The 55,763-nt window shown below is 69.3% G+C and carries 57 protein-coding genes (1 of these 57 running past the window's edge); 35 read left to right on the plus strand and 22 right to left on the minus strand.

The genetic code is table 11. The features are described 5' to 3' along the window. The 4 genes from BP05_RS13900 to BP05_RS13915 form a co-directional block, all read left to right on the plus strand. Positions 1-247 (plus strand): OmpA family protein (locus BP05_RS13900; RefSeq protein WP_496364474.1); only part of this gene is annotated, 247 nt, incomplete at its 5' end. A 157-nt stretch (positions 248-404) separates the two neighbouring features. Continuing rightward, positions 405-917, plus strand: coding sequence for a hypothetical protein (locus BP05_RS13905; RefSeq protein WP_496364476.1), 513 nt, complete (start codon positions 405-407; stop codon positions 915-917). 14 nt (positions 918-931) lie between these two features. Beyond that, positions 932-1,672 carry a pseudouridine synthase gene (locus BP05_RS13910; RefSeq protein ID WP_496364478.1) on the plus strand — a complete coding sequence of 247 codons (741 nt, stop codon included), beginning with the start codon at positions 932-934 and terminating at the stop codon, positions 1,670-1,672. 175 nt (positions 1,673-1,847) lie between these two features. Then, entirely contained in the window at positions 1,848-2,240 is a 393-nt protein-coding gene (locus BP05_RS13915) for a hypothetical protein (RefSeq protein ID WP_496364480.1), read from the plus strand. A 125-nt stretch (positions 2,241-2,365) separates the two neighbouring features. On the opposite strand, the gene kbl is transcribed toward BP05_RS13915, so the two are convergent. Together kbl and tdh are read right to left on the minus strand one after the other, a co-directional pair. Beyond that, positions 2,366-3,559 carry a glycine C-acetyltransferase gene (kbl, locus tag BP05_RS13920; RefSeq protein WP_496364482.1) on the minus strand — a complete coding sequence of 398 codons (1,194 nt, stop codon included), beginning with the start codon at positions 3,557-3,559 and terminating at the stop codon, positions 2,366-2,368. An 11-nt stretch (positions 3,560-3,570) separates the two neighbouring features. Next, a complete protein-coding gene (gene tdh, locus BP05_RS13925) occupies positions 3,571-4,605 on the minus strand; it encodes an L-threonine 3-dehydrogenase (protein WP_496364484.1) in 1,035 nt (344 codons plus the stop codon). A gap of 167 nt (positions 4,606-4,772) precedes the next feature. Here tdh and BP05_RS13930 point away from each other — a divergent pair, with 167 nt between their 5' ends. Beyond that, positions 4,773-6,935: a S46 family peptidase gene (locus BP05_RS13930; protein ID WP_496364486.1), complete on the plus strand. Its 2,163-nt coding sequence runs from the start codon at positions 4,773-4,775 to the stop codon at positions 6,933-6,935. Between the two features lie 67 nt (positions 6,936-7,002). Here the strand turns inward: BP05_RS13930 and BP05_RS13935 are convergent, their stop codons facing one another. After that, positions 7,003-7,401 carry a DUF3224 domain-containing protein gene (locus tag BP05_RS13935; RefSeq protein WP_496364488.1) on the minus strand — a complete coding sequence of 133 codons (399 nt, stop codon included), beginning with the start codon at positions 7,399-7,401 and terminating at the stop codon, positions 7,003-7,005. Between the two features lie 291 nt (positions 7,402-7,692). Here BP05_RS13935 and serA point away from each other — a divergent pair, with 291 nt between their 5' ends. The 8 genes from serA (at position 7,693) to BP05_RS13975 (ending at position 16,064) form a co-directional block, all read left to right on the plus strand. Further along, a complete protein-coding gene (gene serA / locus BP05_RS13940) occupies positions 7,693-9,258 on the plus strand; it encodes a phosphoglycerate dehydrogenase (protein ID WP_496364490.1) in 1,566 nt (521 codons plus the stop codon). A 2-nt stretch (positions 9,259-9,260) separates the two neighbouring features. Then, positions 9,261-9,905 carry a histidine phosphatase family protein gene (locus BP05_RS13945; protein ID WP_496364492.1) on the plus strand — a complete coding sequence of 215 codons (645 nt, stop codon included), beginning with the start codon at positions 9,261-9,263 and terminating at the stop codon, positions 9,903-9,905. 79 nt (positions 9,906-9,984) lie between these two features. After that, positions 9,985-11,301, plus strand: a complete 1,317-nt coding sequence (folC, locus tag BP05_RS13950) for a bifunctional tetrahydrofolate synthase/dihydrofolate synthase (protein WP_496364494.1) — start codon at positions 9,985-9,987, stop codon at positions 11,299-11,301. Between the two features lie 87 nt (positions 11,302-11,388). Then, the gene (locus BP05_RS13955) at positions 11,389-12,411 is read left to right on the plus strand and encodes an SPOR domain-containing protein (protein WP_496364496.1); all 1,023 of its coding nucleotides are present in this window, start codon (positions 11,389-11,391) and stop codon (positions 12,409-12,411) included. A gap of 50 nt (positions 12,412-12,461) precedes the next feature. Next, positions 12,462-13,193 (plus strand): CvpA family protein, encoded by a 732-nt coding sequence (locus tag BP05_RS13960; RefSeq protein ID WP_496364498.1) that lies wholly within the window; start codon positions 12,462-12,464, stop codon positions 13,191-13,193. An 18-nt stretch (positions 13,194-13,211) separates the two neighbouring features. After that, positions 13,212-14,681 (plus strand): amidophosphoribosyltransferase, encoded by a 1,470-nt coding sequence (purF, locus tag BP05_RS13965; RefSeq protein ID WP_496364500.1) that lies wholly within the window; start codon positions 13,212-13,214, stop codon positions 14,679-14,681. Positions 14,682-14,697: 16 nt separating this feature from the next. Then, the gene (locus tag BP05_RS13970) at positions 14,698-15,525 is read left to right on the plus strand and encodes a ferritin-like domain-containing protein (RefSeq protein WP_496364502.1); all 828 of its coding nucleotides are present in this window, start codon (positions 14,698-14,700) and stop codon (positions 15,523-15,525) included. Positions 15,526-15,569: 44 nt separating this feature from the next. Further along, positions 15,570-16,064 (plus strand): COG3650 family protein, encoded by a 495-nt coding sequence (locus BP05_RS13975; protein ID WP_496364504.1) that lies wholly within the window; start codon positions 15,570-15,572, stop codon positions 16,062-16,064. Between the two features lie 265 nt (positions 16,065-16,329). Here the strand turns inward: BP05_RS13975 and lpxH are convergent, their stop codons facing one another. Further along, positions 16,330-17,061, minus strand: coding sequence for a UDP-2,3-diacylglucosamine diphosphatase (lpxH, locus tag BP05_RS13980; protein WP_496364506.1), 732 nt, complete (start codon positions 17,059-17,061; stop codon positions 16,330-16,332). A 169-nt stretch (positions 17,062-17,230) separates the two neighbouring features. Here lpxH and gltX point away from each other — a divergent pair, with 169 nt between their 5' ends. Further along, positions 17,231-18,634, plus strand: a complete 1,404-nt coding sequence (gene gltX, locus BP05_RS13985) for a glutamate--tRNA ligase (protein WP_496364508.1) — start codon at positions 17,231-17,233, stop codon at positions 18,632-18,634. A gap of 28 nt (positions 18,635-18,662) precedes the next feature. Next, positions 18,663-19,160, plus strand: coding sequence for a transcriptional repressor (locus tag BP05_RS13990; RefSeq protein WP_496364510.1), 498 nt, complete (start codon positions 18,663-18,665; stop codon positions 19,158-19,160). Positions 19,161-19,184: 24 nt separating this feature from the next. Here the strand turns inward: BP05_RS13990 and BP05_RS13995 are convergent, their stop codons facing one another. After that, on the minus strand, positions 19,185-20,429 hold the full coding sequence (locus BP05_RS13995; protein ID WP_496364511.1) for an MFS transporter: 1,245 nt from the start codon (positions 20,427-20,429) through the stop codon (positions 19,185-19,187). Then, positions 20,426-20,872: a MarR family winged helix-turn-helix transcriptional regulator gene (locus tag BP05_RS14000; protein ID WP_496364513.1), complete on the minus strand. Its 447-nt coding sequence runs from the start codon at positions 20,870-20,872 to the stop codon at positions 20,426-20,428. Before BP05_RS14000 ends, BP05_RS13995 begins: the two co-directional genes overlap by 4 nt. Positions 20,873-21,029: 157 nt before the next feature. Between BP05_RS14000 and BP05_RS14005 the strand changes: the two genes are divergently transcribed. The 5 genes from BP05_RS14005 (at position 21,030) to BP05_RS14025 (ending at position 25,040) form a co-directional block, all read left to right on the plus strand. Beyond that, positions 21,030-22,424, plus strand: coding sequence for a hypothetical protein (locus BP05_RS14005; protein ID WP_496364515.1), 1,395 nt, complete (start codon positions 21,030-21,032; stop codon positions 22,422-22,424). Between the two features lie 18 nt (positions 22,425-22,442). Continuing rightward, a complete protein-coding gene (locus BP05_RS14010; RefSeq protein ID WP_496364517.1) occupies positions 22,443-23,342 on the plus strand; it encodes a metal ABC transporter substrate-binding protein in 900 nt (299 codons plus the stop codon). Then, entirely contained in the window at positions 23,339-24,151 is an 813-nt protein-coding gene (locus tag BP05_RS14015; RefSeq protein WP_496364519.1) for a metal ABC transporter permease, read from the plus strand. The genes BP05_RS14010 and BP05_RS14015 overlap by 4 nt, the downstream gene beginning before the upstream one ends. 36 nt (positions 24,152-24,187) lie before the next feature. Then, a complete protein-coding gene (locus BP05_RS14020; RefSeq protein ID WP_496364521.1) occupies positions 24,188-24,616 on the plus strand; it encodes a MerC domain-containing protein in 429 nt (142 codons plus the stop codon). 235 nt (positions 24,617-24,851) lie between these two features. Further along, positions 24,852-25,040, plus strand: coding sequence for a 30S ribosomal protein THX (locus BP05_RS14025; RefSeq protein ID WP_496364523.1), 189 nt, complete (start codon positions 24,852-24,854; stop codon positions 25,038-25,040). Positions 25,041-25,104: 64 nt separating this feature from the next. Here BP05_RS14025 and BP05_RS14030 read toward each other — a convergent pair whose 3' ends face one another. Both BP05_RS14030 and hutI read right to left on the minus strand, forming a co-directional pair. Beyond that, positions 25,105-26,283: a dipeptidase gene (locus BP05_RS14030; RefSeq protein WP_496364525.1), complete on the minus strand. Its 1,179-nt coding sequence runs from the start codon at positions 26,281-26,283 to the stop codon at positions 25,105-25,107. Positions 26,284-26,326: 43 nt separating this feature from the next. Beyond that, positions 26,327-27,544, minus strand: a complete 1,218-nt coding sequence (gene hutI, locus BP05_RS14035) for an imidazolonepropionase (protein ID WP_496364527.1) — start codon at positions 27,542-27,544, stop codon at positions 26,327-26,329. Between the two features lie 70 nt (positions 27,545-27,614). On the opposite strand from hutI, the gene BP05_RS14040 reads away from it, so the two are divergent. Then, on the plus strand, positions 27,615-28,967 hold the full coding sequence (locus BP05_RS14040; protein ID WP_496364529.1) for a formimidoylglutamate deiminase: 1,353 nt from the start codon (positions 27,615-27,617) through the stop codon (positions 28,965-28,967). Here BP05_RS14040 and BP05_RS14045 read toward each other — a convergent pair whose 3' ends face one another. The 3 genes from BP05_RS14045 to BP05_RS14055 form a co-directional block, all read right to left on the minus strand. Next, a complete protein-coding gene (locus BP05_RS14045) occupies positions 28,968-29,471 on the minus strand; it encodes a methylated-DNA--[protein]-cysteine S-methyltransferase (RefSeq protein ID WP_496364531.1) in 504 nt (167 codons plus the stop codon). Then, the gene (locus BP05_RS14050; protein WP_496364533.1) at positions 29,468-30,973 is read right to left on the minus strand and encodes an AlkA N-terminal domain-containing protein; all 1,506 of its coding nucleotides are present in this window, start codon (positions 30,971-30,973) and stop codon (positions 29,468-29,470) included. Before BP05_RS14050 ends, BP05_RS14045 begins: the two co-directional genes overlap by 4 nt. 188 nt (positions 30,974-31,161) lie before the next feature. Further along, on the minus strand, positions 31,162-32,397 hold the full coding sequence (locus tag BP05_RS14055; RefSeq protein WP_496364535.1) for an alkaline phosphatase family protein: 1,236 nt from the start codon (positions 32,395-32,397) through the stop codon (positions 31,162-31,164). Between the two features lie 102 nt (positions 32,398-32,499). Between BP05_RS14055 and BP05_RS14060 the strand changes: the two genes are divergently transcribed. Together BP05_RS14060 and BP05_RS14065 are read left to right on the plus strand one after the other, a co-directional pair. Next, complete coding sequence (locus tag BP05_RS14060; protein ID WP_496364537.1) at positions 32,500-33,057, plus strand: YybH family protein; 558 nt, start codon at positions 32,500-32,502, stop codon at positions 33,055-33,057. A gap of 89 nt (positions 33,058-33,146) precedes the next feature. Next, positions 33,147-33,449, plus strand: coding sequence for a hypothetical protein (locus BP05_RS14065; RefSeq protein WP_496364539.1), 303 nt, complete (start codon positions 33,147-33,149; stop codon positions 33,447-33,449). Positions 33,450-33,512: 63 nt separating this feature from the next. On the opposite strand, the gene BP05_RS14070 is transcribed toward BP05_RS14065, so the two are convergent. Further along, positions 33,513-34,097 carry a TetR/AcrR family transcriptional regulator gene (locus tag BP05_RS14070; protein ID WP_496364541.1) on the minus strand — a complete coding sequence of 195 codons (585 nt, stop codon included), beginning with the start codon at positions 34,095-34,097 and terminating at the stop codon, positions 33,513-33,515. Positions 34,098-34,245: 148 nt separating this feature from the next. Here BP05_RS14070 and hutU point away from each other — a divergent pair, with 148 nt between their 5' ends. The 6 genes from hutU (at position 34,246) to BP05_RS14100 (ending at position 40,637) form a co-directional block, all read left to right on the plus strand. Continuing rightward, positions 34,246-35,916 (plus strand): urocanate hydratase, encoded by a 1,671-nt coding sequence (gene hutU, locus BP05_RS14075; protein ID WP_496364543.1) that lies wholly within the window; start codon positions 34,246-34,248, stop codon positions 35,914-35,916. Next, entirely contained in the window at positions 35,913-36,572 is a 660-nt protein-coding gene (locus BP05_RS14080) for a DsbA family oxidoreductase (RefSeq protein WP_496364545.1), read from the plus strand. The genes hutU and BP05_RS14080 overlap by 4 nt, the downstream gene beginning before the upstream one ends. Positions 36,573-36,649: 77 nt before the next feature. Beyond that, positions 36,650-37,744: a DUF1615 domain-containing protein gene (locus BP05_RS14085; protein ID WP_496364973.1), complete on the plus strand. Its 1,095-nt coding sequence runs from the start codon at positions 36,650-36,652 to the stop codon at positions 37,742-37,744. A gap of 78 nt (positions 37,745-37,822) precedes the next feature. Continuing rightward, positions 37,823-38,863: an NAD(P)H-dependent flavin oxidoreductase gene (locus BP05_RS14090; RefSeq protein WP_496364547.1), complete on the plus strand. Its 1,041-nt coding sequence runs from the start codon at positions 37,823-37,825 to the stop codon at positions 38,861-38,863. Positions 38,864-38,939: 76 nt separating this feature from the next. Next, positions 38,940-39,857, plus strand: a complete 918-nt coding sequence (gcvA, locus tag BP05_RS14095; protein WP_496364549.1) for a transcriptional regulator GcvA — start codon at positions 38,940-38,942, stop codon at positions 39,855-39,857. Positions 39,858-39,947: 90 nt separating this feature from the next. Continuing rightward, positions 39,948-40,637, plus strand: coding sequence for an NADPH-dependent F420 reductase (locus tag BP05_RS14100; protein WP_496364550.1), 690 nt, complete (start codon positions 39,948-39,950; stop codon positions 40,635-40,637). Between the two features lie 43 nt (positions 40,638-40,680). On the opposite strand, the gene BP05_RS14105 is transcribed toward BP05_RS14100, so the two are convergent. Together BP05_RS14105 and BP05_RS14110 are read right to left on the minus strand one after the other, a co-directional pair. Beyond that, positions 40,681-41,046 carry a DUF1428 domain-containing protein gene (locus tag BP05_RS14105; RefSeq protein WP_496364552.1) on the minus strand — a complete coding sequence of 122 codons (366 nt, stop codon included), beginning with the start codon at positions 41,044-41,046 and terminating at the stop codon, positions 40,681-40,683. 133 nt (positions 41,047-41,179) lie between these two features. Further along, a complete protein-coding gene (locus BP05_RS14110) occupies positions 41,180-41,527 on the minus strand; it encodes a GIY-YIG nuclease family protein (RefSeq protein WP_496364554.1) in 348 nt (115 codons plus the stop codon). A 147-nt stretch (positions 41,528-41,674) separates the two neighbouring features. Here BP05_RS14110 and BP05_RS14115 point away from each other — a divergent pair, with 147 nt between their 5' ends. The 3 genes from BP05_RS14115 (at position 41,675) to BP05_RS14125 (ending at position 44,664) form a co-directional block, all read left to right on the plus strand. Continuing rightward, the gene (locus BP05_RS14115; RefSeq protein WP_496364556.1) at positions 41,675-43,270 is read left to right on the plus strand and encodes a PQQ-dependent sugar dehydrogenase; all 1,596 of its coding nucleotides are present in this window, start codon (positions 41,675-41,677) and stop codon (positions 43,268-43,270) included. Positions 43,271-43,353: 83 nt separating this feature from the next. Next, positions 43,354-44,037, plus strand: a complete 684-nt coding sequence (locus BP05_RS14120) for a GNAT family N-acetyltransferase (protein WP_496364558.1) — start codon at positions 43,354-43,356, stop codon at positions 44,035-44,037. Between the two features lie 180 nt (positions 44,038-44,217). Next, a complete protein-coding gene (locus BP05_RS14125; RefSeq protein ID WP_496364560.1) occupies positions 44,218-44,664 on the plus strand; it encodes a hypothetical protein in 447 nt (148 codons plus the stop codon). Positions 44,665-44,666: 2 nt separating this feature from the next. Here the strand turns inward: BP05_RS14125 and BP05_RS14130 are convergent, their stop codons facing one another. Further along, on the minus strand, positions 44,667-45,596 hold the full coding sequence (locus tag BP05_RS14130) for a CPBP family intramembrane glutamic endopeptidase (RefSeq protein WP_496364562.1): 930 nt from the start codon (positions 45,594-45,596) through the stop codon (positions 44,667-44,669). A gap of 156 nt (positions 45,597-45,752) precedes the next feature. Between BP05_RS14130 and BP05_RS14135 the strand changes: the two genes are divergently transcribed. Further along, entirely contained in the window at positions 45,753-46,601 is an 849-nt protein-coding gene (locus BP05_RS14135) for a sterol desaturase family protein (RefSeq protein WP_496364564.1), read from the plus strand. A gap of 70 nt (positions 46,602-46,671) precedes the next feature. Here the strand turns inward: BP05_RS14135 and BP05_RS14140 are convergent, their stop codons facing one another. From BP05_RS14140 to BP05_RS14150, 3 genes are all read right to left on the minus strand, one after another. Further along, positions 46,672-47,568, minus strand: coding sequence for a c-type cytochrome (locus BP05_RS14140; protein ID WP_496364566.1), 897 nt, complete (start codon positions 47,566-47,568; stop codon positions 46,672-46,674). 78 nt (positions 47,569-47,646) lie between these two features. Beyond that, a complete protein-coding gene (locus tag BP05_RS14145) occupies positions 47,647-48,165 on the minus strand; it encodes a GAF domain-containing protein (protein ID WP_496364568.1) in 519 nt (172 codons plus the stop codon). A 194-nt stretch (positions 48,166-48,359) separates the two neighbouring features. Next, complete coding sequence (locus tag BP05_RS14150; protein WP_496364975.1) at positions 48,360-48,587, minus strand: RNA-binding S4 domain-containing protein; 228 nt, start codon at positions 48,585-48,587, stop codon at positions 48,360-48,362. Between the two features lie 166 nt (positions 48,588-48,753). Here BP05_RS14150 and BP05_RS14155 point away from each other — a divergent pair, with 166 nt between their 5' ends. Continuing rightward, complete coding sequence (locus tag BP05_RS14155) at positions 48,754-49,782, plus strand: fatty acid desaturase (RefSeq protein WP_496364570.1); 1,029 nt, start codon at positions 48,754-48,756, stop codon at positions 49,780-49,782. Between the two features lie 191 nt (positions 49,783-49,973). Further along, the gene (locus BP05_RS14160; protein WP_496364572.1) at positions 49,974-50,315 is read left to right on the plus strand and encodes a cupin domain-containing protein; all 342 of its coding nucleotides are present in this window, start codon (positions 49,974-49,976) and stop codon (positions 50,313-50,315) included. Between the two features lie 22 nt (positions 50,316-50,337). Here BP05_RS14160 and BP05_RS14165 read toward each other — a convergent pair whose 3' ends face one another. From BP05_RS14165 to BP05_RS14180, 4 genes are all read right to left on the minus strand, one after another. After that, positions 50,338-51,105: a general secretion pathway protein GspB gene (locus BP05_RS14165; protein ID WP_496364574.1), complete on the minus strand. Its 768-nt coding sequence runs from the start codon at positions 51,103-51,105 to the stop codon at positions 50,338-50,340. Positions 51,106-51,107: 2 nt separating this feature from the next. Beyond that, a complete protein-coding gene (locus BP05_RS14170; RefSeq protein WP_496364576.1) occupies positions 51,108-52,757 on the minus strand; it encodes an ExeA family protein in 1,650 nt (549 codons plus the stop codon). A gap of 71 nt (positions 52,758-52,828) precedes the next feature. Further along, positions 52,829-54,370, minus strand: coding sequence for a phytoene desaturase family protein (locus tag BP05_RS14175; RefSeq protein WP_496364578.1), 1,542 nt, complete (start codon positions 54,368-54,370; stop codon positions 52,829-52,831). A gap of 3 nt (positions 54,371-54,373) precedes the next feature. Further along, a protein-coding gene (locus tag BP05_RS14180; protein ID WP_496364580.1) for a phytoene desaturase family protein crosses the window boundary here: on the minus strand, positions 54,374-55,763 show its 3' portion. 194 nt of this gene lie beyond the right edge of the window; 1,390 of the gene's 1,584 nt are visible here — the last part of the coding sequence; its start codon lies off the right edge, out of view — the gene reads right to left on this strand; the stop codon is at positions 54,374-54,376.

The following is a 55,763-nucleotide window of genomic DNA, read 5'->3' on the forward strand; positions in this document are numbered from 1 at the left end:
TCCGGAGCTGAAGGCCGAAGTGGCCGGTCACACCGACCAGTGCGGCAGCGACGCGTACAACCAGGCCCTGTCGGAGCGTCGTTCGCGCGCCGTGTACGACTACCTGACCAGCAACGGCATCGACGCCGCGCGCCTGACCGGTCCGAACGGCTACGGCGAGAGCCGTCCGCTGGAAGACCTGGGCCAGACCCTGCCGGGCTGCAAGAGCGAGCGTAACCGCCGCACCGAGCTGAACGTCCAGAACTGATCGGACGCCAGCTGCCTCATCGAAGCCCGGCCTCGTGCCGGGCTTCGTCTTTTTGGCATTCGGCTAGGACGCCATCCGCAGGTACCGCTCGTTCCTCGCGGGGCGTGCATGCGGTCCGCGCTACACTCCGCCGCCACGAGGCTCGAGGAGAACAGGAATGCAGCGCATGGCAACCGGTTTGGTCCTGTTCTGCCTCGCGTGCGCCGCCCATGCGCAGGCCGGAAATCCATGTGCCGCCGCGGCGGCCCCGGGACTTCCGGTGCAACCCACGCTGATTGCACCCTTCGCCCCGGAACTGGCAGCGCCCACCCACCAACTGGGTGCGCCCAATGGCGTGCTGGCCCAGGCGGTCGATGAAACCCTCGCCGTCGACAACGTGCTGATGCGCCAGCGCCTGCGGGATTGCCTCGCCGTGGCGAAGGCGGCGCCGGCCTTGGCGCCGTCGCTGCCATCGTCGTCGAATCCCGCGGCCTACCAGCCCAGGACGCAATACGACAACACGCCCTGGCGTTTCGACATGAGCCAGAACGGCAAGCGCATGACTGCGGAAGAATTCGACGCCTGGATGAAGGCGCGCGGCGTACGTGTCGCCAAGGGCACGCAGTCTACGACCCCGGCTCAGGCTCCGGCGCCGGCCGAGGCGCCCAAGCAGGCCGAAAAGAAGAAGTAAGCGGAAAGCTGCGCATGAAGCAGGGCGCGCTGCGCCACGGTCTGGCTCGCGTGTTGTCCAAGCGCGGCATGTGCTCGCGCACCGAGGCCGCGCGCTGGATCGCGGCCGGCCGCGTGAGCGTCGACGGCCGCGTGATCCTGGATCCGGAGTTTCCGATCACCGCCGATGGCCGCCAGCGCATCGTGGTGGATGGGCATGGAGTGGAGTCCGCACGGCGCCTTTACGTGATGCTCAACAAGCCACGGGGACTGGTCACGACGGCGCGCGACGAGCGCGGCCGCGATACGGTCTATCGCTGCTTCGACGGCGCGCAGTTGGAGGGCGGCCCGCTCCCGTGGCTCGCGCCGGTCGGCCGTCTCGACCGGGCCAGCGAAGGCCTGCTGTTGTTCAGCAACGATCCCGAATGGGCTGCCCGCATCACCGACCCGCGGACTGGTCCCGACAAGACCTACCACGTCCAGGTCGATCTGATCCCCGACGCGGAGTTGTTGGCGGCGCTGGAGCACGGAACGCTCGACGAAGGCGAATCGCTGCGGGCCAAATCCGCCCGCCTCCTGCGGACGGGCGGGCGCAACGCATGGCTCGAGATCGTGCTCGACGAGGGTCGCAACCGGCAGATCCGCCGGCTGCTGCAATGCTTCGACATCAACGTGCTGCGGTTGGTGCGGGTGGCGGTGGGACCGGTCGCCTTGGGAGACCTGCCCAAGGGGCAGTGGCGGCTGCTGAGCGCGGGGGAAGTCGCCAGCTTGTCCTGAAGCGTTAAGCCGACCTCGAAGTCGGCCAACTGTGCGCCATGCCACGCAATCGCCAGCACGGCGAGCGATGGTCCATGGGCCTTTGCGGAAATGTGCCTGTTCGCACCCTTTTTGCGCCGGCCCCGTGGTTTCTTACGCACACACCCGGTGGACGGGGGATTTAGGGGAACACCTCATGCGCAAGATCCTGGTGGCACTGCCGTGCCTGCTTTTCAGCGGAGCCCTCCTGGCGAAGGAAGCACCCGCGCTCGATTCGCGCCATGGCGCCGATACGCTGCTGATGGCGACCGCGCTGGACGCCAGCCACGCCAAGGCCGAGGCCGCCATCCGCATGGACGGCACGCTGGAAGCGGCGAACACCAAGAAGAAGACGGCGAAGGCTGCCCCGAAGGCCGCCCCTGCCGCGCCCACGCTGGCGCCGGACAGCAAGCGCTTCAACATGACGCAGGACGGCAAGAAGATGACTGCCGACGATTTCGATGCGTGGATGAAGAAGAACGGCTACCGCGTCGCGACCGGTGCTCCGGCCAAGCCGAAGGAAGAAGAGCCGAAGAAGGGCTCGAAGTAAGCCGCTCCAAAGCAGAACGCCTCGCGCCGGCCCGGGCCCGCGCGAGGCGTTTTCGTTTGCGTGGCAATGGCAGGTAAGCGTCGAAGCGAGCGTCGCCGGGGCGGCCGGCCACGGCTCTCGGTGGCTCAGCCCTTGATCACGCCCAGTTCGCGGCCGATCTTGATGAAGGCTGCGATGGCGCGATCCAGGTGTTCGCGGGTGTGCGCCGCCGACATCTGCGTGCGGATGCGCGCTTGGCCTTGCGGCACCACCGGGAAGAAGAAGCCGATCGCGTAGATCCCTTCCTCCAGCAGTCGCGCCGCGAACTTCTGCGCCAGCGGCGCGTCGTAGAGCATCACTGGCGAGATCGGATGCACGCCCGGCTTCACGTCGAAGCCGGCGGCGGTCATCTGCTCGCGGAAGTAGGCGGTGTTGGCCGCCAGCTGCTCGCGCAACTCGCCGGCCGCGGACAGCATCTCGAACGCCTTGATCCCCGCGGCCACCACGTGCGGCGGCAGCGAGTTGGAGAACAGGTACGGCCGCGAACGCTGGCGCAGCAGTTCGATCACCTCGCGCTTCGCCGTGGTGAAACCGCCGAGCGCGCCGCCCATCGCCTTGCCCAGGGTGCCGGTGAAGATGTCGATCCTGTCCATCACGCCCTTGACCTCGGCCGAGCCGCGGCCGGTCGCGCCGAGGAAGCCGGTCGCGTGGCATTCGTCGATGTGCACAAGCGCGCCGTACTTCTTCGCCAGCGCGGTGATCTCGTCGAGCGGAGCGATGAAGCCGTCCATCGAGAACACGCCGTCGGACGTGATCATGATCGTGCGCGCGCCATCGGCCTTGGCCTGCTGCAGCTGCTTCTCCAGGTCCGCCATGTCGCAGTTGGCGTAGCGGTAACGCTTGGCCTTGCACAGGCGCACGCCGTCGATGATCGAGGCGTGGTTGAGCGCGTCGGAGATGATCGCGTCCTTCTCGTCCAGCAGCGGCTCGAACAGGCCGCCGTTGGCGTCGAAGCAGGCGGCGTAGAGGATGGTGTCCTCGGTGCCGAAGAAGTCCGCGATGGTCTGCTCCAGCTGCTTGTGCAGGTCCTGCGTGCCGCAGATGAAGCGCACCGAAGCCATGCCGAAGCCGTGGGTGTCGAGCGCGTCCTTGGCCGCCGCGATCACGTCGGGATGGTCGGCGAGGCCCAGGTAGTTGTTGGCGCAGAAATTCAGCACCGTGCGGCCGTCGGCGAGGGTGATCTCGGCGGACTGCGGCGAGGTGATGATGCGCTCGGACTTGAACAGGCCGGCGGCGCGGATTTCCTTGAGGGTTTCGGCGTAGCGTTGGGTCAGCGACATGGGATCGTCCTTTAGTTCCAGCTCAGCACGACCTTGCCGGCCTTGCCCGCTTCCATCAGTTCGAAGCCCTGCTGGAATTCATCGATCGACAGCTGGTGCGTGAGCACCTTGCCGAGCGGGAAGCCGCCCTGCACCAGCTGCGTCATCTTGTACCAGGTCTCGTACATGCGGCGGCCGTAGATGCCTTGGATGGTCAGGCCCTTGAAGATGACCTTGTCCCAGTCGGCGCCGGCGCCATTGGGCATGATGCCGAGCATCGCGATCTTGCCGCCGTGGTACATGCAGTCGAGCATGTCGTTGAACGCGCGCGGGTTGCCGCTCATTTCCAGGCCCACGTCGAAGCCCTCCATGTGCAGGTCCTTCATCACGTCCTTCAGCGACGTGTTGGTGACGTTGACCACGCGCGTCGCGCCCATGTCGGCGGCGAGCTTGAGGCGGTAGTCGTTGACGTCGGTGACCACCACGTTGCGCGCGCCGATGTGCTTGCAGATGCCCGCGGCGATGATGCCGATCGGGCCGGCGCCGGTGATCAGCACGTCCTCGCCGACCACGTCGAATTCGAGCGCGCAGTGCGCGGCATTGCCGTAGGGATCGAAGAACGCAGCCAGCTCGCTCGGGATCTGGTCCGGGATCGGCCACAGGTTCGACGCCGGCATCACGATGTATTCGGCGAAGGCGCCATTGCGGTTCACGCCGATGCCGACCGTGTTCGGGCACAGGTGCTGGCGGCCGGCGCGGCAGTTGCGGCAATGGCCGCAGACGATGTGGCCTTCGGCCGAGACGCGCTGGTTGAGCTTGTAGCCGGTCACGCCGGGGCCCATGTCGACGATGCGGCCGACGAATTCGTGGCCGATGACCAGGCCCGGCTTGATCGTGCGCTGGCTCCACTCGTCCCACAGGTAGATGTGCAGGTCGGTGCCGCAGATCGCGGTCTTCTCCAGCTTGATCAGGACCTCGTTCGGACCCGGCGTTGGGACCGGCACGTGCTCCATCCAGATGCCCTTGGTGGCTTCGCGCTTGACCAGCGCCTTCATCGTTTGCGACATGGGGATTGCCTTGCGTGGGGGCCGCGGACGAAGCGGCGAGAAGGCCGAAATTATACGCCGGGGCGGCGCCACGGCCGGCCCGGGCGCTTTGCCGCAATGCACGGTTTGCCGCGGGCCCGCGGCATCGCCTATCGTCGCCGGCTCCCGACTCCGCACCTTTCCCGCACATGCCGACCATGCGCCGCCGTTTGTTGGTCCTGTCCCTGCCGCTCCTGCTGAGCGCCACCGCGCATGCCGACGAAGGCATGTGGATGCCTTCGCAATTGCCCGACATCGCCCGGCAGATGAAGGCCGCCGGCTTCAAGGGCAATCCGCGCGACCTGGCCGAACTGGCCAAGCCGCCGATGAGCGCCATCGTGAAGGTCGGCGGCGCCAGCGGCGCATTCGTCTCGAACGAAGGCCTGGTGCTGACCAACCACCACGTCGCCTTCGGCGTGATCCAGTACAACTCCAAGCCGCGGCGCGACCTCATCAAGGACGGCTACATCGCCGCCGACCGCAACGCCGAGCTGCCTGCCAACCCCGACTATCGCGTGCTGGTCACCACCGGCTTCGACCGCGTCACCGACCGCATCCTGGCCGGTGCGAGGGGCAAGCAGGGGCGCGCCTACTACGACGCCGTCGACGATGCGACCAAGGCGGTCGTGGCCGAGTGCGAGCGTGAAGCCGGTTACCGCTGCAGCGTCGCCAACATGTATTACGGCACCGACTTCTATCTCGTGCGCCAGCTGGAACTGCGCGACGTGCGCCTGGTCTACGCGCCGCCGAACGACATCGGCAATTACGGCGGCGAAGTCGACAACTTCGTTTGGCCGCGCCATGCCGGCGATTTCACCCTGCTGCGTGCCTATGTCGGCAAGGACGGCAAGCCGGCCGATTACGCGCCCGACAACGTTCCTTTCGTGCCGCCCGCGCACCTGCAGGTGTCGACGCAGAACTTCAAGGAAGGCGACTACGCCATGCTCGCGGGATACCCCGGCGTGACCTTCCGCCATCGCATGGCCTCGGAGTTCGCCAACCAGGTCGAATGGCAACTGCCGTCGCGGGTCGCGCTGTACCAGCGCATGATCGACACCATCGAAGGCACCGCGGCGAAGGACGAAGCCGCGCGCGTCGCCTATGCCGCGCAGGTGCGCAGCCTGAAGAACAGCCTCAAGCGCGCGCAGGGCGAGCTCGACGGCCTGCGCCGCAGCGATGCGGTCAAGGTGCGGCGCGCGGACGAGCAGGCGATGTACGCCTGGCTGGACAAGCAGTCCGATGCCGCCGCCACGCGCGCCGACATCGCCGCCGCGCAGGCCGTGCTCGACCAGGGCGTGGCGATGCGCGAGCGCGACCAGCTGCTCGGCGCGATCGTCGCCCAGACCCAGCTGCTGCGTTCGGCGGTCACGCTGCAGCGCCTGGCGTACGAGCGCGGCAAGCCCGATGCCCAGCGCGAAACCGGCTACCAGCAACGCGATGAAGTGCCGATCAGTGGCCAGTTGAAGCAGGTGCAGCGCCGGTACGCGCCCGGCGTCGAGAAGGCGCTGCTTGCCGACCTGGTCGGCCAGTACCAGGCGTTGCCCGCGGCCCAGCACCTGCCCGAGTTCGATGCCGTGTTCGGATCGACCACGGCGCAGCTGGGGGCGAAGCTGGATGCGTTGTACGCGGGAACGAAGCTCGGTGCGGAGGACGAGCGCCTTGGTGCGATGCAGGCCGACCGCGCCAAGCTGGCGGCGTCGAGCGACACGCTGCTCCAGGCCGCCGCGACGCTGCTGCCGGCGATCCTGCGCCTGGAGGACGAGAGCAAGGCCAGCAATGGCGAACTGCTGCGCCTGCGGCCGGCCTACATGCGCGCGCTGATCGGCTTCCGCAAGTCGCAGGGCCGCGCGGTGTATCCGGACGCCAACTCGACCCTGCGCGTGAGCTACGGCCGCGTCAGCGCCATGGACCCGCGCGACGGCGTGCGCTACCGCCCGCTGACCACGGTGCAGGGCATCCTCGAGAAGCACACCAGCGGGGAACCGTTCAACGTGCCGCAGCCGCTGCGCGCGGCGATCGCCAGGGGCGACTTCGGCAGCACGGCGGAGCCGAGCCTGAAGACGCAGACGGTCGACTTCCTCACCAACCTCGACACCACCGGCGGCAACTCCGGATCGGCGGTGATGGATGCGCGCGGACGCCTGATCGGGCTGAACTTCGACAGCAACTGGGAGGCGGTGAGCGCGAGCTGGATGTTCGATCCGCGCTACAAGCGCGCCATCCACGTCGACCTGCGCTATCTGCGCTGGCTGCTGGCGAAGGTGTATCCGGCACCGCACCTTTTGCGGGAAATGAACCTGCCGGCGGAGTAAGCGGGCAGGACTGGTAGCACGCAAGGGCCGGCATTGCCGGCCCGTTTTCGTTCGCCAGGAATGTGGCTCAATCGATGGCGTAGTCGAAGGTGTAGAAGTGCGCGCCGTCCTCGGCGATGTCGATCTGCATGCGGCCGTGCAGGCCGGCGAGTTCGCCGGTGCCCGAGTCCGGAACGACCTTCAGCGTCAGCGACGCCTGCCCGCGGTTCATCGTGCCGCTGTGCTGCAGCATGAAGCGGCCGTGGCGCCCCTGCAGCGAACCGACCACGTGTTCGACCGCGACGTAGCCCGCCGATCCGGTGGCGGGGTTGCCGGCGCTGAGCATCTCCACGACGCTGGTCGCCTCCAGCCCGCCGTGGAAGCGCTTCTCGAAGCGCATGCGCCCGAAGCTGGCGTCGCCGCCGGCATCGACGGCCTCCATGGCCGTGCGCTTCACGTCGAAGGGGCCCTTGACCTGCTGGTTCATGGTTCGCGTCCTGGGTGCGGGAAGAGGCCGCATCGTACGCGCCCGCTGAATGCGTTTTCATGGCACGTTTCATCAGCAACTGTTGCGAATCCGCGTGCCGCGTCTGCTAGGCTGTGCCCGTCGCGGATTCCCATGCCAGCCGGCCCCGTCTCCCGACCCGTGAGTGTCAATGCGTCCACGCCCCGTGCGACGCGTGCGTCCCGCAACAGCTGCATCCGTTGCCCGGCGCCACTGGTTTCACGCTGTGCCGGCTCGCAGGCTTTCCGCGCTCCCCTCACTTAGGAGCTTGCGATGAAAGTACTGGCCTGCGATGGCATCCACGAAGACGGCCTGGCCCTGTTCCGCGAAGCGGGATGGGACGTCCTCGTCGCCGCCGATCCGATCAAAAACCCCCAGGTCCTCGCCCTGGCGCTCGCCGACGTCGACGCCGTGCTGGTGCGCTCGGCCACCAAGGTGCCGGCCGAGGCGCTCGCCAACGTGCCCCACCTCAAGGTGATCGGCCGTGCCGGCGCCGGCGTCGACACCATCGACGTCGAAGCCGCCACTGCCAAGGGCATCGCGGTGATGAACGCACCCGACGGCAACACGCTGGCGGCCGCCGAGCACGCGATCTCGCTGCTGTTCGCGCTGGCGCGGCACATCCCGCGCGCCGATGCGGGCATGAAGGCCGGCGAATGGCCCAAGGCGGGCCTGACCGGCTTCGAACTGGAAGGCAAGAAGCTCGGCGTCATCGGCCTGGGCCGCATCGGCGGCACCGTCGCGCGCAAGGCGCAGGGCATCGGCATGGAAGTCGCCGCGCACGATCCGTTCCTGCCCGCCTCCGCGGCGGGCAAGGGCAGCGTGCCGCTGAAGTCGCTGGACGAACTGCTGGCCTGGGCCGACATCGTCACCCTGCACATCCCGCGCACCAAGGAAACCACCAACCTGCTCTCGGAAGAGCGCATGCGCGCGATGAAGAAGGGCGCCTACATCATCAACGCCGCACGCGGCGGCCTGGTCGACGAGGCCGCGCTGCTGCGCCTGCTCGACGAGGGCCATCTCGGCGGCGCCGCGCTCGACACCTTCGCGACGGAACCGCTGCAGAGCGACTCGCCGCTGCGCAGGCATCCCAAGCTGATCCTCACCCCGCACCTGGGCGCATCGACCAGCGAGGCGCAGCAGGCGGTGAGCACGATCCTCGCCCGCCAAATCATCGACTTCGTCGCTACCGGCGCGGTCGCCGGCTGCGTCAACCTGCCGCCGCTCACTGCCGAGGCCGCGCGCGAGGTCGGTCCGTGGATGCCGCTGATGACCGCGCTGGGCAAGCTCGCCGCGCGCCTGGTCGACGCGCCCACCCGGCTCACCATCACTTACGCCGGTCGCACCGAGGCGCTCGACACCCGGCCGCTCACGCGCCTGCTCGTTGCCGCGCTGCTCGGCACGCATTCGGGCCGCGTCACTCCCGTGAATGCCTTGCAGGAAGCCGCCGGCCGCGGCCTGGTCGTGGCCGAAACCGTGGGCGGCGACGGCGACGGCTTCGACCGGTTGCTGCGCATCCGCGTCGAAGGCGGCAACAAGCCGCGCGAGATCGAGGCGACGCTGCATCGCGGTCCGCGCGTGGTGCGCCTGGACGGGGTCGAGATCGAGTTCGATCCGCAGGCCAGCGTGCTGCTGATGCGCAACGAGGACCGCCCCGGCATGATCGGCACGGTCGGCTCGCTGCTGGGCGCGGCGGGCATCAACATCGTCAACTTCGCCCTCGGCGCCGCCGGCGACGGCCAGGCGCGTGCGGCGATCACCGTCGACCAGCCGTTGAGCGAGCCGCAGTTGGACAAGCTGCGCGCCACCCCCGGCGTGCTCGCGCTGCAGCAGGTGTAAGCATGAAGATCCTGCTCGCTCGCCACGGCGAAACGCCGTGGAACGCCGAAGGCCGCTACCAGGGCCAGGAAGACATCCCGTTGTCGCCCATCGGCGAGGTGCAGGCGCGCGCGCTGGGCGAGCGCCTGGCCGACGTGCGCATCGACCGCGCCGTCGCCTCGCCGCTGGTGCGCGCGGCACGCACCGCGCAACTCGCCCTGGGCGAAGAACGCGCGGCGATGCTCACGCTCGATGAGGGCCTCAAGGAAATCGCCCACGGCACCTGGGAAGGGCTGCTCGCCGAAGAAATCCGCGAACGCGATCCCGACCGCATGCATGCCTGGCGCCACCAACCGCACGAAGTGCTGATGCCCGAAGGCGAATCGCTGCAGCACGTGCTCGATCGCGCCTGGCCGGCGTTCGCGCATGCCTGTGCGGGCATGGGCGCGCACGAGACCCTGCTGGTGGTCGCGCACGATGCGGTCAACCGCGTGCTGCTGTGCCGGATCCTGGGCATGCCGCTGGCGAAGCTGTGGTCGTTCCGGCAGGCGCCGACCACGCTGAACCTGCTCGAGGGGCCGGACGTGGACCATCTCGACGTGGTCCGGCTCAACGACTGCAGCCACCACACCGCGCTGTTCGGGGAGGCGGTGCACCGCGCGTTGTGAGGACGTAGGGCGGGCCTGGCCCGCCGTGCGGACGCGTCGCAGATCGAAGGCGGGCCAAGGCCCGCCCTACAATGTGCACATGCCGCAAACACTCGCCGAATGGCTCGCATACATCGAGCGCCAGCACCCCAGGACCATCGACATGGGCCTGGAGCGGGTGCGTGAGGTGGCCACGCGCCTGCGACTTAAGAAGCCGGCGAAGAAGGTCATCACCGTGGGCGGTACCAACGGCAAGGGCTCGACGGTTGCCTTCATCGAGGCGATTGCCCGTGCAGCGGGCCGCAGAGTCGGCGCGTACACGTCCCCGCACCTGCTCGCGTACAACGAGCGCGTGCGCACCGATGGCGAGGACGCCGGCGACGACGCCCTGGTCGCGGCCTTCGAGGCGATCGAGGCCGCGCGCGGCGACACGCCGCTGACCTATTTCGAATACGGCACGCTGGCGGCGTTGTGGCTGTTCGAACGCAGCCGGCTCGACCTGGCCATCCTCGAGGTCGGGCTCGGCGGCCGGCTCGACGCGACCAACCTGGTGGATGCCGACGTGGCGGTGATCACCACGGTCGACCTGGACCACCAGGATTACCTCGGTGACGACCGCGAGGCGATCGGCTTCGAGAAGGCCGGCATCGCCCGCGCCTGGAAGCCGCTGGTGCTGGGCGAAGACGACCCGCCGGCGTCGGTGCTGCGCCATGCGTACGCGATCGGCGCGTCGGCGATCCGCGCGGGCTGCGATTTCTTCTTCGAGACCGCCGACGGTCGCGGCAACCGCTTCATTCCCACCGATGCGACGCCACCGGCGGCCGGGCACTGGACATGGCGCGAGACCCGGCATGCGCTCGCCGACCTGCCGCTGCCGCGACTGGCGGCGCCGGCGCAGTTGCGCAACGCCGCCGCCGCGATCGCCGCATTGCGAGCCCTCGGCGGCTCGCTGCCGGCCGCGGCGATCGCCAGCGGCGTCGCCCGGGCCGAGGTGCGCGGACGTCTGCAGCGATTCGTATTCGATGGGGTGGAGGTCGTCGTCGACGTCGCCCACAACCCGCAGGCGGCGCGCGAGTTGGCCGCGTGGCTGGATACGGCGCCGGTAGCGGGCCGCACGCTGGCGGTATTCGCCGCGCTGGGCGACAAGGACGTGCGCGGCGTCGCCGACGCGCTCGCCGGCCGCATCGACGGCTGGCACCTGGCGGGGCTGGACGCGCACGGGCCACGCGGCACCGACGTGGCGGGCTTCGCGCACCGGCTCGAGGGCACTGCGGCCGAGGCCGGCGCGCGCCATGCGAACGTGGCCGCGGCGTTGCGCGGGGCGCTCGCGGCGGCCGCGGGCGGCGACCGGATCCTGGTATTCGGCTCCTTCCACACGGTGGCGGATGCATTGAAGGAGTTGCAGGCGCGCGCCTGATCGCGTGGCGCGCGTTCATCCGGAGCACGGGGCCGGGCGGCGCGGCACGCTATAATTCCCGCGCATTCCCCCGAGGCCCCCGAATCGATGGAACCCGCCCTGAAGCAGCGTGTGGTCGGTGCAGTTGTGTTGGTGGCACTGGCGGTGATCTTCCTGCCGATGCTGATCAAGGGTCCGGCGCCCGAAAGCGGCGTCTCCGATGTCCCCCTCAAGCTCCCCGAAGCCCCGGCTGGCGACGGCAGCCTGCAGACCCGCGAATTGCCGCTGGTCGCGCCGGGCGCGGCGCCCGCGAGCGGCGTGGTCGGCATGGATGCGAGCCAGTCCGACGATGCGTCCGACGCCACGGCCGTGTCCGATGCCGCGCCGGGCGGCATGCAGCCGGCCAGCACCGCGGGCGGCGATTACGCGGTGACCTTCGGTCGCTACGCGACCGCGGCGGACGCCGACAAGGTCGTGGCGGCACTGGGCAAGGCCCAGTTGCCGGCCTACCAGGAAGCGGCGGCCGACAACGGCCGCACCCTGTACGGCGTGCGCATTGGCCCGTTCGCGACCCAGGCCGACGCCGAATCCGCGCGCCTGCGCGCGGCGCAGGTGCGCGACGATGTCGCGACCCGGGTGATCGTACTGAACGCGCAGACCACCACGCCGGCCGCCTCCGCGCCCGCGCCTGCAGTCCCGCAGCCCGTGGCGGCGGCCAGCCCGCCACCGTCGAAGCCCGAGCCGCTCGCAGCGGCCACGCCGGCACCGGCCAAGCCCGCGGACGCCGCGCCCAAGCCGGCCGCTTCCAAACCGGTCCCGCCCAAGCCCGCGGCGCAGCCGCCCGCGCCGACGACGACTGCCGCGGCCAAGCATGCCGCGCCGGCCGCGGCTGGCACCGGATTCGCGGTGCAGTTGGGTGCGTTCTCGAGCGCCGACGAGGCCAACAAGCTGCGCGACCGCGCGCGCGCGGCCGGCCTGCGCGCCTTCGTCGAATCGGTGCGGACCGACAAGGGCATGCTCAGCCGCGTCCGCGTCGGCCCCGTGCTGACGCGCGCGGAAGCGGACCAGCTGAAGGTGCAGGTCGCCTCGAAGCTCGGGATCGGCGACGCGATCGTCAAGCCGCACCCGTGACGCGATCTGCGTCGGGCGCGGTCAGGCAAGTGGTTTAGGAGCAACAAGCCATGACGGCGCTGGACTGGGTATTGCTGCTGATCATCGGCATTTCGGGCCTGCTCGGCCTGCTGCGCGGAATGATTGGCGTGGTGATGTCGCTGGTGGCTTGGCTGCTGGCGGGACTGGCCGCATATCTGTTCGGAGGCGACGTCGGTCGCAGCCTGGTCACGGATGGCCAACTGGGCTGGGGCGAATACCTGGGCGGCTATGCGCTCAGTTTCGCCGTGGTGTGGATTGCGGTGGCGCTGGTTGGCCTGGTGATCCGCCGGCTGGCGCAGGAGGCCGGACTGTCGGGCGTGGATCGCCTGTTCGGCTTCGGCCTCGGCGTGGTGCGCGGTCTGGTCTTCGCCTGCGCGCTGCTGCTGATGCTGGGCCTGACCAGCATCCCCGGCAAGCGCGCCTGGCACGAGTCCCGAGGTGTCGCGATGCTGTTGCCGGCCGCGAAATGGATGCGTGGCGCGATGCCGCCGTGGATGGCGCAGCGCGTCGACCTGGAAGGCCGGGGCACTTCGCTGCAGGCGCTGGTCCAGGCGCAGACCGAGCAACTCAAGCGGGTCATGACGGAAGGCCTGCCCGCGTCGATTCCCGAAGCGCTCGCGGACCGCGCGCTGCCGGGAGCGATCCCCGAATTCCTCCCGCCGGTTTCGCCGCGCAAGCAGGCGAAACCGGCGGATCCGAAACTGGTAACCCCGGATTCGCCTGCGAACGGTTCAGCGCCGGACGCCAAGCGGGTCCACTGAAAACGAAGGTTCACGGCTATGTGCGGCATTCTTGGAATCGTCGGCAACACGGATGTCGCCGCCCAGCTCTATGACGGCCTGACGGTGTTGCAGCACCGTGGCCAGGATGCGGCGGGCATCGCCACCGCCGATGGCGGCAAGCTGCGCGTGCACAAGGGCAATGGCCTGGTCAGCGACGTGTTCGACGAGAACTCGATGCAGTTGCTGCAGGGCCGGTTCGGAATCGCCCATTGCCGCTACCCGACCGCGGGTTCGGAAGGCTCCGATGAAGCGCAGCCGTTCTACGTGAATTCGCCCTACGGCATCGCGCTGGCGCACAACGGCAACCTGATCAACACCGACAAGCTGCGCCGCGAGGTGTTCGAGCAGGACCTGCGCAACGTCAACACCGAATCCGACTCGGAGGTGCTGCTCAATGTGTTCGCGCACGAGCTGAGCCTGCAGAAGGCGCTGACGCCGGAGGCCGTGTTCAAGGCTATCGAAGGCGTCAACCGCCGCTGCGTCGGTGGCTATGCGGTCGTCATCACGGTGCTGGGCCTGGGCCTGGTCGCGTTCCGCGATCCGCACGGCATCCGTCCGCTGGTGCTGGGCAAGCGCACCAAGAACGGTTCCGACGAATACGCCGTAGCGTCCGAATCCGTCGCGCTCGACCTGCTCGGTTTCGAACGCGTGCGCGACGTCGCCCCGGGCGAATGCATCGTCGTCACCGCACGCGGCGAGCTGTTCACGCAGCAGACCGCGGAGCCGCAGGAACACACACCCTGCATTTTCGAATACGTGTACTTCGCGCGCCCCGACTCGATGATGGACAACATCTCGGTGCACAAGGCGCGCATGCGCATGGGCCAGAAGCTCGGCGAGAAGATCCTGCGCCTGATGCCCGACCACGACATCGACACGGTGATCCCGATCCCGGATACCTCGCGCGACGCCGCGCTGGAGATCGCCAACGTGCTCGGCGTGAAATACCGCGAAGGGTTCATCAAGAACCGCTACGTCGGCCGCACGTTCATCATGCCGGGGCAGGGCCAGCGCACGAAGTCGGTGCGCCGCAAGCTCAACCCGATCCCGCTGGAATTCCGCAACCGTGTGGTGCTGCTGGTCGACGATTCGATCGTGCGCGGCACCACCTCGCAGCAGATCGTGCAGATGGCCCGCGACGCCGGCGCGCGCAAGGTCTACCTGGCTTCCGCCGCGCCGCCGGTGCGTTTCCCGAACATCTATGGCATCGACATGCCCTCGGCCGAGGAACTCGTCGCCCACGGCCGCAGCGAGGAGGACGTGCAGAAGCTGCTCGGCTGCGACTGGCTGATCTACCAGGACCTCGCCGATCTCGAGGAAGCGGTGTCGGGCCCGAAGCACCGCATGGAGCACTTCGATTCGTCGTGCTTCAACGGCCACTACGTCACCGGCATCGAGGAAGGCTACTTCGAGCGCATCAAGCAGCTGCGTTCCGACGAGGCCAAGAAGACCCGCCGCGCGTCCTGACGCGGCGCAGCCGGGCATGACGTCGCTGTTCGACGCCGCGCGCGGGTGCCTCGACGCGGGTGCGCCCGAGGACAAGCTTGCGCGCACGTTCGCTGCCGTCGCGGCGTTCCATCGCGGCGAACTCGCCATCCCCGAGCATGCCCCGGCGCCGGAGCCGATCCGCATGCCGGGGCGTCCGCCGCGGCCGAAGCTCGTGCACCCGCGCGAGCTGCCCCGGCGCGGTTTCGGCAGCAAGGAGGGGCTGGCCGCCTTCATCCACGCCGTCGCGCACATCGAGTTCAACGCGATCGACCTGGCCTGGGATGCGGCCTATCGCTTCCGCGGCCTTCCGGCGCAGTTCTACGCCGACTGGATCGGCGTCGCCCACGACGAGGCACGCCACTTCGCCATGCTGCGCGAGCGGTTGCAGCAGCTGGGCTACGACTACGGCGATTTCGACGCGCACAACGGCCTGTGGGAAATGGCCGAGAAGACCGCGCACGACGGGCTCGCACGCATGGCGCTGGTGCCGCGGGTGCTGGAAGCGCGCGGCCTGGATGTCACGCCCGGCATGATCGTGAAGCTGCGTTCGCTCGGCGACGTCACGACCGCCGACATCCTCAAGGTGATCCTGCGCGAGGAAGTCGCGCACGTTGCCGCGGGCTCGCGCTGGTACCGCTGGTACTGCGGGCGCGCCGGGGTCGAGCCGCGATCGCGCTTCCGCGAGTTGCTGCGCGAATACGCCGGCGGCGTGCTGCACGGGCCGTTCAACACCGCGGCACGGCTGGAAGCGGGCTTCGACGCGGACGAATTGCAGAGCCTGCAGGCCGAGGCCGCCGCGGCCGCGGGCGTCACCGCTCGCTAACATGCGCGCCGTTAGCGTGCGCGCGTCCCGAAGGAGCCTGATCAATGCGTATCGATCATTCGTTCGCCATCCTGGTCGCTGTGCTGTTGCTGTCGGCGTGCCCGCGCCACACGCAGTCACCCGCGCCCGCAAGCGAAGCGGCCACTGCGAAGGAGGTTCCCGGCATGAGTGATTCCACGCCGCCGCAAGGCCAACCGTTGCCGCAGGCCCCAAAGGGCAAGCGGGCCCCAGGTCAGGAGCACGAGCCGGTGTTGGCGTTCCGCGGCTTCGGCACGGAGCCGTTCTGGGGCGCGCGCGTGGACGGCGACACGCTGGTGTTCACCACGCCCGAGAACCAGCAAGGAACTGTCATGCATGGGCGCCGCGTGCCGTCGCTGGTCGGCTTCGTCTTCATCGGCAAGGACGGCGACCGCGACTTCCACCTAGGCCTGACTCCCGGCGAATGCAGCGACGGCATGTCCGACAACCGCTACGAGTACGTGGCGACCTTCATCTACGGCGCCACCACGTACAAGGGTTGTGGCGAAGCGGCGAAATAGCGCTACTGCGTCTCGAGCGCAGCGCGGTTCTTCGATACGCGCAGGACGGAGCCCTGGTCGTACCGCGTCGCCTGCACACTTGCCGTTCGACCGGCTTGCGCCGCGGCGCGCGAGGAGATGCGACCGCCGCGCTAGAGCGCCGAAAGCGTCGCGACGTGCTTGGAAACGCGCAGCACCGAGCCTTGGTCGTACCGCGCCGCCCGCACACTTGCCGTTCGACAGGCTTGACCGCGCCGCGGCGCGCGAAGAATTGCGCCGTGCTGCGCTACAGCGAAGAAAGTGTCGCAGCGTCCTTGGAAACGCGCAGCACCGAACCCTGGTCGTACCAGTCCCCCAGCACGATGCGCTGGTGCTTCCGTCCGTCGACATTCAGCTCATGGATCGCCGGCCGGTGCGTGTGGCCGTGGATCAAACGCGCGATCCCGAAGCGCGCCAGCGTTGCAGCCACGGTTTCCGGCGCGACGTCGGTGATGGTTTCCATGGCGCCCTTGTCCTGCAGGCCCGCCTGGTGCGCCTTGCTCGCCGCGCGCGCCTGCTGTGCGAAGGCGAGGCGCCCCGCCAGCGGCTGCGCCAGGAACTGCTGCTGCCACGCCGGATTGCGCACCTGCGCGCGGAACTGCTGGTAGGCGAGATCGTCGGTGCACAGGGTGTCGCCGTGCATGAGCAGGGTCGGTTCGCCGTACAGCACCACCACGGCGGGATCGGGCAGGATCGCCATGCCGGCGCGGCGGGCGTAGGCGTCGCCCAGCAGGAAATCGCGGTTGCCGCGGATGAAGTGCACCGGCAGGCCGCCCTCGGCGAGCGCGCGCAGCTCGCGCGCCACGAAATCGCCGGTTTCCGACGGATCATCGTCGCCCACCCAGGCCTCGAACAGGTCACCGAGGATGTACAGCGCATCGGCGCCACGGGCTTCTTCACGCAGGAAACGGCCGAACAGCTCGGTGACCTGCGGACGCTCGGCATCGAGGTGCAGGTCGGAAATGAAAAGGGTGGTCATGCGGGCATTTTAGGGCGGGACGCCGTTCCGCCAAACCTGCCGCCGTTGCCCACATCGTCGGCCGGCCGCGCGGCACCTGGCTGTCGCGGCGGTTATTTGCCGGTCTGCGGGGCCGGCGCCATCCCGGCTCCGCTAAAATTGCCCTCTTTCCGCCGTTCCCGAGCTGCAGATGACCCGCACCCGCTTCGCCCCCAGTCCCACCGGCTACCTGCACATCGGCGGCGCGCGCACCGCGCTGTACTGCTGGCTGGAGGCGCGCCGCCACGGCGGGCAGTTCATCCTGCGCATCGAGGACACCGACCGCGAGCGCAGCACGCAGGCCGCGATCGACGCGATCCTCGATGCCATGCAGTGGCTGGGCCTGGACTACGACGAGGGGCCGATCTACCAGACCCACCGCCTCGACCGTTATCGCGAAGTCGCCGGGCAGCTGGTTGCGTCCGGCCACGCCTACTATGCGTACGAGACCAAGGAAGAACTGGAAGCCATGCGCGAAGCGGCGATGGCCAAGAACGAGAAGCCGCGCTACAACGGCGCGTACCGCGAGCAGAATGCGGGGCATCGCGACGATCCCAATCGCGTCATCCGCTTCAAGAACCCGCTTGATGGCGTGGTTGCGTGGGAGGACAAGGTCAAGGGCCGCATCGAGATCAGCAACACCGAGCTCGACGACCTGGTGATCTTCCGTTCCGACGGCTATCCGACCTACAACTTCGCCGTCGTGGTCGACGACATCGACATGGCGATCACCGACGTGGTGCGCGGCGACGACCATGTCAACAACACGCCGCGCCAGATCAACATCTACCAGGCGCTTGGCAAGCCGGTGCCGCACTTCGCGCACCTGCCGATGATCCTCGACGAGCATGGCGCCAAGCTGTCCAAGCGCACCGGCGCCGCCGACGTGATGCAGTACCGCGAGATGGGCTACCTGCCGCATGCGCTGCTGAACTACCTGGTGCGGCTGGGCTGGTCGCACGGCGACCAGGAGATCTTCTCGATCGCGGAGATGACGTCGCTGTTCGACCTGAAGGACGTGAACGCGAAGGCGTCGCGCCTGGATCCGGCCAAGCTCGGCTGGCTCAACCAGCAGTATCTGAAGAGCGATGATCCGAACGCGGTCGCCACGCATCTGGAGTGGCACCTGCGCAACAACGGCTACGACTTGGCGAACGGCCCGAAGCCCGCCGACATCGTGGTCGCCCTGCGCGATCGCGTGCAGACACTGAAGGACATGGCCGAGCGCGCCGCGGTGTGGTTCCAGCCGCTGACGCATTACGACGATGCCGCCGTGGCCAAGCACCTGACCGCCGCCGCGCAGGCGCCGCTGGCCGATGCGCGCGAGCGACTGGCGAAGCTGGCGTCGTGGACCGCGGAATCGGTGGCCGCTGCGCTGCACGAGACCGCCGAAGCGCTCGGCATCGGCATGGGCAAGGTCGCCCAGCCCATGCGCGTGGCCATCACCGGCAGCCAGGTGAGCCCGGACATCTCGCACACCGTGTACCTGGCGGGGCAGGGCGAGTCGGTGAAACGCATCGATGCGGCCCTTGCAAAGCTGCCGGTCGGGGCCTAAATCAGGATCTGAGCCTCCCGGAACCGCGATGGACCATTCGCACGCCTGCACCGATCCCAAGCACCACGTCCACGATGGCGATGCCTTCGTGCGCGAGGTCGAGCGCGCGTGCGAGGAACGCGGCTTGCGGCTCACCCCGATCCGCGCCAACGCGTTGCGCCTGATCGCGGATGCAGGCCGTCCGATCAAGGCCTACGACCTGCTCGACCAGATGAAGGCCACGCACGATGCCGCGGCGCCGCCGACGGTGTATCGCGCGCTCGATTTCCTGCTCGAGCACGGCTTCATCCACAAGCTTGCCTCGATCAATGCCTTCGTCGGCTGCCATCATCCCGGCGGCGAGTCGCACGCGGTCCCGTTCCTGATCTGCGATAACTGCCAGTCCGCGACCGAACTGGAAGACGCGGCCATCGTCGACTCGCTCGATGCCAGCGCGCGCGCGCTCGGTTTCATGCCGCAGGCGCAGACGCTGGAAGTGCATGGCCTGTGCGCGGACTGCGCGAAGCAGGACGCGACGGCGGCTTGAGCGGCGCCTGACTCGCGATTTGGATCAGGCGGTCGCCGGCTGCAACACCGGCTTCGCTTCGCGGATGGGCAGATTGGCCGCCGCGGCCAGCAGGGCGAGCACGATGTCGGCGTACCACATCCAGGTGTAGCCACCGAAGCGTTCGACCACGAGGCCGCCGACCCACGCGCCCAGGAAGCCGCCGATCTGGTGCGACAACAGGGTGAGCCCGAACAGCGTGCCGAGATAGCGCGGGCCGAACAGCTTGCCGACCAGGCCCGCGGTCGGCGGCACGGTGGCCAGCCAGGTCAATCCCAGGCCGGCGGCGAACAGGAAGAACGTCATCGGTGTCGGCGGCGACACCAGGTACACCGCGATCAGGGCGGCGCGGCTCGCGTACATCAGCGCCAGCAGGTGCTTCATCCGGTAGCGCTGACCCAGCCAGCCGATGCCGAGGCTGCCGCCGATGTTGAACAGCCCGATCAGGCCCAGGCTGATCGCGGAGACCTGCGGCGACAGGCCGCACATCGCGATTTCCGTCGGCAAGTGGGTGACGAGGAAGGCGATGTGCACGCCGCAGGTGAAGAACCCGATGTGCAGCATCCAGTAGCTGCGATCGCGCAGGGCGACGCCGATCTGTTCGCGCAGCGTCATCCCGGTTGGCGCCGCTGCCGCCACCACGGCTGCCGATGCCGAAGCCGCACGTCGCCGCAGCGGCCACGCCAGCGGGAGCGTCGACAGCGCCGCGATCGCCAATGCCCACATCGCCGCGGCCCAGCCGAACGCGCTGATCAGCGCCTGGGTGAAGGGCGCGAACAGGAACTGCCCGAGCGAACCACCGGCGTTGATCACGCCACCGGTCATCGAACGCTTCGTCGCCGGCACGTGTTGCGCCGTGGCGCCGATCAGCACCGAGAAACTTCCGGCGCCGGCACCGGCGGCGGTCAGCACGCCGAGCGTCAGCAGCAGGCCGAATTGCGAATCGAAGAACGGCACCAGCGCCGTACCCGCCACCAGCAGCAGGCCGCCGATGACCAGCACGCGTCCGGGCCCCTTCTGGTCGGCGACCGCGCCGAACACCGGCTGCACCGCGCCCCATACGAACTGGCCGATCGCCAGGGCGAAGCTGATCTGCGCGATGCCCAGCCCGGTCGCCTTGCCGATCGGACTGACGAACAGGCCCATCGACTGACGGATGCCCATCGTCACCATCAGCATCGCCGTGGCGGCGATCACCAGGGGCCAGTAGTGCCGGGTCGGCGTCGCGGTGCTTGCGGGTGCGGTCGTCATTCGGATCGGCTGCCTTCGAGCTGTTGCATGGCGTGATCGAGGTGGTCGTGCAGGACGCCGACGCCAGCGGTGCCCAGCAGCGCGTCAACCGCGTCTTGCGCGCGGCGCCACAGCGGTGCGGCAGTATCGAGCGCCGCCTTGCCCGCGGCAGTGACGCTGATGCAACGCTGGCGTGCATCGGTGGCGCCCTGGACGAGTTCGATCCAACCCGCTGCGACGAGTGGCTTGAGGTCGCGCGTCAGCGTGGTGCGATCCATCCCCAGCTCGCGCGCCAGCTCGCCGACGGGGCGTGGCTTGCGCTGGGCGCGACGCAGGATCGAGTACTGGTTGATGTTGAGGCCGGCGGGCGCGAGTTCGCGGTCGTAGCGCTGGCTCACCAGGCGCGAGAGCTTGCGCAGGCGGAAGCAGGTGCAGGGGCTGGAGGCGGGCGTCGGTCCGGGCATATGCGTGTATATACACCCATTTCTCGGGCCGGGCGAACTGAATGGCCGCGCGTCGGGATGCCCAAGCGCCTATTGACCGGATCTCGGGCATTGTTATGTTATTACATCCTGACAATTCGCCCGGCTTGGTCGGGCCTCCAACGAGCCCGTGCGCCCCATGCGGAAATCCCTGCTTGCCCTCGGTGTCCTCAGCGCCCTTGGCGCGTCCCCGGCCTTCGCCGACCCGGCCACCGACCGCCGCATCGAGGCGCTCGAAGCCCAGGTCAAGGTCCTGCAGGCCGAACTGCAGGCGTTGAAATCCCAGCCCTCCGCCGTGACGCCGCCCGCCGCGCCGGCCAGCAACGAGGAAGCCGAGATCGATGCGCTCGCGGCGACACCGGCCGACACGCCTGAAGCGCAGCCGCCGGCAACCACCGATGCGGGCGCCGATGCCACCGCGGCCGTCGCCGCCTCCGCTGGCACCGCCAGCGCCAGCGGCGCCAACGGCAACGCGTTCAATCCGGCGATCAGCATCATCCTCAACGGCAGCTACTCGCATCACTCGCTCGATCCGGAGCGCTATGCGCGCGCCGGCTTCCCGCTGGCCGGCGAGGGCGGTCCCAGCGCGAACGGTTTCTCGCTCGGCGAGAGCGAGCTTTCCTTCGCAGCCAACATCGACGACAAGTTCTACGGCCAGCTCACCGTCGCGATGGAAAGCGAGGACGGCGAGGATCACCTCGGCGTCGAAGAGGCCTACATCGACACCACGGCGCTGCCCGCGGGCTTCAACCTGCGCATGGGCCGCTTCTTCTCCAACATCGGCTATCTCAACAGCCACCACGCGCATACCGACAATTTCTTCGACCGCCCGCTCGCGTACCAGGCTTTCCTCGGCGGCCAGTACGGCGACGACGGCGTGCAGTTGCGCTGGGTCGCGCCGACCAGCCTGCTGTTCGAAGTCGGTGGCGAAGTGCTGCGCGGCCAGAACTATCCGAGCGGCGGCGCGCAGGGCGGTGGTCTCGGTACACGCACGCTGTTCGCGCATGTCGGCGGCGACGTCGGCGCCGAGAACGAGTGGCTCGCCGGCGTGTCGGTGCTGAAGACCAGGACCGCAGGCGGCGAGGACGGCTTCAATGGCGACGCCAAGGTCTACGTCGCCGACGCGACGTGGAAATGGGCGCCGCAGGGCAACTTCAAGGACGGCGGCGTCACCCTGCGCAGCGAGTACTTCCGCGACGACCGCAACGGCATCTTCATCGATCCCGCCGACGAGACCATCACCTCGGCGTGGGACGGGCAGCGCCGCGGCGGTTACGTCGAGGCGGTGTATCGCCTCAACCGGTTGTGGGACGTCGGTTACCGCTACGACAAGCTGTGGGCGGATGCGGGCGGGCCGTATGCCAGCGACTTCGATCCGTATCGCCACAGCGCCGAGCTGACCTGGCGCAACAGCGAATTCAGCCTGTTCCGCCTGCAGCTGAGCCACGACAAGCCCAACGCCGGCGACAGCGACAACGCCGTCACCGTCCAATATCAGACCAGCCTTGGCGCGCACGGCGCGCACAAGTTCTAAGTTCCGAGGAACGCATCCATGAAATTCTTCGCCATCCCCGCATTGCTGCTCGCCACGCTGGTGTCGACGCCCGCGCAGGCCAAGTTGAGGGTGTTCGCCTGCGAACCGGAATGGGGTTCGCTGGTGCAGGAACTGGCCGGCGACAAGGTCGACCTCGACGTCGGTACGTCCGCGTTGCAGGACGTGCACCAGATCGAGGCCAAGCCCAGCCTGATCGCCAAGGTACGCAGCGCCGACCTGCTGGTGTGCACCGGTGCCGAACTCGAAGTCGGCTGGCTGCCGCAGCTCATCCGCCAGTCCGGCAATTCGAAGATCGCCTCGGGCGCCGGCAACTTCATGGCGGCGATGCAGGTGAAGACGCTGGAGAAGCCGACCGCGCTCGACCGCGCCTACGGCGACGTGCATCCCGACGGCAATCCGCACGTGCAGATGGATCCGCGCCGCGTGCTGGTCATCGCCAAGGCGCTCGATGCGCGCCTGGCGCAGCTGGATCCGGCCAATGCGTCCAGCTACCAGCAGCGCCTCGACAATTTCAGCAAGCGCTGGCTCGCCGCGATGGCGAAGTGGAAGGCGCAGGCGGCACCGCTCAAGGGCCGCAATGTCGTCGTCCACCACATCAGCTGGGTCTATCTGTGGGACTGGCTGGGCATGAACCAGATCGGCGCGCTGGAACCCAAGCCGGGCGTGCCGCCGACCAGCGCGCACCTGGCGGGCCTGATCGCGACCACCAAGAACGGCCACACCCTGGCGATCGTGCGTGCGGCCTACCAGGACGGCAAGCCGTCTGAGTGGCTGTCCGGGCGTACCGGCGTGCCGGCGGTGTCGCTGCCCTTCACCGTGGGTGGCGACGCGCAGTCGAAGGATCTGTTCGGCCTGTTCGATTCCACCATCGCCAAGTTGCTGGGAGCGGCGAAGTGACACTCAACTGGGAAGGCCTCGATCTCAGCATTCTCGGCCCGGCCTGCGTCGCCGGACTCGTGGTGCTGTCCACGCACGTGCCGCTGGGCAAGCAGGTGCTGTCGCGCGGGATCATCTTCATCGACCTGGCGATCGCGCAGATCGCCGGGCTCGGCGTGATCCTCGCGCAGTACCTGGGCATCGACGAGCACGGCCTGGGCGTGCAGGTCGCCGCGGCCGCCGCCGCGCTGGCCGGTGCCGGCCTGCTGTCGTGGACGGACCGGCGCTGGCCGGAATACCAGGAGCCGCTGATCGGAACGCTGTTCGCGCTGGCGGCCACCGGCGGCCTGTTGCTGCTCGCGGACAACCCGCAAGGCGGCGAGCACCTGAAGGACCTGCTGGTGGGCCAGATCCTCTGGGTCAGCTATGCGCAGCTGATTCCGGCGGCCGTGTTGTCAGTGGCGCTGCTCGCCTTCATGTGGCTGCGTGGCGGCCGGCTTGCCGGGTTGCTGTTCTATGCCCTGTTTGCCTTGGCGATCACCGCCTCAGTGCAGCTGGTCGGTGTCTATCTGGTCTTCGCCAGCCTGATCGTGCCCGCGCTGGCGACGGCAGGAATGAAGGGTCGTGGTCGCCTCGTCGCGGCCTATGCCATTGGTGCGCTGGGGTACGTGCTTGGGCTTGGGCTCTCGGCGGTCCTGGACCTGCCCAGCGGCGCCCTGATCGTGTGGACCCTGGCCGGTTGTGCGCTGTTGGCCCAGGTCATCCCCGCCGTGCGCCGATCGCACCCTGCCCACGAGGTCGAGCGGGCCGTTTTCGACGCCGCGTCGTAGCGGGCGGCACACGTGCAACTGTTACAATATAACGCGATGAGCGATTTCGCCCCCAAACCCCGCCGCGCCGCCCGGTTCCATCTGGACCGGCTGGGAGCGGTCGGCTCGCTGTTGTGCGCGCTCCATTGCGCACTGCTGCCGCTCGTGATCGCGGTGCTGCCGTCGCTGGGCGTCGCCGCGTGGCTCGGGGACAACTTCGAACGCGGCTTCGTGCTGTTCGCCACGCTGCTGGGCCTGTTCAGCGTAATCTGGGGCTATCGCCGCCATGGCGCGGTGCGCGCGCTGGGCATGCTGCTGCCGGGGTTGGCGGTCTTGTGGGTTGGCGTCCTCTACGACCCGCTGCACCACGCCCTCGTGCCGCATGCCATCGCCATGACCTTTGGTGGCACCCTCGTGGGCATGGCGCACCTGGCCAACCTGCGCCTCAATCACGGGCACGTGCACGACGCGAGCTGCGCGCACTGACCGTGCTCCGCACGGTCAGTCCCAAAGTTTGCCGTGCAAACTTCGGGCCCCGCTATGCGCTTCCGATCCCCGCGGCTTCGCCGCGCCCCCTTACCAAGGGGGCTTTCCTCCAGGCGGTCGACCCGGGGCTCGAGGCCATCAGTCGCGTGCTAGACTTCGCGGTCTCGCGCGCGACGCGATTTCTCGTAACCCCCGCACCCGCAGTGCGGACTTAGACAGCTTCAGGAGCACGAACATGGGTAAGGGCGACCGCAAGACCGCCAAGGGCAAGCGCTACAACTCCAGCTACGGCAATGCCCGCAGTGCCAAGGCCGTGACCAAGGCCACCGGCACCGCCGCCGCGCCGGTTGCGAAGAAGGCCGCGACGAAGACCGTTTCCAAGGCCCCGGCCAAGAAGGCCGTGACCAAGAAGACCGCCGCCTGAGGCGATCTTCGCTGGACGAAAAAAGCCCCGCATCGCGGGGCTTTTTTATTGTCTGGATCCCGCCTTAGCGCCGGGCCGCGCGCTCCACGTCGCTCCAGACGCGCAGCAGGTTGCCGCCCAGGATCTTGCGGATGTCGGCGTCGCGGTAGCCACGTTGCTGCAATCCCGCCACCAGCTCGGGGTAATCGGCGACCGTGCGCAGTTCCGCGGCCAGCGCGCCGTTCACGCCGTCGAAGTCGGAACCGATGCCGACGTGGTCGACGCCCGCGAGCTGCACCACGCGGTCGATGTTGTCGAGCACCGCGTTGATCGAGGTCGGCTGCAGTTTCGGGAATTGCGGCTCCGTGCCGGCCACCGGCTTGCCGGCAGCGAGCGCCGCCAGCTTCGCCTTCCGGAACGCCTCGCGCTCGCGCAGGAAGGCCGAATAGGTTTTCGCGGCCTCCGCATCGATGAAGATGCTGCCGAACGGCACCTGCACCACGCCGCCCTTCGCCGCGATCGCCTTGACGTTCTCGTCGCTGATGTTGCGCTGGAAGCCGGGGGTGAAATGCCGCAGCGCCGAGTGGCTGGCGATCACCGGCACGCTGCTCGACTCGACCGCCTGCCGGATCGCGTCCTCGGACAGGTGCGAGACGTCGACCATGATGCCGAGGCGGTTCATCTCCCTCACCACATCGCGTCCAAACGGACTCAAGCCGTGCCAGCGCGGCGCGACGTCGGTCGCCGAATCGCTGATGCGGTTGTTGCGGCCGTGGGCGAGGGTGATGTAACGCACGCCGCGGTCGCGGAATGCCGCCAGTTGCGCGAGGTCGTCGCCGATCGGCGCGCCGTTCTCCATGCCGAGCGCGAGCAGCACCTTGCCGCCGCGCTGCACGCGCTTGAGATCCCGGGGCGAGCGCAGCAGCGCGAACCGGTCCGGATGGCGCTGCGCCAGCGCCTCGACTGCATCGATCTGCGTGTTGGCGGCCTGCCACGCCGTGCCGGCTTCGTCCTCGTCGGCGGACGTGTAGATCGACATGAAGGCGACATCCAGGCCGCCGTCCCGCGCCTTGGGGTAATCGAATTCGCGCGCAGCGGTGGGCAGACCTAGGTCGTACCAGTGGTCGAGCAATTCACTGGGCGCGTCGATGTGGGTATCCACGACGATGGCGTCCTGCGCGAGCCGCCGCGCGGCATCGGCTGCCTGAGCCTGGGCGACGCACAGCGCCAGCGAAACCACGAGTGCGGCAGCGATCGGTTTCATGCGTTCTCCAGTAAGCGTTGTCGTTGCCAGGGCAGCAGGGACATCAGACCGCGTGGCCGCCGGCGTACACCTGCCGTGCGAGGCTTCCACCCAGCCAGTAACCCAGCTCGGCGGGATGGCCCACGTCCCAGCGGACGAAGTCGGCACGCATGCCTGGGCGCAGCACGCCACGATCGTGCAAGCCGAGCGCGCGCGCCGCATGGGTAGTCGCACCCCGCAGCGCTTCCTCCGGCGTCAGGCGGAAGTGCGTGCAGGCCAGCTGCATCGCCTGACGCAGCGACAACAACGGCGACGTACCCGGGTTGCAGTCGGTCGCCACGGCAATGGGTACGCCGTGCTCGCGGAACGCCTGCAGCGGCGGCAGCTTCGTCTCCCGCAGCACGTGGAAGGCACCCGGCAGCAGCACCGCGACGGTGCCGTTCTTCGCCATCGCGCGCACGCCATCCAACGAGGTGTGCTCGACATGGTCGGCGGACAGCCCGTTGAATTCCGCTGCCAGCGCCGCGCCCCCCAGGTCGCTGAGCTGGTCCGCATGCAGCTTCACCGGCAATCCCAGTGCGCGCGCCGTGTCGAACACGCGCCGCGTCTGCGCCGGACTGAAACCGATCCCTTCGCAGAAGGCATCTACGGCGTCCACCAGGCCTTCGCCATGCAGGCGCGGCAGCCATTCGCACACGGCGGCGATGTAGTCGTCGGCGCGGTCCAGGAACTCCGGCGGCAGTGCGTGCGCGGCGAGATAGGTGGTGCGCACGCTGATCCCGAGGGTCTCGCCCAGGGCACGCGCAACGCGCAGCATCTTGCGTTCGTTGTCGAAGTCGAGTCCGTAGCCCGACTTGATCTCCAGCGTGGTCGCGCCGTCGGCGAGCAGGGCGCGGGCACGCGGCAGCGATTGTCGCAAGAGTTCGGCTTCGTCGGCTTCGCGCGTGGCGCGCACCGTGGACACGATGCCGCCGCCGGCGCGGGCGATTTCCTCGTAGCTGGCACCCTGCAGGCGCAACTCGAATTCGCGCGCGCGATCCCCGGCGAACACCAGGTGGGTGTGGCAGTCGACCAGCCCCGGCGTGATCCAGCCCTCGGTCTCGATCACCGTGCGCGCCAATGCATGCGGCTCGCCCGGTAGTTGCGCGCGAGGTCCCACGAAGGCCAGGACCCCATCACGCCACGCCAGTGCACCATCGCGGATCTCGCCGTAACCGCTGGCGTCATCGAGTGTCGCGAGGCTCGCGCCGAGGACGAGGCCGTCGAATGGAAGTGTGCTCATGGCCGGATTCTAGCCGTCCAGCCGCAGCGTCCGTGCGCGCGTCCGAGCCCGATGGGCGAGAATGGCCGGCATGAAGACCTTCGACGCCGCCATGCAGTGGACACCGGCCGGATGGCAGGCCGATGCCGGATTCGACATCGATGACGACGGCCGGATCGTACGGCGTCGCACGGCCGAGCCGAGCGGCAGTGATGGCTGGGTGGTGCCGGGCATCGCCAACCTGCATTCGCATGCCTTCCAGCGTGCGATGGCGGGCATGGCCGAGCGCCAGACCAATCCCAGCGATTCGTTCTGGACCTGGCGCGAAACGATGTACCGGTTCGCGGCGCGCTTCGATCCCGATTCGCTGCACGCCGTCGCCTCGCAGCTGTACGCGGAGATGCTGGAGGCCGGCTACACCACGGTCTGCGAATTCCACTACCTGCACCACGCGCCCGATGGCCGCGCCTATGCCGATCCGGCCGCGATGTCGCGCGCGCTGGTCGCCGCCGCGCGCGACACCGGCATCCGCCTGACCCTGCTGCCGGTGCTGTACATGACCGGCGGATTCGACGGGCGCGCCCTGGGCGAACGCCAGAAGCGCTTCGGCCACGACGTCGACGGCTACCTGCGCCTGCTCGACACGCTGCGCGCCGATGAGAACGATGCGCTGCGCATCGGGTGTGCCCTGCACAGCCTGCGTGCGGTCCCGCCGGAGGCGATGCGGCAGGTGCTGCAGGCGTTGCCGCAGGACAGCCGCATCCACATCCATATCGCCGAGCAGATCGGCGAGGTCCAGGACTGCCTCGCGCTACGCGATGCGCGCCCGGTCGAGTGGCTGCTGGCGAACGCCGACGTCGACGCGCGCTGGACGCTGGTGCACGCCACCCATCTCACCGATACGGAAGCCCAGGGCATCGCCCGCAGCGGCGCCACGGTCGCGATCTGCACCACCACCGAGGGCAATCTCGGCGACGGCCTGTTCCCGCTGCGCGACTATCTCGATGCGGGGGGCGCCTGGGGCATCGGCTCGGATTCGCACATCTCGGTGTCGCCGGTCGAGGAATTACGCTGGCTGGAATACGGCCAGCGGCTGGCCACGCGCCATCGCAACATCGCGGTGCGCGCGGATTCGAGCAGCGTCGGCGAGACCCTGCTGCGCGATGCGCTGGCGAGCGCGGCGCGATCAAGCGGCCACGCCATCGGCACGCTCGCGGCGGGCGAGTTCGCCGATTGCCTGGTGCTCGACAGCGATGCCCCGCAGTTCGCGGGTGCGAGCGCGAGCGCGAGCGATGCGATCGATCGCTGGATCTTCAGCGGCAACCGCAACCTGGTGCGCGACGTGTACGTCGGTGGCCACCAGGTCGTGCGCAACGGCGTACATCGGGACCGCGAGGCCATAGCCGCGCGCTTCCGCGCGGTCATGCGCGCCCTGCTGGCATAGTTACGCGAACAGGTCGGCTTCGCGCGGCAGCGCGCCTTCCAGCCGCAGCAGGAATTCCTTGGTCGGCAAGCCGCCGCCAAAGCCGGTGAGGCTGCCGTCCGCGCCGATCACGCGATGGCAGGGCAGCACGATCGGGATCGGATTGCGGCCGTTGGCCGCGCCCACCGCCCGCGTCGCGGTCGGCCGGCCCACGCGCTGCGCAAGGTCGGCGTAACTGATCGTGGCGCCGAACGGGATGTTGGCCAGTTCCCACCACACCTGGCGCTGGAAGTCGGTGCCTTGCGGCGCCAGCGGCAGGTCGAAGCGATGGCGCCGGCCGGCGAAGTATTCCGCCAGCTGTTCCTGCAGCAATCGCAGCACGTGATTGTCGCCTTCGCGCCAGTCGGGTCGGCGTGCGAACGGATGACGGGGCGCATGGAATTCGACCAGTTGCACGCCGGCATCGTCGCCGGCGATCAGCAACGGTCCCACCGGACTGTCGATGTAACGGTAGCTCACGCTCATGCGGCGGCCTTCGCCTTCGGCACGTTCATCGAGTCCTTCCACAACTGGATTACCGAATACGCGCGCCACGGCCGCCATGCTTCCGAACGCGCGGTCAGCGCCTTCGCGCTCATGCGCGAACCGTCGTTCGGCACCGCGCGCTGCAGCACCAGGTCGTCGGCTGGAAACGCATCGGGATGGCCCAGCGCGCGCAACGCGATGTAGTGCGCGGTCCAGGGGCCGATGCCGGGCAGTTCGACCCAGCGCGCGGTGAAGTCGTCGAGCGTGCGTTCGGGTTTGAAGTCCACGCGCCCGTCCAGCAGCGCGCGCGCCATGGTGCGCACGGTCTCGGCGCGCGCCCGGGTCAGGCCGATCGCGGCGAGATCGGCGTCAGCCAAAGCCTCCGGGGTCGGGAACAGATGCTCAAGCCCCGCCGCGAACGGCGCCGGCAACGGCTGCCCGAACCGCTGCGACAGCCGCGAAGCGAGCGTGCGTGCACCGGCGACGCTGATCTGCTGGCCGATGATCGCGCGCACGGCGATCTCGAACCCATCCCAGCCGCTGGGCACGCGCAGCCCGGGACGGCGCTTCAGCAGCGGACGCAGCCGCGCATCGGTCGAGAGTGCTTCGGCGATCGCCTGCGGGTCGGCGTCGAGATCGAACATGCGCCGCAACCGGTTCACGATGTCCAGCATCTGCGCCGGACGCGCGCCATGCAGCTCGAGCTTGAGCGCGTGCTCGTCGGTGTACCGGCTGCCCACAGGCCATGGCGACACGCGCAACCAGCCCGGCGCTTCGGCCGGACCGATCACGCGCGAATAGCTGTCGCCGTCGACCACTTCCACGCCGGGCAGCGCGCGCCCGCGCAGGAAGTCGAGCATCGCTGCGAAGTCGTACGGCGGCCGGTAACCCAGCCGGAGCGTCAGCGTTTCCCCCGGAACTTCGGCGCGCTGCTTGCGCAGGTCGCGCGGCGCCATGCGGTAGGCCTCGAGGAAGGCGGCGTTGAAGCGGCGCAGGCTGCCGAAACCCGCGGCCAGCGCCACCTCGGTGACCGGCAGTGCGGATTCGGTGAGCAGTTGCTTGGCGAACAGCAGTCGGCGCGTGCCCTGCACGCCGGTCGGCGGCACGCCCAGGCGGTCCACGAACAGACGACGCAGTTGGCGTTCGCCGATGTCCACGCGCGCCGCGAGCGTCGCCAGCGGTGCCTCGTCCAGCACGCCCTGGTCGATCAGCTTGAGCGCGCGCGCCACCACCTCGTCGCCACGCCGCCACGCGCCGTCGCCGGGCGACAGTTCGGGGCGGCAGCGCAGGCAGGGCCGATACCCCGCGGCTTCGGCGGCCGCGGCGCTGGGGTAGTACACGACGCGCTTGGCCATGGGCGCCGGACAGACCGGGCGGCAATAGATCCTGGTGCTCAGGACCGCGGTGTAGAACAGTCCGTCGAAGCGCGGATCGCGGCTGCGACGCGCCTGCTCGCAGGTCTGCGCATCGGGGACGGTCGTGGCGGTGGCGGGGAGCGACATGCGCGCAGGCTAGCACCGCGCCGTCGCCCGGACTCGCCGGATTCGGACATCGAGGTCCAAGGGCGGCGCGCAACGATCGCTCGACGAAAATGGGCGCGCGCGCAACCGCGGGCAACCGCTCGCGCGCCGCTGGCCATGGCGCGCGGGGCGCGTTCGACCTGCCGGCGCGGCGCAATATTTCGCGGCGCCTATTTCAATGCCGGCAGCAGCGGGGCGATGTCGCCGTCGTTGGGTTGCGGCGCGACGCCGAGCAGTCGCGCGAGCATCGGATAGACATCGACGTTGTCGAACGGCCCCAGTTCGACGTTGTGTCGAAAGGCGGGGCCCTGCGCGATGAACAGCGCGCGCATGGTCGGGTCGGCGGGGTCGAAACCGTGCGCGCCGCGCGTGGTGCCGGGCTTGCGCCGCGCCAGGCGCGACGGCGTCTCCGCGTCCCAGCCCACGTCGACCTGGCACACGATCGGCGGGATGCGCGGGTTGGCGCCGTAATGCCAGCGCGCCGGCAGGTCGCCCTTGCGCCAGCATTCGTGATGGGCATGGCGGCCGAGCAGGGCCCATTCCGCGTCCGATTCGCGGCCCGGTTGCGGCACGAAACCGAGCACCTCGCCGTAAGTGAGGTAGCTCGCGATGCGCGGATCGACCAGCGATCCGACATCGAAGGCATGCGCGTACGGCACCGGCGCCATGCCGTGGTCCGACACGACGATCAGGTTGATGCGTTCGCGCAGGCCGCGCGCCTGCAATCCGTCCAGCAACCTGCCGATCGCCGCATCGATTTGCCCGAGCATCGCATCGGTCTGCGGCGAATCGGGACCGAAGTCGTGCGCGGCGTGGTCGAGCGCGCTGAAATACAGGGTCGTCAGTCGCGGCCGCTCGCTGGCCGGGCGCGACAGCCACTGCAGCACTGTGTCGACGCGTTGTGCCATCGGCATGCCGTCGTCGTACTTCATCCAGTCGGTCGGCCAGGTGCCGTTGATCGGCGCCTCGCTGCCCGGCCAGAACAGCGTGGCGGTGCGCAAGCCGGCCTTTTCCGCGGTGACCCAGATCGGCTCGCCGCCCCACCAGCGCGGATCGCGGACCGCCTGCTCATTGGAGTTGCTGAAATCGCCCAGGACCGGATCGCGCATGGTGTTGTGCACGATCCCGTGTCGATCCGGCCGCAGCCCGGTGACCAGCGTGTAATGGTTGGGGAAGGTGAGCGACGGGTACGACGGATTCATCCAGCGCGCGCGCACGCCTTCGCGCGCGAGGCGGGACAGGTTCGGGGTGATGCCGCGGTCCAGGTAATCGGCGCGGAAGCTGTCGATCGACACCATCAGCACCGGGGCCAGTTCAGGTGCCACCACGCGATCGGGCGCGGATGCGCAGGCGGTCAGCAGCAGGGCGAGGAAGGCGGCAAGTGCCGGTAGTCGGATCGAGCGCATCGCGCGATCATGCCAGCGATGCCAAGCGACAACTATTGCAGGGCGCAGGGCGCTGCGCGGCTGGCAAGATGCCGGCCGATCACGCAAACCCCGGAACCTGCCATGCGCCTTCGTTCGATTGCCTGCACCGGCCTACTCCTCGCCCCGCTCGCGGCATGGAGCGCCGAACCCGCAGCGCTCCCGCAACTCAGCCCCGACGAATGCGCGGTCTGGCAGCGCGAGCTGAGCTTCGCCCGTTCCGTGGCCGAGCACGATGCAGTGGCGTTCGCCGGGCACGTGGGCGAGCACGCCGCGTTCGGCGCCAGCACGCGCGAACCCAACCGCGGCCGTGACGCCATCGCCAAGCGCTGGGCGCCGCTCATCGAGGGCAAGCGCATGGCCCTGCGCTGGTATCCGACCCGCGTGACCATTGCGCCCGGCATCCCCGACACGGCGTGGTCGAGTGGCCCGAGCCTGTTCGAGGTGCTCGACCCCGCGGCCAAGCAGCGCTACCACATCGGCGCCTTCCACTCGGTCTGGCACAAGGACGCCGATGGCGTCTGGCGCGTGCTGTTCGACGACGGCGTGGACCCGCGGCCGGCGACGGCCGAAGAGGTGGCCGCCTTCACCGCTGGGCGCGCCGATTGCGGCGCTCCGGCCGGCAAGCCGAACCGCAGCTGACGCACCGCGCGCCCCGCCGTTCGCAACCCACGCCGTCGGCGACACAGGGGCGTATGGTGGAGTTCCGGAGCACTTTCCTGGAGGCTGCCATGAAGCAGCTATCGATCATTCTGGTGGGCGCCCTCGCCGTCGCCGGCGCAGCGCAGGCGGCACAGCCGCAGCCGGCCACCGACACGGTTTCGGTGCAGCAGGACGCGAAGAAGCCGGATCCCAACGGCCACCGCTGCCTGCGCCAGACCGGTACCCGCATCAGCAGCGGCACCGATACCCGCAAGCAGCGCGCGTGCAGCAATGGCGCGATCGGCCGGGCCTACACCCGCGAGGACATGGACCGGACCGGCGAGGTCAACATCGCCGATGCGTTGCGCAAACTGGATCCGTCGATCCACTGACGCGCGCACCGCCCGCGACAACGCCCGGCAATCGCCGGGCGTTTTGTCTTCAGGCCCTGCGCGCTAGGGCTTCAATCCCTCCAGCAGTCGCTGCAGTGACGCCTCGTAGAAGCGCCGGAACTGCGCCTCGTCGTAACTGAAGCGACCGGCGCGATACAGCGCGACCAGTCCGTGCGTGTGCGCCCACAGCGTCATCGCCACGTCCCAGGGATCGTCCTGTTGCAGCAGGCCCGCCTGCATGGCCTCGGCGACCGCAGCGGCGGCGACCGTCAGCGTCGGTGAGCGCCCGGCATGGAAGTCCTCGGGGAACCGGCGTGCATCCGCGCGCCGTGCCGAGAACGCGTGGTCGAACAGGTGCGGGTGCGACAACGCGTAGTCGAGATAGATGCGCTGCAACCCGATGACCCGCGCCATCACGTCGCCACCCTGGTTGCGCGCGATCCAGTGCCGCGCGATCTCGTCGAAGCTGTCGTCGCTGATGCGCTTGAGCAACGCCTCGCGATTGGGGAAGTGGCGGTAGATCGCCATCGGCGTCAGCCCGACCGCCTCGGCGACGCGGCGCATGCGCACGGCATCGGCGCCGCCGCGTTCGAACAGGGTGCGGGCGGCGCGCAGGATGCGTTCGGCGGTCGGCAGGGCGGGTGGCATGTGTACAGCGTATACAAAAGCCTCCGTTCGGGCGGGAATCCGCACTTCCGGCGCCATTCCTGCGCCGCCCGACCGCGCCAACCGATGGATGCCGGCGAGTGCCCGGCGCGATAATTTTTCCAACCTTCGCACCGCCAGGAATCCGTCCATGTCGACCCGCCGCGACCCGTCCCGCAGCATCCGCGCGCCGCGCGGCGCCACGCTCAACTGCAAGTCGTGGCTGACCGAAGCCCCGTACCGCATGCTGCAGAACAACCTCGACGCCGAAGTCGCCGAGAACCCGGCCGAACTCGTCGTCTATGGCGGCATCGGCCGCGCCGCGCGCGACTGGGAAAGCTACGACGCGATCCTCGAATCGCTGCGCCACCTGGAAGACAACGAGACGCTGCTGGTGCAGTCGGGCAAGCCGGTCGGGATCTTCCCCACGCATCCCGATGCGCCGCGCGTGCTGCTCGCCAATTCCAACCTGGTGCCGCACTGGGCGACCTGGGAGCACTTCAACGAGCTCGATAAGAAGGGGCTGATGATGTACGGCCAGATGACGGCCGGTTCGTGGATCTACATCGGTTCTCAGGGCATCGTGCAGGGCACCTACGAGACCTTCGTCGAGATGGGGCGCCAGCACTACAACGGCAGCCTCAAGGGCAAGTGGATCCTCACCGCCGGCCTGGGCGGCATGGGCGGCGCGCAGCCGCTGGCCGCTTCGCTCGCCGGTGCGAGTTCGCTCACCATCGAATGCCGCCAGGCCAGCATCGATTTCCGCCTGCGCACGCGCTACGTCGACGAGCAGGCCGCCGACCTCGACGACGCACTCGCCCGCATCGCGAAGTACACCGCCGCCGGCGAAGCCAGGTCGATCGCGCTGCTCGGCAACGCCGCCGAAATCCTGCCGGAACTGGTGAGGCGCGGCGTGCGCCCGGACTGCGTCACCGACCAGACCTCCGCGCACGATCCGGTGCACGGCTACCTGCCGATCGGCTGGACGGTCGAGCAATGGCTGGAAGAACAGAAGAGCAACCCGACCAGGGTCCGCGACGCCGCCAAGAAGTCGATGCGCGTGCACGTCGAGGCGATGCTCGCCTTCCATGCGCAGGGCATTCCCACGGTCGACTACGGCAACAACATCCGCCAGATGGCCAAGGACGAAGGCTGCACCAACGCGTTCGACTTCCCCGGCTTCGTGCCGGCCTACGTGCGCCCGCTGTTCTGCCGCGGCGTGGGCCCGTTCCGCTGGGTCGCGCTGAGCGGCGATCCCGAAGACATCTACAAGACCGATGCCAAGGTGAAGGAGATCATCGCCGACGATCCGCACCTGCACCGCTGGCTCGACATGGCGCGTGAGCGCATCAGCTTCCAGGGGCTGCCCGCGCGCATCTGCTGGGTCGGCCTGGGCCTGCGCCACATGCTCGGCCTGGCCTTCAACGAGATGGTGCGCAACGGCGAGCTCAAGGCGCCGGTGGTGATCGGCCGCGACCACCTCGACAGCGGCTCGGTCGCCTCGCCCAACCGCGAGACCGAAGCGATGCGCGACGGTTCCGATGCCGTGTCCGACTGGCCGCTGCTCAACGCCATGCTCAACGTCGCCGGCGGCGCGACCTGGGTCTCGCTGCACCACGGCGGCGGTGTCGGCATGGGCTACTCGCAGCACTCCGGCGTGGTCATCGTGTGCGACGGCACGGTCGAAGCCGACAAGCGCATCGCCCGCGTGCTGTGGAACGACCCGGGCACCGGCGTCATGCGCCACGCCGACGCGGGCTACGCGATCGCGCAGCAGTGCGCGAAGGAGCAGGGGTTGAAGTTGCCGATGGTGCAGGGATGAGCGCGCCTGTGCCGCTGCGCATCGATTTCGTCTCGGACGTGGTCTGTCCATGGTGTGCGATCGGGCTGGTCTCGCTCGAACAGGCGTTGCAGCGGCTGGGCGGGGAAGTGCGGGCGGAGATCCATTTCCGTCCGTTCGAACTCAATCCCCAACTGGGCGCCGAAGGCGAGGACATCGCCACGCACCTGCAGCAGAAGTACGGCATGTCCGCCGAACAACTCGCCGCGAACCAGGAAGCGATCCGCCAGCGTGGCGCGGCGCTGGGGTTCACCTTCGACATGGCGCGGCGCACCCGCACCTACAACACCTTCGACGCGCACCGGTTGCTGCACTGGGCCGGTCTCGAAGGCAGGCAGGCGGCGTTGAAGCACGCCCTGCTGCGTGCCTATTTCACCGAAGGGCGCAATGTCGCGGACCACCAGGTGCTGCTGGATGTCGCGCGCCACGTCGGCCTCCCCGAAGATCGTGCGCGCGCGATCCTCGGCTCGGACGCTTACGCCGATGACGTGCGCCTGGAAGAGCAGTTCTTCCAGCAGCACGGCATCAATGCGGTGCCGGCGATCATCATCGAGCAGCGCCACCTGATTTCCGGCGGCCAGCCGGTCGAAGTCTTCGAGCGGGCGCTGCGCGAGATCGCCGCGGCCAAGGCGGGCTGAGTGCACGGCATGCGGGAGGGCGTGTCGGCTGAACGCGGGCGGTGCCTGCTGGCCCCGTGACTTCGCCGACCATGCGGATGACGCCCTCGACTCCACGACGGGTTAGTGCCCTGCTGGCCCTGTTCTTGGCGCTGGCCGGCATGGCCGGCTGCGACCTGCAGCGCGGCCCCACGCCCGAGGAAGTGCGCGCGGAATTGATGCGCAAGCTGCCGCGCAGCGTGCCCGACCGCGCCGGCTGGGCGCGCGACATCCAGGCGGCGTTCGCGGCACAGGAACTGGCGCCCACCAGCAGCAACCTGTGCGCGGTGCTCGCGGTGGTCGAGCAGGAGTCCACCTACCGCGCCGATCCTCCCGTGCCGGGTTTGCCCAGGATCGCGCGTGGGGAAATCGATCGTCGCGCCGCGCGCCTGCACGTCCCCGCCTTCATGGTGGCCGCCGCGTTGGACGTGCGCTCGCCGGACGGGCGCACCTACGGCGAGCGCATCGACGCGCTGCGCACCGAGCAGCAGTTGTCGGCGCTGTTCGAGGAGATGATCCAGCGCGTGCCGCTTGGACGCCGCCTGCTGGGTGGCTTCAACCCGGTGCGCACCGGCGGGCCGATGCAGGTGAGCATCGCCTTTGCCGAACGCAATGCCCGCGGCTATCCCTATCCGGTCGACGGCTCGATCCGGCACGAGGTATTCAGCCGTCGCGGCGGCCTGTACTTCGGAATCCGCCACCTGCTCGCTTATCCCGCGCACTACCCGCAGCCGCTGCATCGCTTCGCCGATTTCAACGCCGGCTGGTATGCGAGCCGCAATGCGGCGTTCCAGCGCGCCGCGGGGCTCGCCGCGGGCCGCGAGCTGGCGCTCGATGGCGACCTGCTCGCGCCGGGCGCATCGATGGACGCGCCGGGCGCGACCGAAACCGCACTGCGCGGCATGGCCGGACGACTCGGCATGGATGCGGTCGCCATCCGCGCCGACCTGCAGCAAGGGCGCACGCTCGCGTTCGAGGACACCGCGCTCTACCGCAGCGTCTTCGCCATCGCCGAACGCAAGGCCGGTGGTCCGCTCGCCCGCGCGCGCCTGCCGCAGATCGACCTCCGCAGTCCCAAGATCACCCGCAAGCTGACCACCGCGTGGTTTGCGGCGCGGGTGCAGCAGCGCTGGAAGCAGTGCATGGCGCGCTGAGCCGGCGCGGCTGATGACGCCGCGCGCGCCCGTGCAGGCGCAGCGGACAGCGTGCGCCGGCTGTGACAAGCTTGCGCAATGACGCTGCCCGATCGCCTTGGGATCGCCGTCCCGCTCATCCAGGCGCCCATGGCCGGGGTGCAGGACCACGCGCTCGCGGTGGCGGTCAGCAACGCCGGCGGGCTGGGTTCGCTGCCTGCCGCGATGCTGGGCCCGGAGGCACTGCGCGCCGAGCTCGCCGCACTGCGCTCGCGCACCAGCCAGCCCTACAACGTCAACTTCTTCTGCCATGCGCCGCCGGTGCCCGACGCAAAGCGCGAAGCACGCTGGCGCGCCGCTTTGGCGCCGTATTACGCCGAGTTCGGCATCGATGCCGCGACCCTGCCAGCCGCACCGGCGCGTACGCCGTTCAACCACGACGCGGCCGATGTGCTGGAGGAATTCCGCCCGCCGGTGGTGAGCTTCCACTTCGGGCTGCCTGCTGACGAGCTGCTCGCGCGCGTGCGCGGCTGGGGCGCGTGCGTGCTCGCCACGGCGACCTCCGTCGAGGAAGCGCGCTGGCTGGAAGCGCGCGGCGTCGACGCGGTGATCGCGCAAGGCAGCGAAGCGGGCGGCCATCGCGGCCATTTCCTCGGCAATGTGCTCGATGGCGCGCTGGCTACCCGCGCGCTGGTGCGCCAGCTGGTGCAGGCGGTGCGCGTGCCGGTGATTGCCGCCGGCGGCATCGGTGGCGCGGACGACGCACTGGAATACGTCGCGCTGGGAGCCGCCGGCGTGCAGCTCGGCACCGCGTTCCTGCTGTGCGCGGAAGCCACGACAAGCGCCGTGCATCGCCGCGCGCTGGAGCGCGATGGCGATCGGCTGACGGCCTTCACCAACCTGTTCACCGGCCGGCCCGCGCGCGGCATCGTCAACCGGCTGATGCGCGAACTGGGTCCGATCGATCCACGGGCCCCCGACTTCCCGCTCGCCGCCACCGCCATCGCACCGCTGCGCGCCGCCGCCGAGCGCCTCGGCAGCGGCGACTTCTCGCCGCTGTGGGCGGGGCAGGGCGGGTTCCGCTGCCGCCCGGTGCCGGCCGCGCAACTCGTCGCGGAGATCGGCGCGCGACTGGCTTGACCGCAGCACACCTGCGTTTCCTGTCGCGGTGCCGGTAAGCTCCCGGCGTCCTTTCCGTAGTGGTCGCGCAGCCCGCATGCCCGCCTCCCGCCAGACGCCGGTCCACCTCAACGCGCTGCGCGCTTTCGAAGCGGCGGCGCGCCACCTCAGCTTCGGCGCGGCGGCGGAGGAACTGCATGTCACCCCGTCGGCGATCAGCCAGCAGGTGCGGACGTTGGAGGATTACCTCGGTACCCGGTTGTTCGTGCGCGCCCCGACGGGCGTGAGCCTGACGCCGCAGGCGATCGAGGCCTATCCGGAAGTGCAGAAGGGTCTGGCGCACCTCGCCGCGGCGCTGGGCCGGATGAAGGGCGATTACCGCGATGCCGTGGTCACGCTGACCGTGCCGATCTCCTTCGCGGCGAAATGGCTGCTGCCGCGGATCGAGCGCTTCCGCGAGGCGTATCCCGACCTCGACCTGCGCCTGGATACCAGCAACCGGCTCTCGGACTACGCCGTCGAGGGGATCGACCTCGGCGTGCGCTATGGCTTCGGCCAGTACCCGGGGTTCGAATCGGAGAAGCTGCTGGACGAGGAGATCTTTCCTGTCTGTAGTCCGGCGTTGCTGGCGCTGGGCGAATCGTCGCTAGCGGTCGAGCAGCTGCGTGCGATGACGCTGATCCACGACACCGCCATCGACTTCGATCCGGCGTTCCCAAGCTGGCGCACCTGGCTGGCGGCCCATGGAGTGACCGGCGTGGATGCCGCGCGCGGACTGCAGTTCAACTCGACCGTGCTGGCCATCCAGGCCGCGCTCGACGGGCAGGGCATCGCGCTGGGCCGTAGCGTCGCGGTCGCGGCGGACCTCGCCGCGGGTCGCCTGGTCCGGCCGTTCGCTGGCGCGCAGGCCACGCGCTGCGGCTATTACGTGCTGCATGTTGCCGGCGCGCTCGACCATCCCAGGATCCGCGCCGTGCGCGACTGGCTGTTCGCGGAAGCGGCGCGCGGCGCTTAGGAAATCTGTTCGCCCCGGCCAGAAAAACTCGTTTGAGCGGGCGACCTGCCGGGGCCTATCGTGCCGGCCACTCCTCCACGGAATGCCCGCATGAACATCACTGCCCCCCAGTCCGCGACCACGTTCGAACTCGGTGTCCTCGGCGCCGGACGCATGGGAGTGCGCATCGCGGACATGTTCGCCCGCGCCGGACGCCGGGTGGTGCTGGGTTCGCGCGATCCGCTGCGGGCGCGGGCCATGCTGGAAGCGCGCGGCGCGGCCGGCCTCGTGCACGCCGGCAGTTACGCCGATGCGTTCGCAGCAGGGGCGGTGCTGCCGGCGATCTTCCTGCGCGACGGTCTGGTCGAAATGCTCGAAGCGCACGCACAGCGCCTCGCGGGCAAGCTGCTGATCGACATCAGCAACCCGTTCAACCACGACTATTCGGATTACATCCTGCCCTGGGACGCGAGCAGCGCCGAGCTGCTGCAGGCGCGTCTGCCGCAGGCGCGCGTGGTCGGGGCGTTCAAGAACGTCTATTCCGAGGTGTTCGACGCACCGCGCTTCGGCGAGGCGTACAGCGACGTGCTGGTCGTCGGTGACGATGCCGCGGCCAAGAGCGAATTCCTGGCGCTGGCCGAGGGCACGCCGTTCCGCTACCTCGATGCCGGCCCGCTGGTCTTCGCGCGCACGGTCGAGCGCCTGACGCTCATCACCGGCCGGCTCGGGCGACAGCTGGGCAGCTATCCGCGCATGAACTGGCGCCTGCTGGGCGAGGCGCGCCCGGCCGAAGCGGCCTGATGCGCGCGGGCGGCACGAGCCGGGACGTGCCGCCCGCTGCGACTCAGTGCTTCGACTGCAGTTCCACCACCGGCGCGAAGCCGCCATAGATCAGCCGCTTGCCATCGAAGGGCATGGGGTTGTTCTCCGGACTCACACGCGGATCCTTCATCACCTTTTCCATGCCTGCGTCGCGCGTGGCCTTGTCGGGCCACTCGATCCAGGAAAACACCACCGTCTCGTCGTCCTTGGCCTGCACGGCGCGGCGGAAGTCGGTGAGCTTGCCGTCGGGGACGTCATCGCCCCAGCACTCGAGCACGCGGGTGGCGCCGTTCTCCATGAAGACCGAGTCGCCGCTGTTGGCGTGCTGGATGAACTTGTCCTTGTTGGCGGTGGGCACCGCCATCACGAAGCCGTCGATGTAGGCCATTGGGAAGCTCCTGTCGTGGAAGAGGGAAGAAGACTTGTAGCGCCTTCCCTGTTACGACGAGCGGAGCACGGTGGAATCGACGCGTTCGTGCGCGTCGCGCACGCTGAATGGGCGCGTGCCGCTCCGCGAACCCTCAGCCCGCAGCGTGCTCAGCCAGGCGCGCGGCCAGCGCCGCCGGCAGCGCGGCTTCGGAACAGGCCGCGCGCTTCTGCGCGGGCGAGAGTTGCTTGATCGCGTACTCCGCGCGGCTTGCCGACGAACGGTCGGCGAAGGCGAAGCTGGCGAGCAGGCGCCGCGGCGGCCGCGAGCGCGTGTAGCGCGCGCCCTTGCCGGCGGCGTGCATGGCGTAGCGGCGGCCGACGTCGGTGGCGATGCCGGTGTAGATGCTGCCGTCGCTGCATTCGATCAGGTAGACGAACCAGCGGCGCGGGCCGGGCGCGTCGGGCGGCAAGGGGACGGCGGGGGCAGTGGCGTCGGTCACCCGGGACATTGGACGCGACCGGGCGCGGACATGGCAAACGCGGGCGCGGCAGCCCACGCCACCGGCGCGGCCTTCACAGGACCCAAGCGCGCGCAGGCCGAGGCTTTACGCACTTTCCGGCCCGGTTCGCCGGATGAGGAGCGCCCGATGGCCAGGCCAGGACGATTCGGGGCGGTGGGGTGTCTGTGCGCACTGGCGCTGTGCGCCTGCGGCGGCGGTGGCGGCGGGGGTGGCCGCACGCCGGTGTCCAATATCGCGCCGGTGTTCACCTCCGCGACCTCGGCCACCGTGCCGGAAAACACCGGTGGTGCGTTCTACACCGCGACGGCCAGCGATGCCGATGGCAATGCGCTCACCTTCTCGCTGGCCGGGGGCGTGGATCGCGACCGTTTCCGCATCACCTCGGGCGGTGCGCTGGCGTTCGTCTCGCCGCCGGACTTCGAGCTGCCCACGGACAGCAATCGCGACAACGTCTACCAGGTCGATCTCGCGGTCAGCGACGGGCGCGCGAGTGCGACGCTGTCGCTCGCGGTCGCGGTGACCGACGTGGCCGAAGTGTCCGCGTTCCGCGTGCGCCGTGTCGCGGCCGGGCTCAACCAGCCCGCCTTCCTCGCGCCGGTCCCCGGTGGCACCGGGCGCGTCTTCGTCACCGAATTGGGCGGGCGCGTGCTGGTGCTGACGCCGGCGACCGGCGCCATCGCGGCGACGCCGTTCCTCGACCTCACCGGACAACTGTCGACCGATGGCGAGCGTGGGCTGCTGGGATTCGCGACGGCGCCCGACTTCATCGCCAGCGGCACGTTCTACGTGTTCGTGACCGTGCTGGACGGGACGATCGAAGTGCGCCGCTATCGCACCTTCGCCGGCGACCGCGAGCACGCCGACCCCGCCACCGCCGATGCGATCCTGCGCGTGGCGCACCCGCGCAGCAACCACAACGGCGGCTGGATCGGCTTCGGTCCGGACAATCTGCTGTACATCGCGATCGGCGACGGCGGCGGCAGCGGCGACCCCGACAACAACGGACAGAACCCCGGCACCCTGCTCGGCAAGATCCTGCGCATCGATCCGGCGCGCGACGACTTCCCCACCGATCCCGGTCGCGACTACGGCATTCCCGCGGCCAACCCCTTCGCCAGCGGTGGCGGCGCGCCGGAAGTGCTCGCGTACGGCTTGCGCAATCCGTTCCGCAACAGCTTCGATCCGGCGACAGGCAACCTGTGGATCGGCGATGTGGGCCAGAGCGCGGTGGAAGAGCTCGACCTGCTGCGACCAGGCGACGCCGGCGCGAATTTCGGCTGGCCGGTCCTGGAGGGCACGCAGCCGTTCCGCGGCGGCGCCACCGCGGGGCTGACCCCACCCATCGCCGAATACCTGCACGGCACCGGCACGCGCCAGGGCAACACCGTCATCGGCGGCTACGTGTACCGCGGCGCGGTGCAGCAGTTGCAGGGCCAGTACGTGTTCGCCGACTTCATCACGCCGAACGTGTGGACGATTCCGATCGCGCGCGCCGCCGTGGGCACGACCTTGCCGAGTTCGGAATTCACCGTGCGCAATGCCGACTTCGCGCCCAATGCCGGCAGCTTCACCAACATCGCCAGCTTCGGCATTGACGAAACGAACAACCTCTACCTGATCGACCTGGATGGCGAGATCTTCGCGATCGAGCCGATGCCCGCGGCGTCGCCGGCCGCGCTCGAACGCACAGTGCGGCGTTTCCGCGAACCGTGGGGGCGGTGAGCGGCGGGAGGGCGGCGGCGGTTGCCACGGCAGCCGCCGCCGAATGAACATGGCGCTGGACCCGCTTCGATTTCGCCGCGCCGATGATCGCTCCTGAACTCGACAATCCCTTCTGGAGTTCGCTGTGCACGCGCCATCGGGCCATCGCCGTGCGCAGCGGCGAGGCCGCGCGCTATCCGGCCGAGTTCGCCCCGTTCCTCGGCGTCGCCCACGCCGGCGTCGACTTTGCCGGATCGGTCGCGCCATTGGTCGTGCCGGGGGAGAGCGTCTACCTGATCGGCGTCGCCCCGGCGGTGCCGGCAGGCTGGGAACTGCAGGCGTTCCGTCCGCTCGCGCAGATGGTCTGCACGACGCCGCTCGAACCGGTCGACGGGCCCGGGATCATTCCACTGTCGGAGCAGCACCGCGCCGACGTGCTCGCGCTGACGGCGCTGGTGTACCCGCACTACTTCCGGGCGCGCACCATGGAAATGGGCCGCTACTTCGGCATCTACCAGGACGGACGGCTCGCCGCGATCATCGGCGAGCGGCTCGGCACGGATACCCACACGGAGATGAGCGCGATCTGCACGCATCCGGACTTCCTCGGCCGCGGCTACGCGCGCCGGCTCACGGCCATGCTGACCAACGACACGCTCGAACGCGGCCGGACGCCGTTCCTGCACGTGAGCCACGAGAACACCCGGGCGAAGCAGTTGTATGAACAGGTCGGCTTCCGCCATCGCCGCGACATCGGCTTCTGGTCGCTGCGGCGTCCGGGACCCTGACCAACGGCATACGCAACGCGGGCCGTGCATGAACCGTTCAATCAGGCATGCGCGTGAAATCGCCAAGCGCGTAGCAGTTCCCGATGTGAAGGCCGTCCGGCAATCGTCGAGCGCATTAACTTAGCGCCGCGCATGCTGCGGGTGCAGGGGGCACTGGCCGTGCGCAATAGGTGAGTACCCATGCCGCATTCAATTGAAGTGAGCCCCTACATGGGGTTGGCCGCCGTCACCCTGTGGGGCGACGTCACGGTCGAGGAACGGGCGCGCGCGCTCGACGACACGCTCGGACGGCTGCACGGCGCGCCGTACGGCATCCTGCTCGATTTCCAACGCGCACGCGCCACCGCCGATAGCTTCGAGGCGTCCAACAATTTCGCCCGCCGCCTGGCCGGCGAGGAACGACTGCGCGACTGCCGCGTGGCGTACGTCTATGCGCAGGCCGGCAGCGTCAACCCGGTGGTCGAGAAGCTGGCGCAGGCACGGCGTTTCCGGTTCCGGCGCTTCGCGGCCGCGTCGTCGGCGATCGACTGGTTGCTGACGCCGCGACGCCAGCGGCTGGCGGTGCGGCGCGAACCCTCGGCCAGGGAAGTGCTGGCCGACCTGCGGCTCGCGGGTGCGCGCTGCTGACCTCAGGCGTGCCCCGTCCACGCACGGATGAAAGGCGCCAGTTGCGGTAGCAGGTCGACCATGCCGTGCAACGGCACGATCAGCCACAGCGAGCGCGTGCGCGCCCACAGCACGCCGAAGGCGATGCCGGCGGGCGCGATCATCACCACCGAGTAGGCGATCGCCCAGCTGGGCGTGGCATGGGCCACGCCCTCCATGAGGTGCCCGCCACGCAGCCATAGCCCCGGCGCGTGGGCGAGCCCGAACAGCAGGGACGCCCAAGCCACCGCCGCGACCTGCGAACCGCTGGCGATCGCGATCTTTTCCTGCAGCACGCGGCGGAACAACACTTCCTCGCACAGGCCCGCTTCGATCGTCTGCCACAGCCAGCACACTGGAATGGCCCAGGCCAGCGTCGTCGCCGACGGCGCGAGTTCGCGCAGCGTGACCAGGCCGCGGCCAAACACCGACTGCATCGCCAGGTACGCCAGCGACATCACCACGAACGCCAGCAGCAGCCGCCGTGGCGGCAGGATCGCGTGCGCGCCCAGGCGGAAGCCGAGGAACAGCAACGCCGGCACCATCACCATCGTCACCAGCTTGACCACGAGCTGGACGACGGACTGCATCGGTTCGTCGGGGAAGTGGTGGTTGATCGAGGTGAATCCCCAGCCGAGCACCAGCAGCGCGAACAGCGCCAGGTACACCAGCACGCGCGGCAACTGCCGCGGTTCGTGCAGCGGGGCGACGCGCGTGCGCGACGACTTCAGCGTGCACAGCCACGCGAGCAGCGGGAACACGACGCCGAGCAGCGCGAACAGGAACAGCGGCTCGACCAGGCTGAAGTCCGGGTCGCGCGCGAGGACGAATAGGGACGCGGCATAGGCGACGACGGCGACGGCCAGCGCCAGCGCGGCGGTTCGATAGATTGGGGTTCGGGCGGGTGCGTGCATGCCGGCAGGATGCCCGTCGCGACGTTGGAGCGCTTAACCCGTTCGTCGCCCAACGATCGGCACAGGCGGTCCAGCACCATTTCCATACGCCATGGTCTGGACGCTGCCGCGGGCAGCGGTCAGACTCGCGCGGCCCCGGTTCAAGGAAGGCCAGCGATGGAAAAATGGATCCTGCTCGGCATGGCGCCGGTGTTCCTGGCGCTGATCGCACTGGAAGCCTGGTACTGGCGCACGCGCCGGCCGGGCATGTACAGCGGCATCGACACCCTGTCGAACGCGGCGTTGGCGCTGATGCACCAGGCGGCGGACGCGCTCGCGTGGCTGCTGGTGATCGGCGTCTACCATGCCGTGTACCGCCACCGCCTGTTCGACCTGCCGGCCTCGGCCTGGACCATCGCCGCGCTGTTCCTCGCGCAGGACTTCTTCTACTACTGGTTCCATCGCGCCAGCCACCGCATCCGCTGGCTGTGGGCCTCGCACGTCACCCACCACTCGTCCGAACGCCTGAACCTGTCGACGGCCTTCCGGCAGAGCCTGACCTATCCGGTTTCCGGCATGTGGCTGTTCTGGCTGCCGCTGGCGTGGCTGGGCTTCGAGCCCGCGCACATCGTCGCGGTGGTGGCGATCAACCTGGGCTTCCAGTTCTTCGTGCACACCCAGGCCGTGGGCAGGCTGGGCTGGCTCGAGCGCGTGTTCAACACTCCCTCGCACCATCGCGTGCACCACGCGCGCAACGGCAAGTACATCGACCGCAACTACGCGGGCGTGCTGATCGTGTGGGACAAGCTGTTCGGTTCCTTCGTCGAGGAGGACCCGCAGGTGCCGTGCGAATACGGCATCGTCGGCCAGGTCCACGGCCACAACCCGATCCGGCTCACCTTCCACGAATGGCTCGAGATGTTCCGCGATGCCGCGCGCGCCCGCGGCTGGCGCGAGGTGCTGCGGCAACTGCTGGGCCCGCCGGAGCGCGCGCTGTCGCACCTGCGCGGCAACGCCGAATCCTGAGCCAGCGCCTGGAATCGCGCGGCATCGCGTCTCGCCCAAGGTCGCGGGCGGACGCAGATCTGTTGGACGGTCAGCGCTTCACCGGCTTGCCGGGTGCCGGCGGCACGCTGCGCAGGTAGCTCCACAGCGCGCGCAGTTCGGTTTCGTCCATGTTGCTGTAGACCGCCCAGGGCATCAGCGGATCGACCGCGGTGCCGTTCGGGCGCTGGCCGGTGCGCATGAGGCGGAGGAAATCGGCCTCGCTCCACTTGGCCAGGCCGTTGGCGTGCGGGGTGAGGTTGGCCGACACCGGCTTGCCGGGAATCACGACGATGCCGCCGGCCACGTCGGCGCCATGGCACCCGGTGCAGGACTGCGCCACGTACTGTCCGTACGCGGGGGTGATCGCCGCGGGTGGCGCCTGTCGCGTGCGGGGTGCGTGGTCGATGGTCTCCGCCGGGAACAGCGGCAGCTTGCCGAGCGTGTACAGCACGCGGCCGACCGGGCGGACGACGCTGGTGCCCGGCTGGTTGTCGCTGGCCGGCAGCGCGCGCATGTAGGCGACCAGCGCGGCCACGTCGCCGTCGTCGAGGTCGGCGAATTCGTTCGAGGGCATGATCAGCAGCGGCGTGCCGTCCGGGCGCACGCCGTGGCGGATCGCCGCGGCGAGCGCATCGTCGGTGTAGGCGGGGTCGCGCAGGCTGCGGGTGAGATTGGGCGGCACGATCCGGCCCAGCACGGGATCGTCGAGCAGCACCCGGCCCGCGCCGTGGGGGCCGTGGCAGTCGCCGCAACCGCGCGTGTCGAACAGGTGCCGGCCGCGCTGCAACGCATCGGCGTTGGCGTCGACGCGCAGCGGCGGGTCCTGGATCGGGTAGGTCCGCGCCATCGCCTTGCCGGTCACGGCCCAGGACACCGCGAACAGCGCACACACGCCCAGCAGCACGATTGCCAGGACCACCGCCGACCACTTCACCACACGCCGCATGACGCCTGCTCCGCAAATGCCTTGCCCCTCAAACGCAGGGCGCGGGGACAACCGGACAGGGCGGGGCGGGTTGGGGGTTCAGCCCTTCACGGCGTCGCGTCGGGGCTGCAGTTGCCACAGGCGGCTCGCGCCGCGTTCGGCGATGGCCGCGAATGCGGCTTCGTAGCGGCTGTCGTAGAAGCGAGGTTCCGGACTTTCGCTGTCGAGAATGCCGAGCAGGACGCCCTCGTGTGCGATCGGAACCGCGAGTTCGCACAGGTGGACCTGCGCGTCGGCGACATCGCGGCTGTCATGCCCAAGGTCGTCGATGCGTTGCGTGCGCAGCGTCACCGCGCAACTGCCGACGAGGCCCTCGTACGGCAGCCGCAGCCGCGCTGCGAGGGCGGCGCCGCGCCTGGCCCCCCACGCAGCGGCCTGGACGAGCGTGTCGCTGCCCGCGGGCAGGTAGACGACGCAATCGGCGAGGTTGAGTTCGCGGCCGGTGTGCTCGCACAGCGCCGACGCGACTTCGGACGGATCGGCTGCCTGCTGCAGTTGCTCATCCAGCCGCTGCAGCATCGCTTCGCGGCGATCCAGGAATCGGGTGACGGCATCCACGGCTGCGAACTCCGCGCGCTGGGGGTCGCAGGGTAAACCAGTTCCCAGGAGCCTCGTGGGCGCATTGCGCACGCCATGCGCGCCGCGACGCGGGCCCGCGGCGCCGCATGCGGATCGACGCGAACGGCGTCGCGGACCAGCGTGGTTGCCGGAAGTGCGCGCGGGGATTGCGCCCCGTGCGGCACCGGCCCCGATCAGGGCAGGGCAGTCACTTCGATCTCGACCTGATCCACGCTCACGCGCTGCCCGGCGTGGATTTTGCAGGTTTTGCGCAGCTCGACCGCGCCGTCCACGCGCACCACCCCGCTGGCGACGAGCTGCTTGCCGGCGCCGCCGCTGTCGCACAGGCCGGTGAGCTTGAGGAGTTGGTTCAGCTCGACGAAATCGCGGTCGAGCTCGAAAACGATGCGTTGCGGGACCATGAATGGGAGCCAGCGCCTGACGAAGCCTGGCGGCAGCGTCGCAGCCGCGGGTTGGTTGCGCAAGTCGAATGTGACGGTGCGCTCACTCGCGGCGAGACCATACGCCACCGTTGTTTGCGATGGGGGGAAAGTGCCGGGACAATGGCGTGCCTGTCGGGAGAATGCCTTGAATACCGCTGTAAAGAACACCGCGTCCGCTGCTCCGTCCACCAACCTGCGCAAGCTCTGCGCGCAATTCGCCACGCCCCACCTCGGTCGGGCCGTGTGGCAGCTCATCAACACGCTGGTGCCGTTCGCCGCGCTGTGGGCGCTGATGGCCTGGAGCGTGATCGGCGAATGGGGCTACGGCTGGACGCTGCTGCTGGCCATCCCGTCCGCCGGCCTGTACGTGCGCACCTTCATCATCCAGCACGACTGCGGTCACGGCTCGTTCTTCGCCGACGCGCGCGCCAACGACATGGTCGGGCGCGTGCTCGGCGTGGTCACGCTGTTCCCGTACGGCTACTGGAAGAAGACGCACGCGATCCACCACGGCACCTCGGGCAACCTCGACCGCCGCGAGATGGGCGACATCGAGACCCTGACCGTCGCCGAGTACCGCGCGCGCTCGTGGCTCGGCCGCCTGGGTTACCGCCTGTACCGCAGCACCCCGGTGCTGCTGGGCATCGGCCCGATGTACCAGTTCGTGCTCAAGCACCGCTTCCCGTTCGACCTGCCCTTCACCTGGAAGAAGGAATGGGCCAGCGTGCTGCTCAACAACCTGGTGCTGCTGGTCGTCGGCGGCCTGGCGATCTGGATGCTGGGATGGAAGGCGGTGCTGCTCGTGCACCTGCCGATCGTGCTGATCGCGGGCGCGGCCGGCGTGTGGCTGTTCTACGTGCAGCACACCTTCGAGGACGCGTACTGGACGCGCAAGGACGAGTGGGATTCGAGCCAGGCGGCGATCGCCGGCAGTTCCTTCTACGACCTGCCGCGGGTGGTGCACTGGTTCACCGGCAACATCGGCTACCACCACATCCACCACCTCGCCAGCCGCATCCCGAACTACCGCCTGCGCGAGGCGTTCGAATCCAGCCCACTGCTGCAGGCCGCGCCGCGCATCACCTTGTGGACGAGCCTGAAGAGCGCGCGCCTGAAGCTGTGGTGCGAGGAAACCAAGCGGATGGTCGGCTTCCCGCGGCGGGCGATGGCCTGAGGCGTCGGCACCTTCTGCTGCGAAAAAAGCGGGCTCCGGCCCGCTTTTTTCTTGCCTGGCATTCCTGCGCGAAGCGCCGCCGCCCGTCGAGTTGGTCATTCGCAGCGCCGGACGATTCGTGGCCGCGCCGCTGCATCCGCCGTTGACGCCGGGTTGGGCAGGTTGGGCACTCCTTTCCGCGGGAGACCGTCATGCGGCGCAAGACGCTCAGGTTCGGCAAGGGTTTCCGGGTCGCCTTTGATGTGCGCAAGGCGCAGGCGGCGGAAATGGTCATCGCGCCCGGCGACAGCGAGGGTGGCGCGGACAACCGCCACCGCGGCGCGGACCAATGGCTGTTCGTGCTCTCGGGCACCGGCGTGGCGACCGTGGAAGGCCGGCGCGTGCCGCTGAAGGCGGGCACTTTGCTGGTGATCGAGAAGGGCGAACGCCACGAGGTGCGCAACAGCGGGCGCACCCTGCTGAAGACGCTCAACTTCTACTACCCGCCGGCCTTCGATGCGGACGGCGATCCGAAGGGGCCGGGGCGTGGCTGAGGCATCGCGGTACGGCGATCGATCAACGGATCGGCAGGCGGATGCGGCGACCGCGCCAGACGAGCAGCACGGCGTCCTGCTGGATCGCCTCGACGGTCGCGTCGCCGACCCGGTCGCCTTCGTTGACGCGGGTGCCGTCGATGATGGCGAACCGGTTGCCTGCTTCGGGCGCCCACATGTGCATGCTGACTTTCAGCGCCGGCAACTGCTGGCGGTCGTCCGTCGACAGGTCGGACAACCGCAACGGCATGTCGGGACTGGCGAACGCGGCGGCAGCGGCGGGCGGATTGGATGCCGCGGCGACGGAGGCAATCGAAGCCGATGCCGGCGGCGCCGCCGGTGGCGCGGCAACGGTGTCGATGTCAGGCGCGTGCGGTGGCGCCTCGCTGCGCGCGGCCGCCGGGGTGGCTGCGATCGGTGGTGCTGCCGAAGCCGGTGCCGGTGCGGGTGCCGCGCTGGTGCGCGCGGGTGCGGTCGGAGCTGGCAGTGCGGGGCGCGGGGGTTGCAGCGGGCCTGGCAATGAAGGCGATGCAGCGGCGCCCGGCTCCAGCGAAGCGCGCGGTGCGCTCGCCGCGACGACAGGTTCCGGCCGTGGCGGCGAACGCAGCCAAGCCACCGTGAGCAGCACGGCGACCAGCGCCGCGACGGCGACGACGCCGATGACCCGCCAGTCGCGCGCGGCACTGCCTGCGCCGGGGGCGGGCGGCGCGGTTTCGGTGAGCAGGTCCGGGGCCTGCCCGCGGCGACGCTCGGCTTCGGACTTGCGCAGCGCTTCCAGGATCAGCGACATGGTTACTCCAGCCCCTTGAGCAGCCGCGGGCCGGACTCGTCGCGGGCGGCGAGGGCCATCAGCGTTTCCGGACCGATCACGCCATCGCTGCCCAGGCCACGATCGCCCTGGAATTTCACGACCGCGGCGCGCATCCCGGGATCGAGCACGGCCACAGCGTCGACCGGCAGGTAGCGCGTCGCCAGGTGATCGCGCACCCAAGCCAGTCCCGGCGTGTTGTCGGCCAGCGGCAGGGTGAGGTTGTCGGGACCACGCCACAGCGCGGCGTACTCGCCTTTCCAGTGGCGCGCCAGGGCGATGCGGTCGATGTCGAAGATGCGGGCATCTAGCGACAACCGCGCCCGCCGCCCGTCGGCGCCGAGCAGCACCGCCCAGGCCTCGTGTTCGCCGTTGGCCAGGTGCAGCAGCACCGGACGGTCCTGGGCGACCAGGCGGTCCAGGGCGCCATGCGCGCGCAGGCAGTAGGCATCGGTGGCGATGGCGAACGGGCAACTGGCGGCGATGCCGATGCTGAGATCGTCGGACGGCAGGCGCCACAGCTCGAGCAGTTGTTTCCAGGCCAGCGGCGATGCGGGCGCGGCGGCGTCGATGCGCGTGGCCAGCGCGCCCGCGTCGAGCAGTTCGACCGGGGTGGGCTTCGCCTTGAGGGGGCTTGTGGCGGCCGCGCGCATTGCAGGCTGCGCAGCCACGACCGCGGCCGGCGCCGGCGCGCGCCACGCGTACACGCCGGCAATCAGCGCCAGCGCCGCCACGCCAACGCCCGCCGGCAGCCACCAGCGCCGGCTGGCGGCGCGAGCCTTGGGCGCGAGGGTTTCCTTCGCCGCGCGATCGACCGAACGTGCGTCGATGCGGGTGTCATCGTGCGCGTAGCCGCCAAGCAGCGCGCGTTCGGCGATCACGTTGATCAGGCGCGGCACGCCGCCGGAATGCGCGTGGATGCGCTTGAGCGCCGCGGCGTCGAACGGCAGGTGCAGGCCGCCGGCGACGCGGTAGCGGTGGCGCAGGTAGGCCGCGGTTTCGTTCGCATCCAGCGGCGTGAGGTGGTAGCGCGCGGTGATGCGCTGCGCGAGCTGGCGCAACTCGGGACGCGCCAATATCTCGCGCAGCTCCGGCTGGCCGAGCAGGATGATCTGCAGCAGCTTCTGCGTGTCGGTTTCCAGGTTGGTGAGCAGGCGCACCTGCTCGAGCGCATCGACCGAGAGGTTCTGCGCCTCGTCGACGATCAGCACCACGCGCAGGCCCTGCGCGTAGGCGTCGAGCAGGTAGGCGTTGAGCGCGTCGGTCAGCGCCTTGACGCTGCCGCGCCTGCCATCGATGGGCAGGTGCAGCTCCTCGCAGATCGTCTCCAGCAATTCCACGGGCGACAAGCGCGGGTTCAGCAGCAGCGCGACGCGGGTGTTCTCCGGGATCTGCTCAAGCAGCAGGCGGCTGAGCGTGGTCTTGCCGGTGCCGACCTCGCCGGTGAGTTGGACGAAGCCGCCGCCGCCGCCCTGGCCGATGCCGAACAGCAGGTGCGCGAGCGCATCCCGGTGGCGTTCGCTCAGGAACACGAAACGCGGGTCGGGCGTGATCGAGAACGGCGGTTCCTTGAGACCGTAGTGCTCGAGGTACATGGTGGCTTCGCAGGCGGACTGGCCGCCATTAGCTGCCACGGGATGGTGCGGGTCAAGACCGGTGCAACGCCCCCTCCCTGTTGCGGGTAGAGGGCGCCGGGCCGCGGGCTCTAACCCTTGGCCTTCAGGAACAACTGCGCCGCATTGCGCCCGCTGGCGCCGCTGATGCCGCCGCCGCCGTGCCCGCCGCTGCCGCACAGGTGCAGCCCGTCCACCGGCGTGCGGTGATCCGACCAGCCCGGCAACGGGCGCATGAAGAACATCTGGTCGAGGATCAGCTGGCCGTGGTTGGGATCGCCCTCGGTCAGGCCGAACAGCTTTTCCAGGTCGACCGGGGTGAGCGAGCGGGTCTGCCGGATCGAGGCCTTCAGCGCGGGGAAGTGCGCGGCGAGCAGGTCGACGGCCGTGTGCTCGATCGACGCGCGCGCGGCGTTCCAGTCCCGCTGGCGCAGCTTGTACGGTGCGAACTGGAAGTGGATCGAGACCACGTCGCCAGCGGTGGTGACCTCCAGGTACGGCTGCTGCGAGATCTCGCCGTACTTGGCGGCGTCGTAGGCGCGTTCCAGGTACCTGAGCGTGGGCGCCACGGTGAGCGTACCGGCGGGCAGCCCGTGGCGGCCGTCGGTGAGCAGGTGCACCTTGGCGATCGCGCCGCGCATCTTGATCGACTGCGTCTGCCAGACGAAGTCCGGCGGCAGTTCCGGTGCGCCGACAAGTTCCAGCAGGGTGTGGCGCGGATCGGCCGCGGAGAACACCGCGCCGGCTTCGATCCGTTCGCCGTTGTCCAGCACGACGCCGCTCGCGCGCTGCTTGTCCACGATGATGTGCCGGACGCTGGCGGACGTGCGCAGCTCGCCGCCGCTGGCGGTCAACGCCGCCACCAGCGCGTCGGCCACGTGCACGCTGCCGCCCGCGACCGGGCGATGCGCAAGCCCGCCGCGGTTGAGCCAGTTGTGCATCAGCGTGTAGCCGGTGCCCGCGGACATCGAGCCCAGCGTGTGGCCGTGGATGCCGACGGCGGCGATGGCGGCCTTGAGTTCCTCCGATTCGAACCACTCTTCGGTGAACTCCACGGTCGACATCGACATCGAACGGATCACCCGGAACATGTCGCGACCGCCGAGGCGGCGCAGCGTCCAGGCCAGCTTGGCGAGCGGCCAGCCTTCGGCGAAACCGACGTGCGGCAGGCGCGGCATCGGCGTGCGGTACGCCGCATCGAGGAACGCCGCCGCGCGATCCATGAACGCGACGAACTCGGGCCACTTCAACGCGTCGGCCTGCGAAAACTGGCGGATGGATTCCAGTGTCGCCTTGTCGCCGGGCGTCGACGAAAGCTGCAGGCGGCGCCCGTCCGGCAGCAGCGAGATGTAGGCGGGCGCGGGGCCCTTGTCCTGCGCCAGGCCATGCCGGGCGAGTCCCAGGGCCTGCACGATGTCCGGACGCAGTTGCGCGCCGGCATGCAGCGGGTCGAAGCGCGCACCCTCGTCGAAGGCGCGCGTGGACAGCTGGCCGCCCGCATGCGCCAGGCGATCCAGCACCAGCACCTTCCTGCCGGCCTTGGCCAGGTAGGTCGCGGCGACCAGGCCGTTGTGCCCGGCGCCGACCACGATCACGTCGTAGGCGTTCTTGTTCGAAGCAGTGTTCGCGCTCATCGCTTACTTCCAATCCTTCAGGACTTCCTGCGCGGCCAGCTTGCCGGCCGCCCCCATCACGCCGCCGCCCGGATGCGCGCCGGATGCACCGAAGTAGTAGCCCGGCAGCGGCGTGCGGAAATCGGCCCATTGCGGCGCGGGCCGCAGGAAGAACAGCTGGTGCAGCAGCAGTTCGCCGTGGAAGATGTTGCCGCCGGTGATGCCGGCGATGTTCTCGATGTCCTTCGGCGTGATCACCTGCTTGCCGACGATCGCGCGGCGGATGTTCGGCGCGTAGCGCTCGATCGTGGAGATCACCGTCTCGCCGAACGCATCGCGCTTGGCGTCGTCCCAGCCGCCTTCGATGTCGTAGGGCGCGTACTGCACGAAGCAGGACATCACGTGGTGCCCGGGCGGCGCCATGTCGCGGTCGATCATCGACGGGATGATCATGTCGATGTACGGGTTCTTCGCGAACTGGCCGTACTTGGCCTCGTCGTAGGCGCGCTCGATGTATTCCATGCTCGGGCTGATCGAGATCGCGCCGCGGTGCATCGGACCTTCGCCGGGGAGGCAGGTGAAGTCGGGCAGTTCGCTCAGCGCGATGTTGACCTTGCCCGAGGAGCCGCGCACGCGGAAGTTGCGGATCTGCTGCACGAACTCGCCAGGCAGGTGCTTCTCCTCGACGAACTGCAGGAAGCTGCGCTTGGGATCGGCGGCGGAGATGACGACCTTGGCCTGCAGCTCGTCGCCGTTGGCCAGCGCCACGCCCGCGGCGCGGCCGCCCTTGACGATCACCTGCGCGACCGAGGCATTGGTGCGGATGTCGACGCCGAGCGCGCGCGCGGAACTGGCGATCGCCTGGGTGACGCCGCCATTGCCGTTCTTGCAGAAGCCCCAGGCGCGGAACGCGCCGTCGATCTCGCCCATGTAGTGGTGCAGCAGCACGTAGGCGGTGCCGGGCGAATACGGACCGAGGAAGGTGCCGATGATGCCGCTGGCCGACTTGGTGCCCTTGAGCGGATCGAATTCGAACCAGTCGTTGAGCAGGTCGCCCGCCGACTGCGTGAGCAGCTTGGAGATCTGGTACAGCTCCTTCTCGCTCAGGCTCTTGCCGTACTGGCCGAGCTTGAGCAGGCCCTTGAGGTCGCGCAGGCTCAGCGACGAGGGATCGGGCGGGACCAGCCCGAGGATCGGCTTGATCGCCTTGGCTGCACGCGCCATCACCCGGCCGTATTCGTCCGAGGCCTCGGCGTCGCGCGGCGAATGCCGGTACAGCTCCTTGCGGGTGAGGTCGTGGTCGTCCCATCCGGCGAGGTAGTCGCCGTTGTCGAGCGGGGTGACCGTGCTCGGCAGCGGCAGGATCTTCAGGCCGTGCCTGGGCAGCTCGAGGTCGCGGATGATCTCCGGCCGC

The sequence above is a fragment of the Lysobacter oryzae DSM 21044 genome, from assembly GCF_059568595.1.

Coding starts and splice junctions, on each gene's coding strand:
- BP05_RS13910 (WP_496364478.1), top strand. CDS start 932: ATGAAGCAGGGCGCGCTGCGCCACGGTCTGGCTCGCGTGTTGTCCAAG.
- BP05_RS14045 (WP_496364531.1), bottom strand. CDS start 29,471: ATGAGCGTGAGCTACCGTTACATCGACAGTCCGGTGGGACCGTTGCTG.
- BP05_RS14140 (WP_496364566.1), bottom strand. CDS start 47,568: ATGCGGCGTGTGGTGAAGTGGTCGGCGGTGGTCCTGGCAATCGTGCTG.
- hutI (WP_496364527.1), bottom strand. CDS start 27,544: ATGAGCACACTTCCATTCGACGGCCTCGTCCTCGGCGCGAGCCTCGCG.
- lpxH (WP_496364506.1), bottom strand. CDS start 17,061: ATGACCACCCTTTTCATTTCCGACCTGCACCTCGATGCCGAGCGTCCG.
- folC (WP_496364494.1), top strand. CDS start 9,985: ATGCCGCAAACACTCGCCGAATGGCTCGCATACATCGAGCGCCAGCAC.
- BP05_RS13915 (WP_496364480.1), top strand. CDS start 1,848: ATGCGCAAGATCCTGGTGGCACTGCCGTGCCTGCTTTTCAGCGGAGCC.
- BP05_RS14030 (WP_496364525.1), bottom strand. CDS start 26,283: ATGAAACCGATCGCTGCCGCACTCGTGGTTTCGCTGGCGCTGTGCGTC.
- BP05_RS14025 (WP_496364523.1), top strand. CDS start 24,852: ATGGGTAAGGGCGACCGCAAGACCGCCAAGGGCAAGCGCTACAACTCC.
- serA (WP_496364490.1), top strand. CDS start 7,693: ATGAAAGTACTGGCCTGCGATGGCATCCACGAAGACGGCCTGGCCCTG.
- BP05_RS14000 (WP_496364513.1), bottom strand. CDS start 20,872: ATGCCCGGACCGACGCCCGCCTCCAGCCCCTGCACCTGCTTCCGCCTG.
- BP05_RS14105 (WP_496364552.1), bottom strand. CDS start 41,046: ATGGCCTACATCGACGGCTTCGTGATGGCGGTGCCCACCGCCAACAAG.
- BP05_RS14100 (WP_496364550.1), top strand. CDS start 39,948: ATGAACATCACTGCCCCCCAGTCCGCGACCACGTTCGAACTCGGTGTC.
- hutU (WP_496364543.1), top strand. CDS start 34,246: ATGTCGACCCGCCGCGACCCGTCCCGCAGCATCCGCGCGCCGCGCGGC.
- BP05_RS13935 (WP_496364488.1), bottom strand. CDS start 7,401: ATGAACCAGCAGGTCAAGGGCCCCTTCGACGTGAAGCGCACGGCCATG.
- BP05_RS14125 (WP_496364560.1), top strand. CDS start 44,218: ATGCCGCATTCAATTGAAGTGAGCCCCTACATGGGGTTGGCCGCCGTC.
- BP05_RS13970 (WP_496364502.1), top strand. CDS start 14,698: ATGACGTCGCTGTTCGACGCCGCGCGCGGGTGCCTCGACGCGGGTGCG.
- kbl (WP_496364482.1), bottom strand. CDS start 3,559: ATGTCGCTGACCCAACGCTACGCCGAAACCCTCAAGGAAATCCGCGCC.
- BP05_RS14130 (WP_496364562.1), bottom strand. CDS start 45,596: ATGCACGCACCCGCCCGAACCCCAATCTATCGAACCGCCGCGCTGGCG.
- BP05_RS14115 (WP_496364556.1), top strand. CDS start 41,675: ATGGCCAGGCCAGGACGATTCGGGGCGGTGGGGTGTCTGTGCGCACTG.
- BP05_RS14055 (WP_496364535.1), bottom strand. CDS start 32,397: ATGCGCTCGATCCGACTACCGGCACTTGCCGCCTTCCTCGCCCTGCTG.
- purF (WP_496364500.1), top strand. CDS start 13,212: ATGTGCGGCATTCTTGGAATCGTCGGCAACACGGATGTCGCCGCCCAG.
- BP05_RS13995 (WP_496364511.1), bottom strand. CDS start 20,429: ATGACGACCGCACCCGCAAGCACCGCGACGCCGACCCGGCACTACTGG.
- BP05_RS14175 (WP_496364578.1), bottom strand. CDS start 54,370: ATGAGCGCGAACACTGCTTCGAACAAGAACGCCTACGACGTGATCGTG.
- BP05_RS14005 (WP_496364515.1), top strand. CDS start 21,030: ATGCGGAAATCCCTGCTTGCCCTCGGTGTCCTCAGCGCCCTTGGCGCG.
- BP05_RS14070 (WP_496364541.1), bottom strand. CDS start 34,097: ATGCCACCCGCCCTGCCGACCGCCGAACGCATCCTGCGCGCCGCCCGC.
- BP05_RS14150 (WP_496364975.1), bottom strand. CDS start 48,587: ATGGTCCCGCAACGCATCGTTTTCGAGCTCGACCGCGATTTCGTCGAG.
- BP05_RS13960 (WP_496364498.1), top strand. CDS start 12,462: ATGACGGCGCTGGACTGGGTATTGCTGCTGATCATCGGCATTTCGGGC.
- BP05_RS14040 (WP_496364529.1), top strand. CDS start 27,615: ATGAAGACCTTCGACGCCGCCATGCAGTGGACACCGGCCGGATGGCAG.
- BP05_RS13905 (WP_496364476.1), top strand. CDS start 405: ATGCAGCGCATGGCAACCGGTTTGGTCCTGTTCTGCCTCGCGTGCGCC.
- BP05_RS13930 (WP_496364486.1), top strand. CDS start 4,773: ATGCCGACCATGCGCCGCCGTTTGTTGGTCCTGTCCCTGCCGCTCCTG.
- BP05_RS13990 (WP_496364510.1), top strand. CDS start 18,663: ATGGACCATTCGCACGCCTGCACCGATCCCAAGCACCACGTCCACGAT.
- gltX (WP_496364508.1), top strand. CDS start 17,231: ATGACCCGCACCCGCTTCGCCCCCAGTCCCACCGGCTACCTGCACATC.
- BP05_RS14085 (WP_496364973.1), top strand. CDS start 36,650: ATGACGCCCTCGACTCCACGACGGGTTAGTGCCCTGCTGGCCCTGTTC.
- BP05_RS14160 (WP_496364572.1), top strand. CDS start 49,974: ATGCGGCGCAAGACGCTCAGGTTCGGCAAGGGTTTCCGGGTCGCCTTT.
- BP05_RS14080 (WP_496364545.1), top strand. CDS start 35,913: ATGAGCGCGCCTGTGCCGCTGCGCATCGATTTCGTCTCGGACGTGGTC.
- BP05_RS13975 (WP_496364504.1), top strand. CDS start 15,570: ATGCGTATCGATCATTCGTTCGCCATCCTGGTCGCTGTGCTGTTGCTG.
- BP05_RS14060 (WP_496364537.1), top strand. CDS start 32,500: ATGCGCCTTCGTTCGATTGCCTGCACCGGCCTACTCCTCGCCCCGCTC.
- tdh (WP_496364484.1), bottom strand. CDS start 4,605: ATGTCGCAAACGATGAAGGCGCTGGTCAAGCGCGAAGCCACCAAGGGC.
- gcvA (WP_496364549.1), top strand. CDS start 38,940: ATGCCCGCCTCCCGCCAGACGCCGGTCCACCTCAACGCGCTGCGCGCT.
- BP05_RS14010 (WP_496364517.1), top strand. CDS start 22,443: ATGAAATTCTTCGCCATCCCCGCATTGCTGCTCGCCACGCTGGTGTCG.
- BP05_RS14050 (WP_496364533.1), bottom strand. CDS start 30,973: ATGTCGCTCCCCGCCACCGCCACGACCGTCCCCGATGCGCAGACCTGC.
- BP05_RS14020 (WP_496364521.1), top strand. CDS start 24,188: ATGAGCGATTTCGCCCCCAAACCCCGCCGCGCCGCCCGGTTCCATCTG.
- BP05_RS14135 (WP_496364564.1), top strand. CDS start 45,753: ATGGAAAAATGGATCCTGCTCGGCATGGCGCCGGTGTTCCTGGCGCTG.
- BP05_RS14065 (WP_496364539.1), top strand. CDS start 33,147: ATGAAGCAGCTATCGATCATTCTGGTGGGCGCCCTCGCCGTCGCCGGC.
- BP05_RS14090 (WP_496364547.1), top strand. CDS start 37,823: ATGACGCTGCCCGATCGCCTTGGGATCGCCGTCCCGCTCATCCAGGCG.
- BP05_RS14165 (WP_496364574.1), bottom strand. CDS start 51,105: ATGTCGCTGATCCTGGAAGCGCTGCGCAAGTCCGAAGCCGAGCGTCGC.
- BP05_RS14120 (WP_496364558.1), top strand. CDS start 43,354: ATGATCGCTCCTGAACTCGACAATCCCTTCTGGAGTTCGCTGTGCACG.
- BP05_RS13955 (WP_496364496.1), top strand. CDS start 11,389: ATGGAACCCGCCCTGAAGCAGCGTGTGGTCGGTGCAGTTGTGTTGGTG.
- BP05_RS13945 (WP_496364492.1), top strand. CDS start 9,261: ATGAAGATCCTGCTCGCTCGCCACGGCGAAACGCCGTGGAACGCCGAA.